This window comes from Lapidilactobacillus wuchangensis (genome assembly GCF_003946645.1).
GTDB lineage: Bacteria > Bacillota > Bacilli > Lactobacillales > Lactobacillaceae > Lapidilactobacillus > Lapidilactobacillus wuchangensis.
Genome location: NZ_RHOU01000011.1, coordinates 1 through 57671 on the forward strand (window position 1 = coordinate 1; position 57671 = coordinate 57671).

The following is a 57671-nucleotide window of genomic DNA, read 5'->3' on the forward strand; positions in this document are numbered from 1 at the left end:
TGCCGGCGTTGATTTGAGCTTATTGCTGCGCAACAATCTCAAATACAAGCCTTCTTCTAACCGCTGAAGCGGCAAGAAGAATTTGGCGGCTGACAACCCGGCGGCCTCCACTACGTTTTGAGCTAAGTTAGATCATTTCAAATTTGATAGATTTAAAGGCAATTCTAGTGAAGTTGGCTACCAATCGCCCAGCAACTACTTACGTAAACTAACAGAATTGAACACCACTATTTAGAAAAACAGATTGATATAAAATAATAAGTCTGCCTGACAAGCTTTCTGGTTGGAATTAAACTAGAAATTGTCAGACAGACTTTTTGTAATACGGTTCAATTATGACAGCAATTTGAATCAAGTTGATTAGTCCCACTCGGATTGCCTTAAGCACTAACAAGGATGAAGTGAACTAAATTAACTCCAGACGGAATGGAGGGATCGGGTTGTCAGCCGCGAAATTATTGTTAGAGTGTGATGAGCAGCGGGCTTTCGGCGTAGAGTAACTGTAAATAATTGATTGAGCTGGTGCAACCAGATCGAGCAATTATTTCAGTTAATCATAGCCGTTTGCTGCTTTGAACACGTTTGGTGCTTTAGCACTTACGATAAGACCTGTATTGGAGACTTTTGAAAAAAGGCTTCAATCAGCGTCGGCCGCGTTCCACAACCAGCAAGCCCGTAATGGAGTCAGATGCTACTCAGTTTCAGCATCTTCACTAGGTTCTAATGGTTTTGAACCTTGGGCATTATCTAAAATTCAACCAAGTAGTGAGTTTGGTAATGTTTGGTCTCACCATCATGCAAGCTTAAATCGCCATAAGCAGGATCAAAGATGGCATTAGGCGTGATTTGTGATTCCAAAGCCACACCCACATACGGCTGGCCAGTTTTATCGATATAAGGCTGATCGGCGCCAAAACCATTGGCAGTGAAACAAACGATGGCGTTTCGTTGACTGAACATCTTGACGCGAATATTTTCGTCAGGATTTGCCAAAATCGCAATTGGTTCGTTATCAGCATGTTGATCAATTAGGAAGACATCGTCCAAACCTTTTTCAGGGATAGCTTGTAGGCCGTCGATGGCGGTACCTAAAGTTTTCGTTGTTTGGAAATCATAAGGTGTTTGGGCGTTGGCCAGCGTTTTGCCAGTTGGAATTTTCGCATCGCCTAGTTCTAGACGTTGGCTACTACGCAGGAACAACTCCAGATTCTTAATGTTCTGATCAGCCTGATTCAAATTGAAGTAAGCATGGTTAGTTGGATTGAAGACAGTCTCGCCATGACTAACAACTTTATAATCTAAATAAATCCGATTGTCATCAGTCAATGTGTAAGTAATGGTCACGTCCAAATCGCCAGGGAAACCATCAGCTTGGCTGGTTACAGTGTGGTTGAAAATAATTTGATTGGCAGCAATTTTGCCGGCCCAATTAATTTCGTTGAAACCATGAACACCACCATGCAAGGTATTGCCGCTCTCATTAGTCGGCACGTTGTATTCGTGCTCGCCAATTTTGAATTTACCGGCGCCAATTCGACCAGCTGTCCGCCCAATCGACATGTTCAAATAAGGATTAGTCGTGATGTAGTCATTGATCTTCGGAAAATTCAAAATTAAGTTTTGTGAGCCGTTGGCAGTTGGCACCCGTAATTCGTACCAGTTAGCACCATAGGACAAGCAAGATAAAGTCACCTGATTAGCGTTGGTTAGAGAATATTTATAGATGTTTTCGCCGTTTAAAGTATCGAAAACTTCTTGATTAGTTTGCATAGTTGCAAAGCTCCTTTCAAATAATACTCTAGTTCAGAATACGCCATTTCTGAAGCCAACGTCAACGCTTTCATAAGAAAAATATTTTTATTAGCCGATTTGTTTAAGTGACCGGATCAGCTTTGTTTTGACAAAAAAATATCACGACCAGCACACCGAAAACGTGTGATGGTCGTGATAGCTGCGAAGAAAATTTAGCACTGCTTAAATACTACTGAATTTAAAAATTATTGGGATTGTTGCAATTAACGAATCACATCAATAATTTCTGCTGGGCGGGAGAAGTAAAAGTCCATGTCGCCAAATTGGCCGTGATTATGAGCACCCCAGCCAGCTACACCAAATTGAGCGCCAGCACCTTTAGCTGATTGCAAATCATAAATCGTGTCGCCGACATAAAGGGTTTCGTCAGCGGGGATCTCGGAAATTTCAATCATTTTTAGCAGTGGCTCTGGATCTGGCTTGTGTTTTTGTGTGTCTGATGAAGTGACAATGTTACGGAAGAATGGCGTCAAACCCCGTGGTGTGAAATCAGCGGCCAATTCGTCATTCGTTTTAGAAGTAACGACGCCCATTTCCACATCATATTTTTGTAATTCTTTCAGCGTGTTAATAATCCCAGGGAAAACCGTGACTGAGTCCTTATATTTATCGAACGCTTGGTACCACGCACTTAAAACATCAGGAATTTCCGCGTCGGAAAAACCTAATTGTTTCAGGCCTACGATGCCGGGGATGCCATAAATCGCCACGACTTGGTCATAAGTGAAATCCAAGTGCCGTTGGTCGTTAGCCACATCTAATAAGGCGTTCATATAAGCTTTTTCAGTGTCAATTAAGGTGCCGTCAATATCAAAGACCACATTTTTAATCATCAATGGTTCCTCCTTGAATATGTCTGCTTCCATTGTAACATAAAGGCTTTTTCAACTCGGAAAAAATGTGATGACGGTTTGTCTTCTAAATTGTGCGGTGATTTCAGCCGCTCCCTAGTTGAAAACGGCAGGGGCCCAGCGATTTTATGGGCGTGGAACATGGTGGGCGTTGATTTGAGCTTATTGCTAACGCAACAATCTCAAATACAAGCCTTATTCTAACCGCTAAAGCGGCAAGAATAATTTCACCATTGACGCTAATCGCTGGGCCCCTGCCTGAGTTAAATAGCTGAATTGAGCACCACCGTTTGGAACGTCAGAGCGTGACAACTAGCCAAGTTCGATTGACAATTTCTCAAGATAAATTATGGAACATCATTGGGGTTATTTTGAAGATTATTCCAATATGATAACAGATTAAACTTAACCGCTCTGAGCTCACAAACATTGCCATAATTTCCAAGATTAATGAAATGTGCCACGCCAAGCAGCCCGGAATGGAGTCAAAACCAGTTCGGTTTCAAAGCCCACACGCTTAATTTCAATAAGTAACGTGAGATCAATTTTGTCTGTGGTTATTGACAACCTTGACTTTTCAGCGTCAGGTCGTTATGATGATGACAATATCTGCCGAAAGGTCTAGGAAGTAGTAACAACCAAGAGGTTCGCTCAGGAAATGGCGTTTAACTGGAATCGCCGTCGAACTTTGGTTGTGAATGGAGCCTAGGGTAGTCAGCGGCGCAAGTCCTGGCGGTGCGTGAAGCCTTAATTCACTCGAGCTGATCCTTAGATTCTGTAAGGGTAATTTAGGTGGCACCGCGATAAACTCGTCCTATTGCATTTTGCAATTAGGGCGTTTTTTTATTACCTAATTTCGGATTATTAAAAAATGGAGGTTAGTATCATGGCAAAGAAAGTTATTTTAACTGCAGACCGACCAACTGGTAAATTACATATTGGTCATTATTTAGGCTCATTGAAAAACCGGGTCGCTTTACAAAACTCTGGTGATTATCAAACTTATGTGATGATTGCCGATGTGCAGGCGTTGACTGATAATGCCCGCGACCCAGAAAAAATTCGCCGCAGCTTGATTGAAGTAGCTTTGGATTATTTGGCAGTCGGCATTGATCCAGCCAAATCAACAATTTTAGTGCAATCACAAATTCCCGCACTGAATGAATTGACAATGTACTATTTGGATCTGGTCAACGTTTCGCGGTTGGAACGAAATCCAACCGTTAAAGCCGAAATCAAACAAAAAGCTTTTGGTCAATCGATTCCGGCGGGCTTTTTAGTTTATCCTGTTAGTCAGACTGCTGACATTACGGCCTTTAAGGCGGATACTGTGCCAGTTGGCGACGATCAAGAGCCAATGATGGAACAGGCTCGGGAAATTGTCCGTACTTTTAATAGTACTTACAAGACTGATATTTTGGTTGAACCTGAAGGCTATTTTCCACCAAAGGGCCAAGGTCGTTTACCTGGCTTAGATGGCAACGCCAAAATGAGTAAGTCATTAGGCAACGGCATTTATTTAGCTGATACTGCTGATGAATTACGGCAAAAAGTCATGTCAATGTACACCGACCCTGATCATATTCATGTGGCTGATCCCGGCAAAGTTGAAGGCAACATGGTCTTTACGTACTTGGATGCCTTTGATACTGATAAAGCCAAGGTCGCTGAATTAAAAGCTGAGTATCAACACGGTGGTTTAGGCGATGTCAAAATCAAACGTTACCTAAATGAAGTCATGGAAGGTGTCTTCGGCCCAATTCGGGAACGTCGCGAAGAATATGCCAAGGATATTCCAGCCGTTTATGAGATGTTGCATCAAGGCAGCATGAAAGCCAATGAAGTTGCCGAACAAACGTTACAAGAAGTCCGCGACGCTATTGGCATCAATTACTTCAAATAATTAAACTAAGAATCCAAATTCAATAGAAATCGATGATTAAATGACAAAAGATTTAGCAAGCTTAATGAAAAAAGAATTGATCGGCGTTGAACCGTCATCAATTTTGCAATTTGATAAAGATGTTTCCCAAATCCCGGACATTATTAAATTAACTTTAGGGGAGCCCGACTTCAACACGCCTGACCATGTGAAGCAGGCTGGTGAAGCAAGTATTGCCGCTAACCACAGCCACTATACACAATCGCCTGGTTTACCGGCCTTGCGTGCAGCTGCGGCCCATTTTTTAGCGAAAAAATATGGTACTGACTATGATCCGGAAACTCAAATTTTAACTACAGTTGGCGCGACTGGTGCGATTTATTCATCGTTGACGGCAATCCTGAATCCTGGCGATGAGGTCATTATTCCCATTCCCATCTTTCCATTGTATATTCCCATTGTGAAATTAAACGGCGCGACGCCGGTCTTTATTGACACTAGTAAAGACGGCTTTAAATTAACGCCTGAAAAATTGGCTAGCACTTTGGCCGCTCATCGTGACAAAGTAAAGGCGATTGTTTTCAATTATCCAACTAATCCTACTGGCGTCACTTATCGCCAAGCTGAATTGGAGAAATTCGTCGCGATTTTAAAACAATATGATATTTTTGTGATCAGTGACGAGATTTATAGTGAGCTGACTTTTGATCAACCTCATGTTTCTTTAGGTAAATTATTGCCTGACCAAACTTTATTGATTAATGGCGTTTCTAAATCCCACGCCATGACTGGTTGGCGGATTGGGTTTATTGCTGGACCAGCCGCTGTGATTAGTAAAATCAATATGGTCCATCAATTTACTGTGACCGCCGCGACAACCATGTCCCAAGAAGCTGCCTTAGAGGCGATGCAGAACGGCCTTGATGATGGTCAAGGTATGAAGCAAGAATACCAGAAGCGTCGTGATTATTTGGTTGCTGAATTGAATCGGTTAGGGATGGCAACAGCCATGCCTGAAGGTGCCTTTTATGCCTTTGCGAAAATTCCAGAACGTTTTGGCAATGATAGTTTTGCTTTCTGTCGTAAATTAGCTCAAGAAGCGCAAGTCGCCTTGATCCCTGGGGCCGCTTTTCCTGCTGGTGAAGGCTATGTTCGCATTAGTTACGCTGCCAGCATGGCGAAATTGGAACAAGCTTGCCAACGCTTGGCTAAATTCTTGGCGGCGAACTAGCCGTGTCGGGATTTGTCAGACTGAACCGGATTAAGTTGATTGACAAGTCTTATAGTGTTGAGTGATTATTCTTCAAAATAATTGAAGTTACTCTACGCCAACTACCCGCAGCTCCTCACACTGTGATTGAAACGTGTTCGGGCTGGTAGACTGCTATGCCTAACTTAAATATCTGCTCAATCGGCTTGGGTCGCTTAATCAGATATTTGAAGTTACGCTACGCAGTCTGACCACCGGCCCTCACACTGTGATTGAAACGTGTTCGGGGTGACAAATGGCTATGGCTAATTTAAATATCTGCCCAATCGGCTAACGCCGCTTAACCAGATATTTGAAATTACCCTACGCCAAAAAAGCGTCACCCCTCACACTTTGCTGAAACGTGTTCGGGATGGTAAATGGCTAGGTACAATTTAAATATTTACACGATCGGTTGCACCGCTCATGCAAATATTTGAAATTGTACTACGCCAAAACACCACCAGCCCTCACACTCTAATTTTTTAGGAGGTTTTTATGAAAATTCAAATGTATTCAGTCCGGCCTGATGAGCAGGCGGCGATTAATGCTTGGGCTGAGCAAAATCAGGCAACAATTACCACTAGTAATCAACCATTAAATAGTCAAACAGTTAACTTGGCTAATGGCAGTGATGCAGTGGTTGTGGCCCAACATGGTGTTTTAGAAGCGGATGTTTATTCACAGTTAGCCACTTTCAATATTCATATTTTGGCATTAAGAATCACTGGCTATGATATTGTCGATTTTGCTAGTGCTAAGAAGTATGGTATCCAGGTGACTAATGTGCCAGCTTATTCACCGCGTAGTGTTGCTGAAGAAGCGTTGACGCACACGATGGTTTTGTTGCGGCATTTAAAAGCCACCCAATTGCGAATGAGCCATCACGATTATAGCTGGGGTGGGTTGGAAGCCTACGAAATTCATAATCTAACTGTCGGCGTTTTAGGCGCTGGTAAAATTGGTGGTACCGTAGCTCGAATTTTCAAAGCGCTAGGTGCGAAAGTAATTGCTCATGATTTGGTGGAACGGCCAGAATTGGCTGATACTTTGACTTACGTGAGTCTTGATGAGTTATTGAGCCAAAGTGATGTGTTGACGATTCACACGAACTTGACTGATTTAACGACGCACATCATCGATGCTGCCGCTTTAGAAAAAATGAAATCGTCAGCATTATTAATTAATTGTGCCCGCGGTCCCATCGTTGATTTAGCTGCCTTGTTACATGCCCTTGATACCAATGAAATTGCTGGTGCTGGCTTGGACACGGTTGAAGGCGAAGCGGGTGTTTTCGGGGATGACTTATCTCATGCTAATCAAGATTTAAGTATTTTCGACAATTTATTGCGGCGCGAAAATGTTTCCTTATCACCACACATTGGTTTTTACACCGATCAAGCAGTTAAAAATATGGTTGAAATTGCTTTGAACGATGCCAATTTATTATTCCATGGTGAAAAGAGCCCTCATTTGTTGCCAGAAAAATAATTTTGTTTTTCGAAAAAGTAATTTTTGGGTGACTTAATCCGAGTTGATTTTAGGCAGAATAGCGGAAAACTCCGTTGCGGCGGTTGAGTTGTGGAACGTTGCCGGCATTGATTTGAGCTTATTGCTGCGCAACAATCTCAAATACAAGCCTTCTTCTAACCGCTAAAGCGGCAAGAAGAATTTGGTGACTGACAACCCGGCGGCCTCCACTGCGTTTTGAGCTAGGGTGGTCCACTTTAGATTTGGTTAATATCAAGGCAATACTAGTGGAGTTAGGCGCTAATCGCTCAGCAGTCAGCTGATAAAACTAACTGAATTACACAACACTATTTAGAAAAAGACAGAAGTAAACTAATACAGCCTGTTTGACAAACTTTCTGGAATTAAATCAGAAAGAGTCAGACAGGCTTTTTGTAATATAACTGTTCAGTTGTGACAACAATTAAAATCGAGTTCATCCGTCCTGCCGCAATTGACTTCACCACTAACCAAGCTGCAGTGAACCACTTCAACTCCCGACGGCGTGGAGGGATCTTGTCGTCAGCCGCCAAATTATTGTTAGTGCTTTCAGCACTTACAATAAGGCTTGCATTTGAGATTTTGTGCAACAAAAGCTCAAATCAACGCCGGCCGCGTTCCACGACAAGCAGCCCGGAATAGAGTCAGACTCAATTTTGTTTATTCATCTTCACAGCGTTTTGACTCTTTTGAACTTTGCTTTCAATTGGTTCAAATTGATGTCGGCCGCGTTCCACAACCAGCAAGCCCGGAATGCAGTCAGACCTAGTTCTGTTTTACGTGGGGCTACCGCTTTTGAACTTTTTATTATGAGAACACAATAAAATCCCCACTTCTGGGCAGGAAGTGGGGATTACTCATTTTAAAGGGGAGGAATAAAATGAAGAAAATTAGCAATTATTTGGGTTTTAGGGTTTTAATTTTGGGTTGAACCTAGGCTAGTAAGTTCCTAGACTCCGTTGGCCGGTGCCACAACGAAGATTTTCATAATATTCATTTGCATCACCTCTTGCTTTCTATGTGGTTAACTATAAGCTCTGACTATGAAAAACTAATGCAGAAAATTTGCCAGTTAAGTAAATAAAGTGTGACAAAAAATTGAAGTTAGCTATTATCAACGCCGCGGCTAAATCTAATATTTGAAAAAAGACCAGGATTTTTTGATTGTTTTCTAGTGAGCCGCTTTCTTTTACTCAGTAACATGCTAAAATATGTTACAAGCTCTACGAAATATTGGCAGAATTTCCAGCAATTTAGAAGGAGTCCAAAATGAAAAATTCAGCAAATTCAAAACGCAACTGGATCATCGGCATTATTGTCGGGCTAGTTGTTGTCATCGGCCTTAGTTCGATTGGTACTTATAATAGTCTTGCCCGTAGTTCTCAGGCAGTTGATTCACAGTGGGCCCAAGTTGAGACCGTTTTGCAACGGCGTTATGATCTGATTCCCAATTTAGTGAGTGCGGTTAAAGGCAGCATGAAGCACGAAACCAAGGTTTTTGGTGAAATTAGTGCGGCTCGTAAGGCTTATGGTAGTGCAACGACTGCTAATGAGAAAATGAAGGCCAATGCGCAATTGGATCAATCAGTGGGCACTTTAGTGAATGTGATTGGTGAGAATTATCCTGATTTGAAATCTAATGAGAATGTTCAAACCTTAATGACTCAGTTGGAAGGTTCTGAAAACCGGATTTCTGTTGAACGGCGGCGTTACAATCAGGCCGTTGAAAAATACAATACTTCCGTGGTTACTTTTCCTAAAAATATCTTCGCAAATATGATGGGAATGGGTAAGAAGGATTACTTTAAGGCAGATACGAATGCTAGCAAGACGCCTTCAGTTAATTTAGATGAATAGGCTAAGACTGCAACGTCATTCGCTGCTACTTAGCTGGCTGACTGGGTTGCTGTTACTAGGGGTAATGGTGTTTTTCCAAGCAACACAACCGGTGGCTGCGGCCATTCCTAATCGACCGACGGCTAATTTCTATGATCAAATAAATGTTCTTGATCAGCAAACGAAGCAATTAGTTAGTCAGAAGAATATCAGTTATGATCAGACAAAACAACGCCCACAAATCATGTTAGCGGTGATTAAAAGCACTGATGGCGATAGCATTGATAGTTATGCGCCCGACTTGTTTTCTAATTGGGGGCTAGGTCAACGGCAGCGCGATAATGGGGTGTTGATTCTTTATGCGTTAAATAATGGTCAACGTAACGTTCGGATTGAAGTTGGTTATGGCTTGGAATCGGATTTGACTGATGCTTTATCAGGCCGAATTTTACAGCAGGCTAAAGCTGATTTGAAGTCGAGTGATCCGACGCGAATCAACCGTGGGCTGCGAAAGGTTTTTAATAGCGTTGCCACGGTTATTGACAAGAAGTATGATTTCAAAGCGGACAAAAACACCTTATCAAATGAAGAGTATCAGCAGATTAAAGGAAAAGATGACAGTAGTTGGTCTGACAATATAGGGGCCATTATTGTGATCGTTATCCTAGTGCTGCTCTTTATGGGTGGTGGCAGTGGTCGCGGCGGCGGTCGTCGTTGGTGGCTCTGGGCACTACTGGGTAGTAGTTCAAATCGTAATAATCATTGGGGCGGCGGCTCTGGTGGTTTTGGCGGTGGCGATTCCGGTGGCTTTGGTGGCTTCTCTGGCGGCGGTGGTTCATCCGGCGGTGGCGGCGCCTCAATCTGACGGGATGTGTTAGTTATTGTAATTGTGTTCGGAGCGGCAAATGGCTATGGCTAATTTAAATATCTGCTCAATCGGCTGGGGCCGCTTAATCAGATATTTGAAATTAGCCTACGCCAAAAGTACGCCACTCCTCACAACTTGTTTTAATCGTGTTCGAGGTGCTAAATGGCTATGGCTAATTTAATTATTTGCTCGATCGACAAGGTCGCTCAATCAAATAATTGAAATTAGCCTACGCCAAAAGAGCAGCACCTCTCACAACTTGTTTTAATCGTGTTCGGGGCAGCAGTTGGCTAGGCCTAACTTAATTATTTGCTCGATCTGGTTGGCACCAGCTCAATCAAATAATTGAAGTTACGCTACGCCAACTACCCGCTGCCCCTCACAACTTGTTTTTAGGAGGATTTATCTTGCACGATTTAACCAAAGGGAAACCAATTGTTCAGATCATTTATTTCACGATTCCTTTGCTGATTGGGAATATTTTTCAGCAGGTTTATACTTTGTCAGATACGATTATTGTGGGACGAACAATTGGTGTGCAGGCGTTGGCAGCAGTTGGTGCTACTGGTAGCTTATCGTTTCTGATTATTGGGATTGCTCAAGGGGCGACGAATGGGTTCGCTATTATTGCAGCACGAAGGTATGGCGCGGGTGACTATCGCGGGATTAAACGCAGCTTTGCCACCGGGATCATCATTAGTCTGGCTTTATCACTGATTTTGTCGGCGATTAGTATGACTTTTTGTGGCGAGATTTTACGGTTGATGCAGACACCATCTGACATTATTCAAGATGCTTACACTTTCTTGATTATTCAGTTTGGCGGGATTTTCGCGATTGTTGCCTATAATCTGTTTGCCAATATGATTCGCGCCATGGGCGATAGTCGCACGCCGCTAGTCTTCCTGATTATTGCCTGTGTGATCAATATTGGTCTTGAATTGTTATTTATTGTTGTTTTCAAATGGGGAATTGCTGGGGCATCCTTTGCAACTTTATTAGCCCAATTTATTTCAGCTTGTTTATGTTTGATTTTTATTTATCGCCATTTTCCGTTATTACAAGTTTCAAAAAGTGATTTTAAAATTTCTAAGGCCGAAATTTCCGAACATCTCAAAATGGGATTGCCAATGGGTTTCCAGTCGTCAATTATTGCCTTAGGTCAAGTTATCTTACAATTGATGCTGAACACTTTAGGTTCAACTTCAGTGGCGGCTTACACGGCAGCAGCGCGAATTGATGGTCTGGCGACGATGCCAGCGATGTCCTTTGGGATTACTATGGCGACCTTTGCTGCCCAAAATTTGGGGGCCCGCGAATTTGCCCGCATTCGAACTGGTGTGAAACAAACATTGGCTGTTTCTTTAACTTTTTCCACGGTTACAGGGATTTTAATTATTATTTTTGGTCACAGTTTGGTTAATCTCTTTGTCGGCAATGGTCAGCCGTTGGTTACAAATACAGCTCAAACTTACTTCTATTTCAACAGTAGTTTATATTGGCTTTTATCGATTTTGTTCGTCGTACGTTATACCTTGCAAGGACTAGGTCAAAGTTTGGTGCCAACCTTAGCGGGAATTATGGAATTAATCATGCGGGCATTTGCTGGCTTGGTTTTGATCAATGCCTTTGGATTTGCCGGCGCTAGTATGGCTAATCCATTAGCTTGGTTGGGCTCACTGTTAGTGCTGATCAGTTCTTACGTGCGGACCATGCGTCATTTGCGGACGTTAGAAGCAAATCCTGAAAGCGAACTGCGAGTGTGAGCAGTGAGCAAGGCTAATTGCTTAAAGTTAGTATCAAAATCGTTGCATTAGCTTAGTCTTAAAAATAAGATTGAAATCTTAGTTCACATCTTAAATAAAAACACGATTCAGAAATCATTTGATTTCTGAGTCGTGTTTTTTTAACTGGAATTTTATCTCCGGCTTATTCATCACAGAGGGTGCGGTCGATTAAAGCATGGTCAACGTGGGTGTCACCCCAATCGCAAATCGCATCAAGCAGTGGAATCACCGATTTACCTTTGGCGGTTAATTGATATTCAACGTGTGGTTCGGCAGTTTGAAAGTCAAAGCGGCTGATCAACTCATCTTCTTCTAATTGGTGCAACTGATTAGCCAAAGTTTTGTGAGAAACATTTTTGATATAGCGATGCAATTTTCCAAATCTACTAGTGCCAGCCTCAGCCAACTCATAGAGAATCATAATTTTCCACTTTCCTTGGATCATCTGCATCGTTGCATCAAACTCATTTAAATATTTTGCCAAAATGGTTGCTCCTTAGTTTTCCACAGGTAGTCACCTGAATGTGCGTACTTGTGGCCAATAATACCTGCTATTATACTTTAAAATATTGAAAAAATCTTAAGACGTAATGAGGTCAGATATCATGAAAAAATTAGTTGTCATTACTGGCGCCAGTTCAGGATTTGGTGCTGAAATCGCCAAAATATTTAATGCCGATGGTTTCCCACTTTTGTTATTGGGACGGCGAACTGAAAAATTAGCGAAAGTTGCTGCAGGGATGGATAATGTCTTGATCGATTCCGTTGACGTCACTGATTATCAAGCATTTGCCACGGCGATTCGTAAGGCAGAAGCCAAGTATGGTCAGACGGACTTATTGGTCAACAATGCTGGGGTAATGTTGTTGGGCAACGTGCAAAATCAAAGTCCTAAAGAATGGCAAACGATGCTCGACACCAATGTCATGGGTGTGCTTAATGGTACGCAAATTGTATTGAACGATATGCGTGAACGTGAACACGGTACAATTTTGAATATGTCATCGATTGCTGGTAAGAAGACTTTTGTCAATCATGCTGCTTATGTTGCATCTAAGTTTGGGGTTCATGGTTTGTCTGAAACAATTCGTGAAGAGAATGCTCCGAAAAATGTTCGGATCATGATGGTGGCGCCAGGTGCTGCTGAAACGGAATTGTTAACCCATGTTACTAGTGAATCAGCACTAACTGATTATGAAGCTTGGAAACAAACCATGGGCGGCATTACTTTGAATCCCAAGCATGTGGCGGAAACAATCAAGTTTATGTACGACATGCCCCAGGAAGTTAATATCAGAGAAGTCGATATTGCGGCTACTCGTCAAGATTCATAGTAGCTTAGTTGAAGTTGGCGCATCACTTAGATAGATTAACTTTGCCGCAAAATATGGCACAAAATACCAATTCTGCCACGACATTCAAAAAGGCGGGCACTCAAAAACGAGTGCTCGTCTTTTTTACATTAATACTTATTTTGTCCTATTCTCATTTTTGCGTTCAAGGTAAATAAAAAAGCCTACCGACTTGCAACAAGCTGAAGTCAGGTTAGGCTAAAATCAAATAATAATTATTTTATTAATTAATCAGAATAATGGCTGTTTTGTTGCGGAAAGATCGCTCAAAAATTTAGGCATTTTCATTATCATTTTGAGCAAAAAAGCCAATACTAAATTCGCCAGGCACAAAATGAATTTCAGTATATTCAAACAATTTACCTAAATCATTAAAAACCAGATTTTCTAAAATGCCGACGCAATTATTGTCACCTAATTTTAATTCCCGATAATCTTCATCAGCGGCAACTGCTACAGAGAATCGCCGTTTAGCCGCAGCAATTTTTAAACCGTTGGTGGTTAAGTATTCGTAAATCGAATGTTGGACGATTGTTTCCGTCAATGGTGGAATCTGATTGGCTCTGAAATAGCTGTAGTCCATGGTTAACGGTAAATCATCAATGATCCGCACGCGCACAACTTCGTAAAGCACCTCATCAACTTCAAAAGGGGTACGCGCTGCTAATTCGGCATCAACCAGCATCTTTTTAAATCGGACCACTTTAGTCGCCGAAGCCCGCTGATTGTTGTCATTAAGTGCCTGTAAACCTGCAAAACTGCCACCGCCAACTGACCAGTGGAATTTATTAAAATTCTCTAGAATGACAACCCCACGGCCTTTAACGCTATAAACATAGCCATGTTTGCCTAACAAAGTGATTGCCCGTCTAATGGTATTGCGGCTCGTTTGAAACTCTTGCGTTAAAACACTTTCGGTTGGCAGGGTATCTTTATAGGTACCCTCCTTGATCCGTTGTTCTAATTCTCTAAAAATTGCATGAAATTTAGTCGCCGCCATATTTATCTCCCAATGTGTTTGTCTCTATTTATTCTACTTAATAAAGTTTTTCGTCACAATGCTAATGACGACTTTAAAAGTAAAATTTTATCATAAAAAAAGTCAGATAACCTCCGCTTCTGTCAATTCGTGAAAAATGAACTGTCCAGCTAAGTTTGCACCAGTACTAGAAAAATGTAAATGGTCGCCACTGTCGAATTTCGGATCAAGCTGTTCTGGCTGGTCGGTTTGGGCAACAAATTTAGCCAAATCAACGGCAAAGGGTAAGCTCATAATAAACTGGTTAGTTGCCAGCCGAATCGCCTCTTTTTTCGGCGACCAAGTTGCAACCTCAAAATTCTTGGAATTAGCAAAAGGCGGAATCGTTAATGGAATAAATTTAATTTGGCGCCGGTCACAAATTTGTTTAATGCGGTGTAATCCGGCGATAATTTGGTCGCTTGTTGGTAACTCTGAACTGGCGCTGCCGGCCCCAGCTTCGACTAAATCACTTAGGCCAACCAGACTGATCACGAGTTGTGGTTGGTCATAAAGAACGTCAGTGATAAATCGTTTCACACCTGCCGGCCCCAGACGCTTTTCCCACTGGCTAGTGATGTTGCCTGACCGTAAAAAACGGTTGCCAAAAATACCAGTATTAATCGCCGTCACTCTTTCGGGCCACTTTTTGTAGAAAAGTTGCGCCAAGGCGGCCGATAAATAACATTGACTGATCAAGGAGTCGCCAAAGAAAGTGATAGTCTTCATCGGCGTCTCGACCTGACTGCGAATGGCGTCGATGCCATAATAATAAGCTTGCTCGTTGAAGCCAGCTGCTGGGGCTAAGAGACGCATTAAAGCTGGTGCCGAAGTCGAACCTAAGGCGTTAATGCGCTGCCGGCGATTTGTTGCCCGCAATTTCAAATAGAAGGTTTCACCAGCTTGTAATGCAAATTCACTGGCATCAGTCCAAATTGATTGTTCAGCGGGAACTTGAAATTGGGCTTGACGATTCCAGGTGAGCGGGGTAGCTTCAGCAAAGTCAGCTTGGTGACTGGCCCAAACGCCGCTGACAATCAAAGGCTCATCATCAAAGCGGTTATTTAATTCAACCTGCAAACCGTTTCCAGAAACATTGTGGTAATAAGATGTAATTTGTTCCTCAGGAATATCAAAATGATGTTGTTGATAATTTGAAAAAATCTGTTTCCAGACAATTTCTGTTGCCATATAGAAAACTCCCATCAAGATTATTGATTAATTGAAACTGGCTGCTCCGATAAAACACGCTTACGATTCAAAAGATAACCACAAATAAAAGTACTTAGAAAACCACTTAGCAAGGTGATTAGCATGATCAAGCCATGGATGCCCCAATATTGCACCGGAATAATGACTAGTGACAATGGTCCAGCAGGGCCGGCAGAAATGGCGTACTCTTGGCTCCAAGCCACTAGCAGACCAGCTAGACCAGCACTGCCCATGACGCAAATAAATGGATAACGATTGGGAATCGTGACACCAAACATTGATGGTTCTGTGACGCCCAGTAGTGAAGAAATTGTTGCTGATAATGCCAAACTGCGCTTTTTGCCGTGCTTTGTTAATAAAACCATTGCTAAATCAGCGCCGGCTTCAGCCATGCAAATCGTGGCAATAATGGCAATCATCTGGCTTTGCTGAGTGGCAGCGATTTGCTGAATGTTGAAGGCAATCAAAGCATAATGCAGGCCGGACACCACTAGTGGTTCCCATAATAAACCAAAGATTAAGCCGGCGATTAGTGGTTGGTATTTGAAGAGAGCGGTTAATGGATCAGTAATCCAGCTAGCCAGTTGATTGGTCACCGGCCCGATAACTAGGAAAGTAAAAAAGGCGGTCACAAAAATAGCCAGTGGTGCCACCACAATCGATTGAAGAATATTCGGCAAATAACGTTTCAATAATTTCTCCAATTGAACTAATAACAAGGCGGCTAATAAAGGCGGTAAGACAGAATTTTGATAACCAATTTGTTGGATTTTTAAACCAAAGATATCCCAATAAACTGGCTTAATTTTACCACTAAAAACCCCGCTCATCTCACTACTTGGCAACAATTGACTGTTGATTAAAACCAAGCCCAGAACGATGCCTAAGGCGGGATTACCACCGAAGCGTTTAGTAGCTGACCAACAGACCAACACCGGAATATAAGTGAAGGCCGTGTTGGCGACCATGATAATCATTTCAGTGAGCCCTTTAAATTGTGGAAATTGTTGAATTAAAGTGGTCGCACCAAAAATACCTGGTGCAGTCAGGACATTGCCAATTCCCAGCAGGACACCAGCACCAACAATTACTGGCAAGATTGGGATGAAAATATCCGCAAAAACAGTTAAACCTTGTTGTAACCAATTTTTGTGAGCAGTTTGGACAATTTTAGAACTTACTTTTGCCAGTTTATTTTGGTCAAGTTGTTGTTCAAGCGCCGAGTAGAGAGAATCGATTTTTGTGGGGCCAATAATAATTTGAAATTGACCTTGTTGTTTCATGATCCCCATGACTTCTGGTAGTTCTTTCAATTGGATTTCGTCGACCAAGCTAGGATCCAGTAATGAAAAGCGTAAGCGCGTGACACAATGGGTAACTAATTTGATATTTTTCTGACCACCAAGTTTCTCAATCATATTTGTTGCAGTTTTCTTCAGATTCGTGCTCATAGATGATTCCCCCAAAACAATCCATCAAGCAGTAATGACTAAAAACCAAGTTTATTTCACTTGCGCAGCAGTGACTATTTGTTTAGACAAGTTACTACTGTAAGCCTACCACAAAGCCTTTCATTTTGAAGTTTTAACGACTCGTTAACTAGCACTTTTCTTAACGATGATTAATTAAACGAATAAAATTATCAGCTTTTTGTTAATGGAATTGTTTAAAATTGGGTTCTTTGCACGAATGGGTGTTGGTGAGAGTGTTGTTTTGAAATGATACGGGCACTGATCGAAGCTATGATATAGGTCTAAAACTGAATTGAGTCTGACTCCATTCCGGGCTGCTTGGCGTGGAACGCGGCCGACGTTGATTTGAGCTTATTGCTGCGCAACAATCTCAAATACAAGTCTTATTGTAAGTGCTAAAGCACCAACAATAATTTGGCGGCTGACGCCAAGATCCCTCCATTCCGTCCAGAGTTGAGTTGGTGCACTTTATCTTTGTTAATACTTCAAGGCAGTATTTGTAAGAGTATGATGATCACACGACTGATGTCACCGCTAATTTGGCGAATGATAACCCAGTATTCTTCATCACGTGTAGAGTTTGTTGAGTCAAATTTAACCTTGGCAGCTATCAAAGCAGCACAAACGTCACTCGCCCAGCAAACACCTGTGGAAACGGACAGAATTGAGCACCACTGTTTAGAAAAACAGACTGTGGGAAATAACAAAGCCCGTTTGACAAGTTTTCTGGAATTAAACCAGAAACTGTCAAACAGGCTTTTTCGTATTACTATTCAGTTGCGACCCCAATTTGAATTAAGTTGATTAGACCCACTATCATTGTCTTAATCACTAACAAAGCTGGAGCGGACCACCTCAACTCCAGACGGAATGGAGGGCGTGGTTTTCAGCCGCCAAATTCTTCTTAGCGATTTATCGCTTAGAAGAAGGCTCGCATTTGAAACAATTTGGTCTCCAATTGGTTCAAATCGATGCCGGCCGCGTTCCACAACCAGCAAGCCCGCAATGGAGTCAGACTCAATGGCGTTTTAGCGTCTTCACCATGGGTTTTGATTCTTGCTTTGTAATTGGCTCAGATCAGTGTCGGCCGCGTTCCACGCCAAGCAGCCCGCAATGCAGTCAGACTCAATTCTGTTTAAACCACAGAACTTCTCTCGTGCTCAACTAAGAAGCGTCTAACTGAGCTCCCTATGGCAAATCGTTGCCGGCAGCTAAGTATAGTTCATACCATTCTGAACGAGTCAGTTGAACTTGGTCAGCTTCGCAGATTTGTTTCAAACGATCAGCGTTGGTCGTACCAGCAATCACTTGGACGCTAGTTGGCAAACGTAAGATCCAAGCCGCTGCCACAGCGTTAACATTGCTGTTATATTTGTCAGCCATTTTCTTCAGAACGGCATTCAGTTTAGGAAACTTCGGATTATTAATAAAGACGCCTTCGAAGAAACCATATTGATAAGGACTCCAAGCTTGAATTGTCATGTTGTTCAAACGAGAGTATTCATATAGGCCACCATCATGATTGATACTGCGATTGTCAGCCATATTAGTATGGAAGCCGAAATCAATCATGCCGGTGTGCATTAGGCCTAATTGGAGTTGGTTGATGACCAATGGTTGGGCCACAGCTTGTTGAAGTAATTCAACTTGCATTGGATTAAAATTGCTGACCCCGAACTCGCGAACCTTGCCAGCTTTTTGTAATTCGAAGAAAGCTTCAGCAATTTCGTCAGGTTCCATTAAGGCATCTGGTCGGTGCAACAGTAAGAAGTCAACATGATCTAAGCCCATTCGCTCCAAACTGCCGTTGAGACCGTCAATAATATGCTTTTTAGAAAAGTCATATTGATGTTGGCCGATACCAACTTTGGTTTGAATTAAAATGTTATCGCGGTTAATACTGGAAGCAGCTAAGGCATCACCAAAGCGCGTCTCGGCATCACCACCACCGTAAATATCAGCATTATCAAAAAAGTTGATGCCTTGATCAACGGCTGTTTCTAATAAGTTAACTGTTTCATCAATGGTTTTGTCAGGAATGCGCATTAAACCGAGGGCGATTTCTGAGGCATTAATGTTTTCGAGTCCGATACTAACTTGACGCATAATGAATCCTCCTATGCACGGCCAGGCAACAATAAGGTTGCGGTCGTAATAATTTGTGGTTCAATTGCTTGTTGAAATTGATTAAACCAGAAGCCGGATTGAAGTTCAAGGGGTTGCTTAAGTGCGTAGACCGTTAATTGATACTGATGTGTCCGATCAGGTGGTTGTGGCCCCACATAATGTTGATAAATTGTAGGGTCACTTTGATGAATCAGCCCACCAGCATTACTATTACGACCTTGGACAAAATTAAATTGAGGATGCTGACTGCTGTCTTCGGGAATCTCAGTGACATCTGGGGCAAAATTTGCCGCCAGCCAATGGATCCAAACGAAACCACTAACAGGCACAGCATCATAATCTAATAAGCTAAGTGCCAAACTTTTAGTTTCTGCAGGCACCTCACGAATACTAATCGGCGGCGAGATAATCGGATAGCCCTGATACTGTTCGTTAAGTGACGCATATTTACTATAACGATCGGCTAGAAAGCCGCTCGCCGTTAACGGTACTTTAATTTGCAATCAATCGTCTCCCTTGGCTACATTTATGAGTGCGGCTTGCGTTATACTAGTAGTAAGTAACATTATAAAAATAAAGTAGAGGCTAAATAAATGATAGTGACTTTACCTTTAAATACTAAAGTTCAAGCTTTGTTACAGCACGAACGTGAACGGATTGCACCACAAAAACTCGAATTAGAAGTGGCGGGACCAGATTCCTTAGTCCTTGATCCCACGGCCTCAAAAATTATTCGTGATCCCCAAAATAATCTACATCTAATGATTCCGAATCCACGCTTTGCTAATTTTATTGTAGCTCATGAATTGCTTCATTTACAACAAGAAGGCCGTCAAAGTATTAAAATTAGTTCAGCTCATCAAGACCACTCTGAGATTGATCAAGTCTTGCTGACCTTGGGCCGAATTATGTTAGAATCATTGGTTCATGTGCCTATGCGAGATTATTTAGTTGCGGCTGATGCCTTAGATCAGCCAACTCAATTAGCTATGCGTCAATATTATACCCATAATTTATTGCGTGATGCGCCGGGCACCGGGGAAACGACCACAATGATGGCGAACAGTTTGCAATTGTTTGACGCGCGGATTTTTCTAACGGCGGCACAAGTCGCTGACACTAGCTGGGCGACTGATTATCCCCAAGCCTGGGCCATTGCTGATCAATTATGGCAAATTGCCACGAGCAAGGAATTGCGGACTAATCGAGATTTACGCGGCACCTTGTTGAAATTACTGAAGCTGTTTGCTGAACAGCAAGCAGGTTTGCCAGTTGAGTTTAGTCGCGACTTATTAGTCACGCCCGTTTTGTCACCTCGAGAATTAAAGCTGCGCGTTGAACAATTATTCCAATTGTGGCATGACCCGGCTAAACAATCTGATTATTTAGTGATTAGTAAAAAAGATGATCAAGCTACTTGGCGTCTGTCGTTATCACCTAAGCAGCAAGCTAAGGAAGCAATGTTGCAACGTTATCAACTATCAGTTGCTGAATTTTGTCAGCAATATCACTTTGATTATGCGGGACGCGATGAGCCGATTTTTGCTGCTGAGGAGGTCAAATAATGGCGACCGTTGCTGATTTAGCGACTGCGATTAAGCAAGCGCAGAATTTAGTGTTTTTAACTGGTGCTGGCGTTTCGACTCATTCAGGTATTCCTGATTATCGCTCTAAAACAGGCCTGTATGCCGATCAGGCTGATCCTGAGTATCTTCTGAGCCATGAAAATCTTGAGGCACACCCAGCTGATTTTTACGATTTTGTGATGCAGCGGATGTATTATCCTCAGGCCAATCCCAATGAAATTCATCAGGAAATTGCCCGGCTCTGTAATCAGAAGGGGCAATTAATTACCCAAAACGTTGATGGCTTGGACATAAAAGCTGGCAATCAGCACGTCATCGAGTTTCATGGTGATCTATACGATTTGTATTGCCAGAAATGTGGGCAAAGTGTGAGCTATCAAGAATATGCCCAAGATTATCACCATCAACTTGATCAAGGAATTATCCGACCGCGGATTGTTTTGTACAACGAGCCAATTAATACGGCTAAACTGACTGCCTCAGTGGCGACTGTTAATCAGGCCGATTTGATCATGATTGTTGGCACTAGTTTTCGGGTCTATCCTTTTGCCCAATTACTGCAGTATCGTGGTGCGGCGGTGCCAGTTTTCGTCATTAATCAAGAACAAATTGCGGCCCCAGACAGTGTGCAAATGATCCAGGGGGATGCTTTGAAAATTTTCCAAGAATTAACGGAGGCTTTACAATCATGCTAGAACCAGAACGACAAGAAATTGATGAAATCGATCAACAATTAGTGGATTTATTAGTCCGGCGCTTAGCGGTTTCAGAAAAAATCGCCACGACCAAACTGGCGCACAATCTGCCTTTATTGGATCAGCAACGAGAAAAACTGGTTTATCAACGAGTTGCCGATCAAACGCCCGTTGATAAACGGCCATATTTAAAGACGCTATTCACTGACATTATGCTGGTTTCCAAGCAGTATCAGGCCAAACTAATGAAAGCTTGGCAAGATGACCATGCAACAACTGATAAATAATGATTGGTCACAGAAAAACCACCACGCTAAAAAACAGCGCGGTGGTTTTCTGAAAATTCGCGAAGGCCCTTGCAACTCGTAATAATTTCTTTATACTTATAAAAGATTATTAATCGTGTTCGGGATAGCAAACAACCGCTATTCCTCACAACTTATTTTAAGGGGCTTAGCAAGATGGATGATTTAGAACCGAAAAAGAAATTTATTAGTTGGCCAGTTATTGCGTTGATGGACTTTGTGACGGTAATTGGTTTCGACGATATTATTTATAACTTCCGTAACCAGGGTTTGGGTACGGTAACGACTTGGATTTTAATGCTATTTTTATTCGTGATTCCTTACGAAATGATGGTTGGTCACTTGGGCTCTGTTTTCAGTAAAGAGGGTGGCGGTTTATCCTCTTGGGTCCGTGGTACTTGGGGCGACACTTGGGGTTATATTGCCGCTTGGATTTATTGGGTCGTTGGGTTGCCATACGTTGTTGACGTTGCCAATTCGATGGTGATTTCTTTCGGCTGGTTGGTCAATGGGAATCCTTCCATGCAAGATCATATGAGTAATAGTATGTTTGCTTTATTGACGGCTGTTATTTTCACGCTCTTTATTTTCATTCAACACCATTTACGCAATTCGTTGCAGTGGCTGGGCATTATTGGTGGTGGCGCCATGTTCATCATGACCATCTTGTATGTCATCATGACTTTTGCTTATTTAGGCAAAGGGAATATGCCGCACACCGAACCATTTACCATTAAGTCAATGATTCCGAAGTTTAACTTTACGTATTTCACGACGATTGGTTTATTCATTTTTGCCATGAACGGGTCTGAGTATGTTGCTCCTTATGTTACTGAGATGAAGGACGGCAAGCGGGACTTTCCTAAGGCGATGTGGATGTTAGCCATTATGACTGGTTTCTTAACAGTTCTCGGTTCATTCTCGCTAGGTGTTTTCTTCAACGCTCATCATTTGCCCAATGATTTGAAAATGAACGGTTCTTATTACGCCTTTCAATACATGGGCGAGGAATTTGGCATGGGCCGTTTCTTCCTTTATGCTTTTGCCGTTACCCAAGCGATTTATATGATGGCACAATTAGCGGTGCTGATTGATGCTGGTACCCGGATGTTCTTGTCAGATACGGCTAAGAAATACTTGCCACGACAACTGACCAAGCTTGACAATCGTGGCTTGCCAATCAATGGTTACTGGTTAACGACCGGAATTTGTATGGTGATCATGGTGCTTAGTGCCACTTTGCCGAACATGAACTCGATTTTTAATCAGCTCTTGAATCTTAATGGGATTGTTTCGCCATTTGCGACTTGCTTCTTGTTCACTTCATTTATTTGGGTGCGGTTGAAGCAGGATAAGTATCCTTCAGAATTTGTTTATATTAAAAATCGTAAACTTGCCTTAACTGTAGGTTGGTGGTGCTTGATTTTAACCTTTGGCGCTGCTTGCTTGTCAGTCTTCCAAGTTGATGAACCAGTGGGCTCAGCTGCATACTGGCATGTGATTGCGTTAAATATTATTGAACCAATTATTATGGTCGGTATTGGCGCAATCTTGCCATTGATTGCTCGGGCACAACGACGCTCTGGAAAATATGCTGATTAGAACTGTTTCGAAAGTTAGTTTACTAGACATCGAATAGTGCCGTCTTCCCTAAACTGGAAGGCGGTTGCTGGGTGATTTTAATTTTAACTAGTTTTTAGGCAGAGTAGTGGACAACTCCGTTGCGGCCGGCGGGTTGTGGAACGCTGCGGGCATTGATTTAAGCTTTTGCTGCGCAAAATCTTAAATACAAGCCTTATCCTAAGCGCTAAAGCGCCAAGGATAATTTCGCGGCTGACAACCCGGCGGCCTCCACTGCGTTTTGAGCTAGGCCGAACCACTTGAGATTTAATAGATAGCAAGGCAGCACTGGCAAAGCTAGACGCCAATCGCCCAGCAACCACCTTGATGAAACTAACAGAATTGAGCACCACTAATTTGAAAAACAATTAGCGCAAAATAATAAGTCTGTTTGACAATCTGGATAAACCCAGAAACTGTCAGACAGACTTTTTTGACATTACTATTCAGTTGTTGCAACAATTTGAATTAAGTTGATTAATCCCACTGCAACTGCCTATATCACTCGCAAAACTGAAGTGTTCTACCTCAACTCCAGACGGAATGGAGGGATCTTGGTGTCAGCCGCCAAATTATTGTTGGTGCTTTAGCACTTACAATAAGACCTGTATTGAAGACTTTTGAAAAAAGGCTTCAATCAGTGTCGGCCGCGTTCCACGCCAAGCAGCCCGGAATGGAGTCAGACCTTGTTCTGTTTTAACATCTTATCCAAGTTTTAGAAGCTCAAATTAGTTGTATGGTGAACAGACTCAGAATAAATCCAATTGCTCGCCACCAGGTCGTTGGTAATTTAGACCAAGCAATTGACTGAACTGCAACGCATTATCGGCGGCGTCTGCATTGGCATTATTGTTGAAGATCACGTAATTAGTGGTGACATTTGTGGCAACTGACCGTACTTCGGCCGCCAATTGTTCTAGCTCAACAGCTGAATAACGATATAAAGTGCGCCCTTCTTTACTACCAGCGCCTTTTTTGGCCCAGTTCTCGGCATTACGACCGTGAAAACGCCAGAAACTGACTGGTGGTGTCGTTACAATCGGCAAGCGCGGCACGCTTTCTAGGCCAATATTGGGTTCGTCAATAATGCCCAAAGTTAACTGCAGTTGTTGGAGGCGCTGGCTGATTTGCTGTGTATATTGGGGCTCATACCAACTACGATGACGAAATTCGAGAAAAATCGGTAATTTGGGCAGGCTTTTTCGCGCTAGGGTTAAATAGTTAAGATGAGTCTCAGTTAAATCGAAAGCAGGGGGGAATTGCATGAGCACGCCCGCTAATTGATGAGTTGCCACAATTGGTACGATTGTTTGGCGAAAGTCCCGGAATAAATCGCTGAAGGTTGTTGCCGGCTGCAATTCTTGCTGCCAAGTTAAGGCGCTGGGCACTTTAACAATGAATTTAAAATTGCTCGGCACTTGCTGCTGCCAATTGGCAACGACGCTAGCTTCCTTAAGCGCGTAGAAAAAAGTATCTAATTCAACTACGGGAAAAATATGACTGTAATCAGTCAGACTCGGTGTTTTAATTGTCGGCAGTAAGTTTGGATGGCGACTCCAGGTAGTTAAACCAATTTGAATATTCAACATGTAGACACCTCAAGATAACATTGGAATAGGGCCATTATACCTTATTTGCTGATCAGTAGACCACCACAGGGGACACAGCTTTCGGCAGGTTGCACAATTGCGAAAACGCTTTTTTGTGCGGGTTGGGCTGGTTGTAGTAATCGTTTTCTTTTATGATGTATTTGTACTCCAAAAGGAAAGGTGTTTTTCGAAATGGTTAAAGTAGACCTAGATCACATTTACAAACAATATGCAAATGCAGAAGAAAATGACTTCGCAGTATCAGATTTTGACTTACACATTGATGACCATGAATTTATCGTATTTGTCGGCCCTTCAGGCTGTGGTAAATCAACCACATTACGGATGATTGCCGGTTTGGAAGATATTACTAAAGGCGATTTAAAGATCGGCGGCAAGATCATGAACGATGTTGCTCCTAAAGACCGTGACATCGCCATGGTATTCCAGAACTACGCTTTGTATCCACATATGACTGTTTTTGATAACATGGCTTTCGGTTTGAAATTACGTAAATACGAAAAAGATGATATCAAGAAGCGTGTTGAAGAAGCTGCTAAAATCTTAGGCTTGGAAGATTACTTGGATCGTAAACCAGCTGCTTTATCTGGTGGTCAACGTCAGCGTGTTGCCTTAGGCCGTGCGATTGTCCGTGATGCTCCTATCTTCTTAATGGATGAACCTTTATCTAACTTGGATGCCAAGTTACGTGTAACGATGCGTTCTGAAATTGCTAAATTACACCAACGTTTGAACACAACTACTATCTATGTAACCCATGACCAGACAGAAGCCATGACTATGGCCGACCGGATCGTTGTTATGTCAATGGGCCAAGTTCAACAAATTGGTACTCCTCAAGAAGTTTACGATACACCTAAGAATAAATTCGTTGCCGGATTTATTGGTTCACCTGCAATGAACTTCTTTGAAGTTCATTACGAAAATGGTGTCTTAACTGATGCTAACAAGGACATCAACATTGTTGTCCCTGAAGGCCGAGCTAAGATTCTTAACGAAGACGGTTATGATGGCAAGGACTTAACTTTAGGCGTTCGTCCTGAAGATATCCATACTGAACAAGCCTTCATCGAAACATTCCCTAAGGCAGCTGCTAAGGGCAAGATCGTCGTTTCTGAATTGCTTGGTGCCGAATCATTACTCTACTTGACAACTGGTTCTAGTGAATATGTTGCTAAGGTTGATGCGCGTGACTTCCATCATCCTGGTGAAGAAGTTCAATTAGCCTTTGACTTGAACAAGGCTCACTTCTTCGACAAAGACACAACAGATTCAATCGTTGAAAAAGCTAAGGCTGAAAATCGTGCCGACGCTAACGCATAAGCTTACTACTTCTCCTAAAGAAGGAAAATAAGGCTCATCTGAGCCTTATTTTTTTGTATCAAAAATATTGAGATTACTGACGATTTAAAGAGTGTGGAACGTCGTGACAAGAACGGGTTTGGGGCAGAATGGTGGACAACTCCGTTGCGGCCGGCGGGATGCGGAACGGTGTGGGCATTGATTGAAGCTTATTGCTATGCAACAATCTTCAATACAAGCCTTATCGTAAGTGCTAAAGCACCAACGATAATTTCACGCCTGGCACCCCGACGGCCTCCACTGCGTTTTGAGCTAGTCTAGTTCACTATAGATTTGGTTGATATCAAGGCAGCACAGGTAAAGCTAGCTGCTAATGACCCAGCAACCGTCTGATGAAACTAACAAAATTGGTCACCACTATTTATAAAAACAAAGGCTGTAACTAATAAAGCCTGTTTAGTTATGCAACAATTTGAATTTGGTTGATTAGTCCTCACTATAATTGTGTTAAGTACAAACAAAGTTGAAGTGCTCCATACCAACTCCAGACGGAATGGAGGGCGTGGTTGTCAGCCGCCAAATTATTGTTAGTGCTTTAGTACCTACAATAAGACCTGTATCTGAGACAATTTGTTTTTCAATTGGCTCAGATCAGCGTCGGCCGCGTTCCACAACCAGCAAGCCCGCAATGGAGTCGGCTCAATTTTGTTTCACCACCTACACAAGGTTTTCTGATTTCGGTAATAATCAATTTTGACCTGGTCTCACAACCCGTTTTCATTATGCTATAATATTCTCTGAATATGCTTTGCATGTTAAATTTACGCTTAAATGTCGTTGGAGGTTTTTCTTGTGGCAAAACCAACCTATTATATTACAACACCAATTTATTATCCTTCTGGTAAATTAACGATCGGCAATTGTTACACAACAATTGCTGCAGACAGTTTGGCTCGCTACAAACGTTTGCAAGGTTTTGACGTCTTCTTCTTAACGGGGACTGACGAACACGGTCTTAAAATTGAACAAAAAGCTGAGGCTCAAGGCATTACGCCCCAAGCTTATGTTGATAAGATGGCAGCTGGCATTCAGAATCTTTGGAAAATGCTAGAAATTACTAACAATAAATTTATTCGGACGACTGACGAATATCACGTTAAAGCTGTTCAAAAAATCGTTGAACGTCTAATTAAGCAAGGTGACGTTTATTTAGGTAAGTACACTGGCTGGTATTCTGTTTCCGACGAAGAATACTTTACTGAATCACAGTTGGCTGAAGTTTATCGTGATGAGAATGGCAAAGTGATCGGTGGTAAAGCACCATCTGGCCATGATGTGCAATTGGTCAGCGAAGAATCTTATTTCTTCAAAATGAGTAAATATGCTGATCGGCTGTTGAAGTTCTATGATGATAATCCAACTTTCATCCAGCCTGAATCACGTAAAAATGAAATGATCAATAATTTCATTAAACCAGGCTTGGAAGATTTGGCAATGTCACGGACCACCTTCAACTGGGGTGTGCCTATTCCCGAAAATCCTAAGCATGTCGTTTATGTTTGGGTCGATGCCTTGCTGAACTATATTACGGCTTTAGGTTACGGTAGTGATGACGACAGTCTCTTCAAGAAGTATTGGCCTGCTAATGTCCAATTTGTTGGTAAGGAAATTGTTCGTTTCCATACGATTTATTGGCCAATTATTTTGATGGCTTTAGATTTACCATTGCCTAAGCAAGTTTATGGTCATGGCTGGCTCTTAATGAAGAACGGTAAAATGTCGAAGTCGAAAGGCAATGTTGTTTACCCAGAAATGTTAGTCCAACGTTACGGCCTTGACCCATTACGTTATTACCTAATGCGCGCTTTTCCATTTGGTCACGACGGTATTTTCACACCGGAAGATTATGTGGATCGAATTAATTTCGACTTGGCTAATGATTTGGGCAATTTGCTGAATCGGACCGTTGCGATGATCAACAAGTACGAGGGTGGCGTTGTGCCAACCACTTTGGATGAACATGTTGCAGCTGATCGTGAGTTAGCAGAAACGGCTGATCAAGTAATTGCTGACTATCAAGCGGCGATGACCCATTATCAATTCCCAACGGCCTTGGAGAAAATTTGGCAATTAGTCAGTCGCGCTAATAAATATATTGACGAAACTGAACCATGGAATTTGGCGAAAGATCCTGCTAAAAAGGCTGAATTGGCTAACGTTATGGGTCACTTAGCTGAAAGTTTACGGATCATTGCTATTTTGATTCAGCCAATTATGCCCCATGCACCAAAGAAAATTTTTGCTCAACTTGGCTTGCGTGAAGATGAGTTACAAGTAGCCACACCTAAATTCGGTGAATTCCCGGCTGATCGTCAGGTTGTGAAGAAGGGCGAACCAATCTTCCCACGGCTTGATCGTGATGAGGAAGTGGCTTACATCAAACAAGAAATGGCGAAAGAACAAAAACCAGCGGCACCAGCTCCAGAAACTAAAGCAAAGCCAGAAATCAACTTTAACCAATTTGATGAAGTTGAAATCCGCGTGGCTGAGATTCTCTCAGTGGCTAAGGTAGAAAAAGCTGATAAGTTGTTGAAGTTCGAAGTTGATTTAGGTCATGACGAACACCGACAAATTCTTTCTGGCATTGCTGAGTTTTATCCTGAATATCAAGAATTAGTTCATCATAAAGTTTTAGCAGTGACGAATTTACAACCACGTAAAATTCGTGGTGAAGTTTCTAATGGGATGTTATTGTCCTCAGAAGATGAGCAAGGTAAAGTTCGTTTGGCCTTAGTTGGCGATGAACATCCTAATGGCTCGTTGATTGGTTAGGAGTTATTTTTGGTTAAAATTTTTGATTCTCATACGCATTTAAACGATACGCCTTTTGCTGGTCAAGAGGCGCTTTTCGTTGAACGAGCCGCCGCACTTGGTGTAGTTAAAATGGCCATTGTTGGTTCCAATCCAACTTTGAATGAAGGCGCCTTGAAATTGGCTCGTGACTTTCCCAATTTGTATGCCGTGATCGGTTGGCATCCTGAAGATGCGAAAAACTTTGATGCGGCCGCTGAAGCGACTTTACGGCAACAGTTGCGTGAGCCGAAAGTTGTCGCCGTTGGTGAAATCGGCTTGGATTATCATTGGGATAGTTCGCCGCGTGATGTCCAGCGACAAGTTTTCGCCAAGCAATTGCAAATTGCTAAGGCCTTCGATTTGCCGGTGTCGATTCATAGTCGTGATGCCTTAGAGGACACTTATGAAATCTTGCAGGCGGCGCAAATGCCAGCTGGTCGGATTATTTTGCACAGTTTTAATGCCACACCGGATTGGGCGCCGAAGTTCTTAGATCTGGGTGCTTATCTATCGTTTAGTGGTGTGATTACTTTCAAAAAAGCGGCCTATTTGCGGGAGACTGTTAAACAAGCGCCTTTAGATAAGTTATTGGTGGAAACAGACGCGCCTTACTTAGCGCCAATGCCTTATCGCGGCCGGCAAAACGAACCGGGCTACACTTACTATACGGTTCGCCAGATTGCCACAACATTAGGTTTGCCAGTTGCTACAATTGCTGCCCAAACTTATCGCAATACGCTGAAAGTCTTTGGCTTGGAGGCCGATAAATGATTAATGAAATTATTGTGGTCGAAGGTCGCGACGATACTCGGCGTTTACGGGAAGTTTTCGGTCCGGTCGATACGATTGAGACGCAAGGTTCAGCTGTTTCTGAAGAAACATTGGCTCGCATTGAAGCCGCCGCGGAAGAACGGCCAATTATTGTTTTGACTGATCCTGATTTTAACGGTCAGAAAATTCGCCAAAAAGTTTTGGAAGTGGTGCCAGATGCCAAACAAGTTTTCTTACCACGCAGCTTAGCTAAACCCCATGGTAAGGGTAGCTTAGGCGTTGAACACGCTTCAGCTAAAGCTTTACGAGATTGCTTGGCTAATGTTTTAACAACTGACCCTGATTTTGTTAGCGATTTGACTCAGCATGATTTGATTGCGGCGGGCTTAATTGCTGGCCCTGATGCCAAAGACCGGCGCGAACAATTAGGCGACTTGCTGCATATTGGCTACGCGAATGGCAAACAACTATTACCCAGATTGACCATGTTGCGAATCAGTCGGGCTGATTTTGAAGCGGCGCTGAAACAAATTAAAATGCATGAAGCAGATTAGCTAGGCAATTGTTTGATTGTACCGTTGCTTGAAACGTGTTCGGGGTGCCAGACTGCTAGGCCTAACTTAATTATTTGCTCGATCTGGTTGGCACCAGCTCAATCAAATAATTGAAGTTATGCTACGCAGTCTACCCGGCACCCCTCACACTCTATTTTTAGGAGGTATCTGATGGCTAATGAACAGCCACAACGTTTAGATATTGCTGATCCGATTCGGACCCAAGCGATTCTGCACCAGTTTGGTTTTAAATTTAAAAAGAGTTTGGGTCAGAACTTTCTGACCAATCGGAAAGTTTTAGGTGCCATTGTGGCTGCTGCTGACTTAGAAGCCACGGACACTGTCATCGAAATTGGTCCCGGAATTGGCTCGTTAACTGAGCAATTAGCACGGCGGGTGAAACAAGTGATTGCGGTTGAAATCGATCAACGATTGTTACCGATTTTGGCGGAAACCTTGGCGCCATATGACAATATTCAGGTGGTCAATCAGGATATTCTGAAAACCAGTTTAGCGGAATTATTGGCACCTTATCAGCCCTTGACCGGCAACATTAAAGTGGTGGCTAACTTGCCTTATTACATCACCACGCCGATTATGTTCCAATTGATCAACGGCGAAATTCAACCGGATCGATTAGTGTTAATGATTCAAAAAGAAGTGGCACAACGCATTATTGCGCATCCTGGACATAAAGATTATGGGGCGCTAAGCATTGGTGTTCAGACGAAAATGGCTGCCGAAATTGCGGAGATCGTTCCAAAAACAGCCTTTATTCCTCAGCCCAATGTGGATTCAGCGGTGCTAACCTTAACCCGCTATCAAACTTCGCCATATCAAATTGCCGATCAGGCCATGTTTGATCAAGTGGTTCAGTCTTGCTTCCAACAACGGCGTAAGAATTTGTTGAATAACTTGTTACATCTTTGTGGTAAAAATCATCGCGACGAATTGACGGCGATTTTAGCCGATATGGGCTTAGCACCTAATATTCGCGGCGAGCAATTGTCCATTGAGCAGTTCATCAGCTTAACAGAAGCTGTTAGTAAATTCATACATTAAAGTCCAAAAACAGGGAACAATAAGGGAACACGTTGGCTTAATCCGAACGTTTTTTTGTTGTATCATAAAAACATTGCATAATTATAAATTTTGTGATAGAATGTCAACAAGGAGTGAGGCCAATGCCAATGTCACTAGCAACAATCAAACACCAGCTGGACGATCATATTGGTCAACATTTGACTGTCGTCGCCCAAGTTGGACGTAAAAAGATTACAAGGCGTCACGGTACTTTGAAAGAAACTTATCCGGCTGTTTTCGTCGTTGATTTAAATCAAGAAGAAAACGCCTTTGAACGAGTTTCATATAGCTACACCGATTTATTAACCAAATCCATTGCAATTGAATTCGATGCTGCCAACTAAGACGGCCGAATGCATTACATTTTAAGAAAACCTGGCAGTTTTAATAACTGTCAGGTTTTTTATTTTCCCGGTAAACTCGTTGCAACAGCACACTGGCCGGAGATTTGCAGTATTGCTTGGCAAAGGTTAGTCAATTCAAGCAGGAATTATTGCTATGTCGGCCAGACACAGATTACTTTTTAATAATAAACGAACAATTTTTGATAAATATTACTAATTGTCTAGAATTATCTAGTGAAAATCGGTATAATTGATGTAATAATTCGAGGAGTGAGTGGGTATATGAAAATAAGGCGTAGTGATCGATTAATTGATATGACCAGTTATTTACTGGATCATCCCCGAGAATTAATCTCGTTACCTTTTTTTGTGAAACGGTATGATTCAGCTAAATCATCAATCAGTGAAGACTTGGCAATTATTAAACGGACTTTTGCGGCCCGCGGGTTAGGCGTGATTCAAACCTTGCCTGGTGCAGCTGGTGGTGTGCAATATTTGCCTGGGGTCAACGAGGAGATCGCCGGCGATTTCTTAAAGTTGATGGCCTTAAAGTTAGCTGAAAAGGAACGGTTATTACCCGGCGGTTATTTATATTTATCCGATTTGCTGGGCAACCCACTTTATTTAAAAATGATTGGTCGTCTGATTGCTGCCCAATATGTTGATCAGCAAGTTGACGCCGTTATGACCGTGGCAACTAAGGGAATTCCGATTGCTCAGAGTGTGGCGACTTGTTTGGGTGTGCCTTTCGTCATTGTTCGTCGCGATGCTAAAATCACTGAAGGTGCTACCGTCAGCGTTAACTATGTCTCAGCATCCTCCTCACGAATCGAAAAAATGGAACTTTCAAAGCGTAGTTTAGCCGAAGGTGCCCACGTGGTAATCGTCGATGATTTTATGAAGGGCGGCGGCACCATTCACGGGATGCACGATTTGTTGAAAGAATTTAGTGCTAGCCTAGTCGGCATTACTGTTTTTGCTGAAGCATCTTTTGATGGTCAGCGGGTTGAAAGTGATTATACGTCATTGTTGAATGTCGTTGCTGTTGATACGCAAAACAGTGAGATCAAAGTTGAATTAGGTAACTACCTTGATAAATTAAGTGATTAAAATTAGTTTAGATAGAGCTAGACTTTCCCAATTTGGGTGGTGGTTGCTGGGCGATTTTGAGGGCGTGGAACGCTGTGGCCGTCGATTTGAATCTGAACTGGTTTTGGACAAAGTAGCAGACAACTCCGTTGCGGCCGGCGGGTTGTGGAACGTTGCCGGCGTTGATTTGAGCTTATTGCTGCGCAACAATCTCAAATACAAGCCTTCTTCTAACCGCTAAAGCGGCAAGAAGAATTTGGCGACTGACAACCCGGCGGCCTCCACTACGTTTTGAGCTAATGTGGTCCACTTTAGATTTGATTGATATCAAGACAATACTAGTGAAACTAGTTGCCAATCGCTCAGCACCCACCTGATGAAACTAATAGAACTCAGCACCACTATTAGAAAAACAGATTGAAGTAAACTAACAGGCCTGTTTGACAAGCTTTCTGGAATTAAACCAGAAAATTGTCAAGCAGGCCTATTTCGATACTACTATTTAGTTACAATAGCAATTTGAAATTTGGTTTTCAAATGGTTCAAATCGATGTCGGCCGCGTTCCACAACCAGAAAGCCCGGAATGCAGTCAGAACCACTTCTGTTTCAAAACTTTAACTAAGTGTTAGTAGCTGAATCATCTCGACTCGGCCGTGAATTAATATTGAGAATTAAGGAGAGTTAAGTTATGATAAACTTGATATCCTTAAATTTAAATTGGTAGTGTGAAGGGAAGCTTATTATGACAGGGCGTTATACTGTAATTCTAGCAGCTGGTCAGGGTACCAGAATGAAGTCGAAATTATATAAGGTACTCCATAAAGTTTGCGGCCGTTCAATGGTCGATCATGTGTTAACACAAGTAGAACTCACTGAACCTGAACAAGTAGTCACCGTCGTTGGCCATGGTGCTGAAGCTGTGGAAGATTTACTAGGTGATCGGAGCAAGTATGCTTTTCAAGAAGAGCAATTAGGAACTGGTCACGCCGTTTTACAAGCTGAGGCCCAACTTGGCGATAAGGAAGGCATGACGTTGATTGTTAACGGCGACACACCGCTGTTGACGGCTAAAACGTTTGAAAAATTATTTGCCTATCATCAAGCTAAAGGCGCTAAAGCGACTATTTTAACAGCTCGGGCGGATGATCCTACCGGCTATGGTCGTATTATTCGCAATGATCTCGGTATTGTTGAAAAAATTGTTGAACAAAAAGATGCTAGTCGTGAAGAAGCCGCCGTGCATGAAATTAACACCGGTGTTTTCTGCTTTGATAATCAAGCGTTGTTTAAAGCGTTACATCAAGTTACCAATCATAATGCCCAAGGCGAATATTATTTAACTGATGTGATTCAGATTTTGAAAAACCAAGGCGAAATTGTGGCTGCCTATCAAACACCTGATTTTACTGAATCATTGGGTGTTAACGACCGCGTTGCTTTATCAAATGCGACGCGCATTATGCAACAACGAATCAACGAAGCGCACATGCGTAATGGTGTGACCATGATTAATCCTGAAACGACTTATATTGATGTGGATGTTAAAATCGGCAATGATACAGTGATCGAAGGTCAGGTTAATTTAAAGGGCCAGACGACAATTGGTTCTGATTGTTACATCGGTTCAAATTCAGAAATTGTGGACAGTAAAATTAGCGACCACGTTCATGTCACTAGTTCAACGATTGAGGAAGCTGAAATGGCTAGTGGTTCTAATATTGGTCCTAACAGCCATTTGCGTCCCAAGGCTAAAATCGGCCATGACGTTCACATTGGCAATTTCTGCGAAGTTAAAAATGCGACTATTGGTGATCGGACCAAAGTGGGCCATTTAACTTATGTTGGTGATGCGACTTTAGGTACCGACATTAATGTTGGTTGTGGTGTGGTATTCGTCAACTATGATGGTGTTCATAAGTTCCATACGAATGTTGGCAGTCATAGTTTCATTGGCAGTAATTCAAATATTGTGGCCCCAGTTGAAATGGCTGATCATAGCTTCGTTGCTGCTGGCTCAACGATTACTGATGATGTGCCGAAGCATGCGATGGCTATTGCTCGAGCACGTCAAACAAATAAAAATGACTATTGGGACAAATTACCGCTTGCCCAAGACCCGGAATGGCATTAGAATTAAGGTAGTGCGTATTCTTAGGAGGAAACAATGACAACTGAATCAAAGCTCAAGATTTTTGCTTTAAATTCCAACAAACCCTTAGCTGAGAAGATTGCCGCTGCTGTTGGGGTGCCTTTAGGTAAGTCCTCAGTAACGCGTTTCTCTGATGGGGAAATTCAAATTAACATCGATGAAAGTATTCGTGGCGCTGATGTCTTTTTAATTCAATCGACTTCAGCTCCTGTCAATGATAATTTGATGGAATTGTTGATTATGATTGATGCCTTACGACGAGCTTCTGCGAAGAACATTAATGTGGTGATCCCATATTATGGTTATGCTCGTCAAGATCGTAAGACCCGCGCACGGGAACCAATTACGGCGAAATTAGTCGCTAATATGTTACAACGTGCTGGTGCTGATCGGATTTTGGCATTAGACTTACATGCACCTCAAATTCAAGGATTCTTTGATATTCCGGTCGACCATTTAGTTGGTTCACCATTATTAGCGGATTATTTCTTGCGGAATCATTTGAATGAAGATGCCGTTGTTGTTTCACCTGACCATGGTGGTGTTGGTCGTGCTCGTAAACTTGCTGAATTTTTGAAAACACCAATTGCGATTATTGATAAGCGGCGGCCACGTGCTAATGTTGCCGAAATTATGAATATTATTGGTCACGTTGAAGGCAAGCGGGCAATTATCATTGATGATATGATCGATACTGCAGGAACCATTACTTTGGCAGCCCAAGCATTAGTTGATGCTGGCGCCACTGAAGTCTATGCTTCTTGTACTCACCCAGTTCTTTCTGGCCCTGCAATTGAACGAATCACTAATTCCCCAATTAAGAAGTTAGTGGTCACCGATTCAATTAATCTTCCTCAAGACAAAATCATTGATAAAATGATTCAAGTTTCAGTTGGCCCATTAATTGGTGATGCCATTAGCCGAATCTACAATGACGAACCAGTGAGTCCTTTGTTTGTAACTCGTTACCAACAAAAGTAACGTTTAATCATAAAAATTTACTTGTAACAACTAACAAAGCCTGTTTGACAAGTTCTCTGGATAAAGCCAGAAACTGTCAAGCAGGCTTGTTTTGGTCGCTCCCTAGTTAGTGACGGCAGGGGCCGAGCGATTTAGAGGGTGTGGAACACTGTGGCCGTTGATTTGAAACTGAACTGGTTTTGGGCAAAGTAGCGGACAACTCCGTTACGGTCGGCGGGTTGTGGAACGGTGTGGGCATCGATTGAAGCTTATTGCTACGCAACAATCTCCAATGCGAGCCTTATCCTAAGCGATAAATCGCCAAGGATAATTTCACGCCTGACACCCCGGCGACCTCCACTACGTTTTGAGTTAAGTTAGGCCACTTTAGACTTTCTTGATATTAAGTCAGTATTTATAAAGTTGGCTGTCTATCGCTCGGCTTTTGACAGATGTAATTACCGAAATAAATCGTTACTTTTGGAAAACTAAATTATTGTAAATTAATAACCCGATTGACAAATCTCTGGAAAACCAGGAACTGCCAATCAGGTTATTTTTGCGTCGCTATTTAAGTGTAATTACAATTTGAATCGGATAGAGTTCTTCCACTAACACTAAATTAATAATCAACAAAGAGTGAAGTGTACCGCATTAACTCCAGACGGCGTGGAGGGATCTTGGCGTCAGCCGCGAAATTATCGTTGGTGCTTTAGCACTTACGATAAGCCTCGAATTGAAGACTTTTGAAAAAAGGCTTCAATCGATGGCCGCCGCGTTCCACGCCAAGCAGCCCGGAACAGAGTCAGACACCATTCTGTTTCAACACCTTCACCAGGTCTTATTGCTTTTGCACCTTCATGCGATGCCGATTTAAATCATTCACTACTTCGACGAATCAGTTTTGCCAGGATGTTGTGCCAATTTTTCAGGCGCTGTTTCTTGACTCGCTAATAAGTCACGAATTTCTTTCAAATATTGTTCTTCTTGGTTGACTTCGATGGCTTCTTCATCAGCCTTGGTCTTGCCAAGTTCGCGCAGTTTATTGAAGGATTTAACAATTAGGAAGATGACGAACATCATGATCAGGAATTGAATTAAATCATTCAAGAAAGTACCAATCGTGAAACGAGCGGCACCGATTTTAAAACTAATTGATGAGAGGTCCACAGAATTGGTAAACATCCCAATTAATGGACCGAGAATATTCTTAGTCAAGGAGGCAACCAAACCGTTGAAAGCTCCACCAATTAAAACACCAATGGCCATATCAACGACATTACCTTGCGAGACAAATTCACGAAATTCTTTAAACATTTTGCCACCTCTTTAAAATGATTTTGTGGGACGATAATTAAATGATTCAATATTTTGCTAGAATACACAAGTTTTTAGTCTTCGTGAGGATCAACCAAATAATCATTACGTAAGTATTTCTGGAACTTCTCGTACAATGGTTCGAACAGCTGTAAGTCACCTGATGGTTTCACCATTTCTCGAGGGAAGAAGAAACGTTCATCGCCGGTACTTTTGCCAGTGATGGCCGCAACGATGGGGCTGACGGTTGATAATTCTTCCAAGGTACCGTCTTTTTCAATAATTTCAATTTGAGTTTTCGGTTCTTTAGAAGAAGGATCGTAAGCATCATAGGGCAAATCGTAGCTGTCATTGATGGCCGTGTAATAATCGGGATTGAAACCAGCTTCTTCAATGATTTGTTTCAGTTCGGGAATTAAAGCCCGAGTTTCTGGTGTGAACCGCACAGATTTAAGTGGTCGGCGGTCTAAGAAACGCGAAACCAAGTCCCGCAAAATATCATCAGGATGATCACGCCACAAAGTAAAGTAAGTAGTTAACACACCATCATCTAAGTGAAGATAGTCCTTCAAGGTGAAGTCATTTTCTAAGAAGGGAATCAGTAAGGTTGGCTTCTGATCGCCAGTTAATTGGCCATGTTCATATAAATATTTGGCGCGATGAAGTAATTTGTTGAGAATGACTTCCATCGCTCGACTAACAGGATGAAAATAAACTTGTTGATACATTTGGAAACGACAAACGATGTAATCTTCCACGGCGTGCATCCCGTTGGCTTCAAAAGCAATCCCATTCCGGTAAGGTCGCATGACTCGCAAAATTCGAGTTAAATCGAACATGCCATACTTAGTACCGGTATGATAAGCGTCACGCAGCAAGTAATCCATCCGATCAGCGTCGATTTGGCTACTGATCATTTGTACAACTTGAGGATTGGGGTAAGTTTTACCAATGACGCTGGCTACCTCTTCCGGAAATTCGGGACTGACGCGCCGCAAAACTTGATTGACCTCAGTCTCAGGTGAAGTCAGAATTTCGCGGGTGATTGCCTCGTGATCAGTGTTGAAAATGTGTTCAAAAGTGTGGGAATAAGGGCCATGGCCAATGTCGTGTAATAAAGCGGCACACATTGCCACCAGCCGTTCATGATCATCCCACAATTCTGTACTACCATTAGTTGAAGGATAGTTGCGTTCAAAGTTATCGCAAATTTGTCGGGTGATCTCGTAGACACCAACAGAATGGGTGAAGCGAGAATGTTCGGCACCGTGGAAAGTATAAGAAGACGCGCCTAGTTGCTTGATCCGGCGTAGACGTTGAAATTCCGAAGTATTGATTAAATCTAAAATAACTTGATAAGTGACATGAATATAGTTATGAACGGGATCACGAAGCACTTTATCACGTGGTAACATACTGATTTCTGACATCGGCAAACTCGTCTCCTTAAAGAATTGATTGATTATAACTGGCTAAATTCTGCCAGGCTTGTTGCTGTTGTTGTTTAAAATTCGGCTGCTGACAAAATTGCTGCCAAGCAGTGGTGGATAATTCATGCCCAGCTTGCCGTAAAGTTTGGCTCAGCTGTTGTTGAGCGAGGTCGACAGTCAGGGCTGCTGGCAAGAAATCCGCCAAATTAGCCATTACCTGAGGATCAATCTCTGGGAAATCTGGCGGCTGCCCCTGACTTGCCCGATAGAATTGAGCCATCAGTTCACTGCGCTTTTGTTGGGTGCCGGTGACACTCAAGTAGAGCATAATTGCCGTGGCACCACGACTACGGCGCTGAGCAATACCGGCAATTTTACGCCCGGCAATACTTAAATCGTAGGTGCCAGGACAATAAGATTGGCTAATTTCACCAGTTTGAATGGGTAAAGTCGGCCAACATGATTGCACCAATTCGCTCATCAGCTGATAACCCTCAGTAATCGTCAGCTTAATCGTTGCCGGCAAACATAGCGAAACATTTAAAACACCAGCATCACTTACGACCCCTAGGCCACCAGAATTGCGATAAAAATAATGCCAACCTTGTTGCTGCAGCAAATTCAGGCCAGCAGTTATTTGCGGCAAGCGTTGGTCACGTAAGCCTAAAATAACTGTTTGGGGCAAAGTCCAATAATGGAGCAATGGCCGTTGAGTTTGATTGACGAACTGTAACAATAGTTGGGTCTCGGCAAAAGGTAACCAGCGATCGGCAACTGAATAATCTGTCTGATAAAAATCAAGCAACTGAGGCAATTCGTTTAACATTATTCCACCACATTATTGAAAATTTATTGGACTATGTATAGTATAGCTTAATCGAGCAAAACTGCGCAAAAAAATAGTTTTTTTTAGCAATCAATGCTATTGATGATGCGATTAAACAGAATTGAGTTTGACTGCATTCCGGTCTTGCTGGCTATGGAACGCGATTTGATACAGATTGAAAACTAAGACAACAACCAGTGAAGATGTGGAAACAGAATTAGTTCTGACTCCATTGCGGGCTCTTTGGTTGTGGAACGCTGCCGGCATCGATTTGAACCAAGTGAAAACCAAAGTTCAAAAGAGTCAAAACCCTGTCAAGATGAATAAACAAAATTGCGTCTGACTCTGTTCCGGGCTGCTTGTCGTGGAACGCGGCCGACACTGATTGATGCCAATTAAAAACCAAATTGTCATCAATACAGGTCTTATTGTAAGTGCTAAAAGCACTAACAATAATTTGGCGGCTGACGACAAGATCCCTCCACGCCGTCTGGAGTTGAACCGCTGCACTTTATCTTTGCTAGTGCTTGAGGCACTAATAGTGGGAATAATCGACTAACTTCAAACTGTTATCACAAACAAATAGTTGGATTGTCAAACAGACTTATTAGTTTACTTCAATCTGATTTTCTAAATAGTGATGATCAGTTCTACTAGTTTCATCAGGTGGGTGCTGAGCGATTGGCAACTAGTTTTACTAGTATTGTCTTGATATCAATCAAATCTAAAGTGGACCACATTAGCTCAAAACGTAGTGGAGGCCGCCGGGGTGTCAGTCGCCAGATTCTTCTTGCCGCTTTAGCGGTTAGAAGAAGGCTTGTATTTGAGATTGTTGCGCAGCAATAAGCTCAAATCAACGCCGGCAACGTTCCACAACCCGCTGGCCGCAACGTAGTTGTCTGCTATTCAGCTCAAAACCAGTTTGAATCTAATGCAAAGTCCACAATATTTTCAAGCCCTCAAAATCGCCCAGCAACCGCCACTCTAGCTGGGGAAGTCTTAGCGCAATTCAAGAATCTTTATACTAGTGCAGTTCGATGTCATTTTGATTGCTCAACCGCTACGGTTACTGACTAAGACACAAATTATCAATATTGTGAAATGATGGCTGTCCAATTTAGCGGTGGATTTTAACTTGCAAGTTATTTCTGGCGCCCTTAAAATGAGGCAAGTAGCTTCAATAATTAGTTGCCGTAAAATTAATAAGGGGATGATTGCTTGGCGACGCATACACCAGTACACGTACAACTTACCACGCGCATTGACCAAGATGGGACTGTTGAAACACGGCAGTTCAAGGAAACTGGTGAAATTGTGCAAAAGGGCGAGATTGTTTATTTGCGTTATCAAGAACATCAAGCCGATCAATCCGTGGTGCCAGTCACATTTAAAATTCAGACCGATCAGTTGTTACTGACACGCGGTCCGGTAGAATTACGCTCACAATTACAATTTCAAACGCAACAAACCACAGTTGGCCAGTACCAAACGCCATATGGCAATTTAGTAATGACAACGCAAACTAACGACTATCAAGTTCAGCTAGATTTGCCTAATCTAACGGGGAGTGTGGCGGTTGATTATCAGCTTTTCAGTGGCGACAACTTGCTGGGAAAATATGAATTACGATTGATTTTCAATAAATAGACGAGTATTATTAAGGATAGACTGCTGAAAGGATGTGTCCCCAATGGAATTAGACGTTTTTGCGGGCCAAAAAAAATCCGAATTATCGATGATCGAAGTCGCTCACGCTATTTTAGAGGTGCGCGGTGAAGCAATGCCATTTGCTGATCTCGTAAACGAATTACAAAGTTATTTAGGTGCCAGTGATACGGAAATCCGGAGTCGCTTAGGCCAATTTTATACGGATTTAAATATGGATGGTAGCTTTATTTCTTTAGGTGAGAACGTTTGGGGTCTCCGGGAATGGTATTCATATGAATCCATTGACGAAGAAGTCAACCATCCTGAAGATGATGAAGAACGTCCGCGCAAGAAGCGCCGTCGTAAGGTTAATGCCTTCTTAGCTGATGTCTCTGATGATGATGACGTCATTGATTACAATGATGATGATCCTGAAGATGACGATGATAATGATGACGACGAAGACGATGCTGAGTCAAATGATGACGATGAAGATGATGAAACAACGACCAAATCGAATGACTTCAAGAACAATCTGAATCAACTTGATGAACCAAGTGATGATGACGACGATGATAATGAGTTAGACGATGGTATTGAAGGTCAATTATCTGAATTTAATGATGATGAGTTAGTTGATAATACGGATGCCGACTTCAGTTCTGATGATGATGATGAAGATCAGGATGATGACGAAGACGACGATGATGATAGTGACGATAAAGACAAGGATAGCCAAGATTAATTTAGAAAATCTGCAAAATTTCCTTGACGTTGCCCTGATTTTTCGGTAGGATATTTTTTGGGCACCTTAGTTTTTATTAAAACGACGATTATGCTGCAAGCTCCCTATTCTTGGAATAGGGGGCTTGTTTTAGTTTTGAAGAGTGCGTTGGCAAGGGGAGGTACTGCTTGCCATAGCACGTTTCAAGATCATTGTTTTAATAATCGTTTCAGGCCAACCTCGTGGAGAAAAATAGAAGGAGTGTCAAAATGACCAAATATATTTTTGTGACTGGTGGAGTTGTTTCATCTTTAGGTAAAGGAATCGTTGCTGCCTCTTTAGGCCGACTTTTGAAAAATCGGGGCTTGAAGGTTACCATGCAGAAGTTCGACCCTTACATCAATATCGACCCCGGCACAATGAATCCGTACCAACATGGTGAAGTTTTTGTTACCAATGATGGCGCCGAGACTGATCTAGATTTAGGTCATTATGAACGCTTCATCGATAATGATCTTAACAAATACTCAAACGTTACAACTGGTAAAATTTATTCTGAAGTCCTTCATAAAGAGCGTAAAGGCGATTATAACGGTGCAACTGTCCAAGTTATTCCTCATATTACTAACATGATTAAGGATCGCATTATGCGGGCGGCGAATACCACTGATTCTGATGTGATCATTACTGAAGTTGGTGGGACCGTTGGTGATATTGAATCATTGCCATACTTGGAAGCTTTGCGCCAAATGAAATCACAAGTCGGCGCTGAAAATGTTATTTATATTCATACGACTTTGATTCCTTATTTGCGGGCAGCTGGCGAAATGAAAACGAAGCCAACACAGCACAGTGTTAAGGAATTACGTGGTTTAGGTATCCAACCTAATATTTTAGTCGTGCGGACAGAAAAACCAATTTCTCAAGATATGCGTGATAAAATCGCGTTATTCTGTGATGTTGATCCAGAAGCGGTCATTGAATCACGGGATGTTTCAACTTTATATTCAATTCCGTTGAATTTACAAAAGCAACACATGGATCAGATTGTCTGTGACTATTTGCATTTAGACACGCCAACTGCTGACATGACTGAATGGCAGAAATTGGAAAATCGGGTTCAACATTTGAACCACAAAACTAAAATTACTTTGGTTGGGAAATATGTTGAACTGCAAGATGCCTATATTTCTATTACCGAAGCATTGAAGCATGCTGGTTACATGTACGATTCAGATATTGAATTAGTCAAAGTTCAAGCTGAAGATGTGACTGAAGATAATATTGCTGAATTAATGGGCGATACTCAAGGTATTCTTGTACCTGGTGGTTTCGGTAATCGTGGTCTTGAAGGTAAAATTACCGCCATTAAATATGCCCGCGAACACAACATTCCTTTCTTAGGCATTTGTTTAGGGATGCAAATGGCTTGCGTGGAATTTGCCCGGAATGTTTTAAACTATCAAGATGCTGATAGTACTGAAGTTAATCCCGAAACAAAACACCGCATTATTGATTTGATGGCGGATCAAGCTGATGTCGAGAATATCGGTGGTACCTTACGTTTAGGTTTGTACCCATGCAAATTGAAGAAGGGTTCCGTTGCTGCAGCAGCATATGGTAATCAAAGCGTCATTCAAGAACGTCATCGTCACCGTTATGAATTTAATAATCAATATCGTGAAGAAATGGAAGCTCATGGAATGGTCTTCTCAGGTGTGTCACCTGATAACCGTTTGGTTGAAGTAATCGAATTACCTAAGCAGAAATTCTTCGTGGCCGCACAATACCATCCTGAATTCTTATCACGGCCAATGCGGCCAGAAGGTTTGTTCAAGGCCTTCGTCAAAGCTGCTTCAGATTTACCAGAACATCCATGGTAATGTAGTGCAGTTGATTTGAATTGAAATTTGTTTTGGGCAGAGTTGTGAACAACTCCGTTACGGCTGGCGGGTTGTGGAACGCGGCCGGGATTGATTTGAGCTTACCGCTGACGCAACAATCTCAAATACAACCCTTATCCTAAGCGCTAAAGCGCCAAGGATAATTTGGCGGCTGACAACTCGGCGGCCTCCACTGCGTTTTGAGTTAGGCTTGTCCACCTTAGATTTGCTTGATATCAAGGCGAAGCTAGTGAAGATAGACGCCAATCGCCCAGCAACTGCCTTGATGAAACTAACAAAACTCAGCACCACTAATCAGAAAAGCAGATTGAAATAAACTACTAGGCCTGTTTGACAAGCTTTCCGGATAAAACCAGAAACTGTCAGATGGGCTTTTTGAATACCGCTGTTCAGTTATGATAAGAATCAAAATCAAGTTGATTAGTCCCAACACAATTGTCTCAAGCACTAACAAAGTTGTAGTACACAACCTCATCTCCGGACGGCGTGGAGGGATCTTGTCGTCAGCCGCCAAATTATTGTTGGTGCTTTAGCACTTACAATAAGACTTGTATCTGAGACTTTGTGTAACAATCAGATCAACGTCGGCCGCGTTCCACGACAAGCAGCCCGGAACAGAGTCAGACGCAATTTTGTTTATTCATCTTCACAGGGTTTTGCCGATTTCAAACTTCGTTTTGCAATTGGCATCAATCGACGCCGGCAGCGTTCCACAACCAGCAAGCCCGGAATGGAGTCAGACTCAATTCTGCTTCAAACTATCGTCAGGTTTTGAGCCAGTCGTGTGGTGGAATCAGCAATTATCAAGGTGAAAATATTTATTTACAGAAAGTTTAAGTATTTGGCAACTGTGTCAAGTCTTGATTTCAGGCGTTACGGCGTTATATCAAAGTGATTACAGACCAAGTGATTGCCCTTGTATTTTCAGCAAAAATTCTTTATCATATGTAATGATGACTCGTTGGAATTTATCAACGCATCTGAAGTGATTTTGACTTCAATACTCGTGAACGTTTCTATGAAATAAATTTAAAACTGACTTTTTTACTTAAATAATAATAAAAATATTTTACTAATTGACTGATTAAAGACGATAAGGAACCTGCCACATGAAAAAAATGATTATTCACGGGGGAAAGAAACTTTCCGGTGAAGTTGCAATTGATGGTGCTAAAAACAGTACAGTTGCCATTATTCCTGCTGCAATTCTCTCGGAATCCAAGGTGAAATTGGATAGTGTTCCCCATATTCAAGATGTCGACAATCTACGGGCGATTTTGGCTGACATGAATGTTTCTTCGACCCTGGATGGTTGCTGTTTAGAAATTGATCCCACTCACATTATTTCCAAACCATTGCCAAATGGTAAAATCAAGAGTTTACGTGCTTCTTATTACTTTATGGGAGCGTTGCTAGGCCGCTTTGGTCGCGCTATTGTTGGCTTACCTGGTGGTGATGATATTGGTCCTCGGCCAATTGATCAGCATATTAAGGGCTTTGAGGCATTAGGCGCGACTGTTAGCAATGAACATGGGGCAATGTTCATTCAAGCGCCAGATGAAGGCTTGCACGGTGCTAAAATTTATTTCGATATGGCTTCCGTTGGTGCAACAGTCAACGTTATTTTGGCTGCTGTTCGTGCAACCGGGACTACAATTATCGAAAACGTGGCTAAAGAGCCTGAAATTATTGATTTAGCGACCTTCTTAAACAACATGGGCGCTCGGATTCGTGGCGCCGGAACGGACACGATTCGAATCGAAGGCGTGCCACATTTGTATGCCCAGAATTCTCATACCATTATTCCTGACCGGATTGAGGCAGGCACTTATTTGTCGTTGGCTGCGGCCGTCGGTAATGGCATCACCGTCAAGAATATTATCAGCGAGCACTTGGATTCCTTCTTAGCAAAAATGGAAGAAATCGGCGTCCAATTTGATATTGTTGAGGATAGTATTTACGTTTATCCCACTGGTGATCTGAAAATGGTCACCATTAAAACCATGCCATATCCGGGCTTTGCTACTGACTTGCAGCAACCAATCACGCCACTGCTTTTGAAGGCACAAGGGGAAGGCATGATTGTTGACACCCTTTATCCACGGCGGGTTCGTCACGTCCCTGAATTGGTGAGAATGGGTGCTAATATTTCTGTTGAAAATGATGTGATTTTGTTGCATCACACTGACAAACTTCAGGGAACTGATGTGAATGCTGATGAAATTCGTGCTGGTGCTGCTTTAATGATTGCCGGATTAATGGCTGAAGGCACCACGACGATTCATAAAGTTGAAAATATCCTGCGTGGTTACGGTGATGTTGTTCAAAAGCTCCGTCAACTAGGCGCTGATGTTTCAATTGTCGATGAAGAAGCTGTTACAACTGATGAAGACACCGACTCAGTTGCAGTTTTAGAGAAAAAAGCATTGTAATAGCGTTAGGTTCATGCTAATATTATTTATTGTCAGGTTATCTACGTAAATTGGACTCTAGTGTAGCAAATACATTAGGGAAAAGGAGTAAGAAATTATGAAAAACGGTATTCATCCAGATTATCACAAAGTAGTTTTCATGGACTCAGCAACAGGCTTCAAGTTTGTTTCTGGTTCAACTAAAAACTCTAAAGAAACAATCGAATTTGAAGGCGAGACTTTGCCATTAGTTCGTGTTGAAATTTCTTCTGATTCACATCCATTCTACACTGGTAAGCAAAAGTTTACTCAGGCCGATGGTCGTGTCGATCGTTTCAACAAGAAGTATGGTTTGAACAAGTAAGCCAAACTTTCATTTGTTTAAAACTAGGTTCTTGGTATTTTACCGAGAGCCTAGTTTTTTTATTGGGCTTTTTTAATGACGATTTAAGCAAAATATGCTGTAGTTACTTGAAAAAAAACTTAATTTAGAGTATTTTTATAGTTTCAAGACTGTCATTTCTAAATCAATTATTGCGAGGTGAATTTACTGCGTGATCATTGTGAGCCACTTGGCAGTGACTATTACTTGATGATCACAGGTTTTAAGTATTGCAACGATGATATTAAAAACATCAGGCTAAGCTTGCTGTGAACTTCCTGGTTGAAATGTGTTCGGGGCTGCAGCTGGCTATGCCTAACTTAATTATTTCAATGATCGGTTACACCGCTCATCAAAATAATTGAAGTTATGCTACGCCAGCTACCCGCAGAACCTCACACTCTGCTAAAACGTGTTCGGGGTGCCAGACTGCTATGCCTAATTTGATTATTTGCTCGATCTTGTTACACCAGCTCAATCAAATAATCGAAATTACGCTACGCAGTCTACCCGGCACCCCTCACACTCTGCCTATTGGCTATTGTTGGCTAAAAGGGTAAAATAGAGCTAATGTCAGGATTTGGACAGTTTGCTGTGCCTATGTTTAGGATGATTTTTAGGAGGTCAACAATTTATGAAACTTTACCTCATGTATGGTGGACGTACAGTTGAACATGATGTCACTGTGATGAGTACTCGTTCTGCTTTAGGGGCGATTGATTATCAGAAGTATCAAGTCATTCCAGTTTATATTACGCATCAAGCAGAATTTATTAAGGGCGCGCCATTAACTGCGCCAGTTGCTGATGAAATTAACTTGAAACTTGAAGTTGCTGATCATGCTGAATGGCAAGCAGCACCAGCCTTATCTTTAGGCACAAAATTTGATTTTGATGAAATTACTAATGAGAATGATGCCGTTGTTTTCCCAATGATTCATGGTACTTTCGGAGAAGATGGCACGATTCAAGGTTTGCTTGAAGTGTTGAATGTACCATATGTTGGTTCAGAAATTCGGGCTTCAGCTGTGGCTATGGACAAAATTATGTCCAAAATTATTTTCGATGAATTTGGGATTCCGCAAGTGCCATATGTCCCAGTTTTGGCTAACCACTTTGAAAAGGCCGCTGATAAACAAGCAATTGTTGATCAAGTAGCTGAAAAGCTTGGTTTTCCTGTTTACGTTAAGCCAGCAAATGCCGGTTCAAGTATTGGCGTTAGCAAGTGTTTAAATAAGGCCGAGTTAACTGCTGATATTGAGGCCGCTTTTAAGTATGATGATCGGGTTATCGTGGAATTTGCCGTGCATAAGGCTCGAGAATTGGCTGTTGGTATTTTAGGTAATAATCATCCTAAAGCATCGATTGCTGGTGAAATTGGTAAGAAACAAGATTTCTACGATTATGAATCTAAATTTGTTGATGGTTCAACTAAATTAATTATTCCGGCTGCTATTAACGGCGTACAATTAGCTGCTGTTCAAAAATATGCGGTCACGGCTTTTAATGCCGTTGGTGGTGCTGGTTTAACGCGGGCTGATTTCTTCTTGGCTGAAGATGGTCAAGTTTATATGAACGAAATTCAAACAATGCCTGGTTTTACTGAATTTTCGATGTATCCTTATTTGTGGCAAGCTAGTGGTGTTAGCTATCCAGAATTAATTGATCAGTTAATTCAATTAGGCTTAGAACGTTATCAAGTCAAACATCAGATTGCTGCGAATTTGTAATATTTAGTTATCGCTGATTTGAAATATGGGTATTTAATTGTGAGGTTCCTAGTTTAAATGAAAATGACATTATCTGAAATTGCGCAGGCAATTGGTGCAGTAATTCCAGAACAACAAGCAACACAATATCAAGAGACAGTCGTGACAAGCATTGCCATTGATAGTCGCAAGGCCCAGGCCAATAGTTTATTTGCGCCGCTGAAGGACCAACGCGACGGCCATGACTTTGTCGAGAATGCGAAAGCTGCTGGGGCAGTAGCCACTTTTTGGCAAACAGGTCATCCTAATCAACCAAGTGATATTATTGTGATTGAAGTTGACGATGTGTTGACGGCAATGCAATGTTTGGCGAAATATTACTTAATGAAGGTCAATCCTAAAGTCGTGGCAATTACTGGTAGCAATGGTAAAACCACGACTAAGGATATGACGGCGGCCATTTTAGCCACCCAACACAATGTGACCAAAACAATCGCGAATTTCAACAATGAGATTGGCGTGCCACTAACGATTCTAGCCATGGAAACCAATACTGAAGTTTTAGTCGTGGAAATGGGTATGGACCGTCCTGGTCAATTAACTTTCTTAAGTAATCTAGTTGAGCCTGACGTGGCCGTGATTACCATGATTGGCGAAGCCCATATTGAATTCTTTGGGACCCGCGATAAAATTGCCGATGCGAAAATGGAAATTACGAGCGGATTAAAAGAAGATGGGCTGCTGATTATTAATGGTGATGAACCATTGTTAACTTCGCGGGCGGCTGACTTTGGACCCCGGACTTTCGGGTTAGCCCACAGTAACTACCTTTATCCAGAAAAGGTTGAATTAACCAAGGATCATAGCGAGTTTCAGGTGAATCGTTGGCCAGATGTGACTTTTACGGTGCCGATGTTAGGCGAGTTCAATGTGATGAATGCCATGGCTGCTTTATTGGTCGGTCGGCATTATCATGTCCATCCAGAGAAAATGGCCCAAGCCTTGGCTCATTTTCAACCAACCGAAAATCGCACTCAATGGCTTAAAGGCGATGCCGGCGAAATGATTCTCAGTGATGTCTACAATGCTAATCCAACCGCTACTAAAGAAGTGTTACGCAGTTTCGTTAAGGTACCCACTGACGGCCGGCATATCATCGTCTTAGGTGATATGTTGGAATTAGGTGAGCGCGCACCTGAATTGCATGCTGATTTAGCAAGTGAGATCAATCCCCAACAAATTCAAGAAGTTTATTTGTACGGTGATTTGATTGCCTCATTGCAGGAACGCTTGGCGAAAGTTTATCCCGCTGCCCAATTACACTACTATCCGCAAGGGCAGCAACCTGAATTAATTGCTGCGTTGAAAGATAATGTTCATTTTGGCGATACTGTTTTACTGAAAGCTAGTAATGGCATGAAGTTAAATCAAGTATTAGCTGCTTTGCAATAGTTCGATTTTAAAACGGTGCTAACGGTGCAAAGTCTTCCTCAATTTGAAAGGTGGTTGCTGGGCGATTGAATGGGCGTGGAACGCTGTGGCCGTCGATTTGAAACGGAACTAGTTTCGGGCAGAACGGCGGACAACTCCGTTGCGGCCGGCGGGTTGTGGAACGTTGCCGGCGTTGATTTGAGCTTATTGCTATGCAACAATCTCAAATACAAGCCTTCTTCTAACCGCTAAAGCGGCAAGAAGAATTTGACGACTGACAACCCGGCGGCCTCCACTGCGTTTTGAGCTAGGCAAGTCCACTTTAGATTTGCTTGATATCAAGGCAATACAAGTGGGCATAGAAGGCAGCCAGCTGATGAAACTAGCAGAACTGATCACCACTAATGAAAAATCAGATTGAAGTAAACTAATAAGTCTGTTTGACAATCTTTCTGGAATTAAGGCCAGAAACTGTCAAATAGGCTTTTTGAATACTACTGTTTAATTGCGATAACAATTTGAGTTTAGTTGATTAGTCCTGCTGGAATTGCCTAAAGATCTAATCAAATTGAAGTACATTACATTAACTCCAGACGGAATGGAGGGCGTGGTTGTCAGCCGCCAAATTTGTCTTATTGCTTTAGCAATTAGACAAAGGCTCGTATTTGAAACAATTTGGTCTTTAATTGGTTCAAATCGATGCCGGCCGCGTTCCACAACCAGCAAGCCCGCAATGAAGTCAGACTCAATTCCGTCTCAACACCATCACCGGGTTTTGGACGTAAGCAGTTGAGTTAGCGACCAGTTCGGGGACCGTCTAAAATGAAAATGATTATTTGAAATAAACCGCCTTAATAAAAAAATAATCCATTTTCGAAAATTTGATGCGACAATCTTGCGTACGTTTTCAGAAAATGCATTGAAGTATTTTACTTGTGGTTTTCACGGTAAAATGTTAGTATATTAAGAACGCTCTATAAGTAGCGTTGAAGAAAAAAGTGATTGCAAACAGATATGTAAGTAGATTCATTTGTTGAGAAATTGTCTGCTGTGTTGTGATTGTTTTTTTCAATACAGAGGAGGACCTTTCTTGAAATTTTCAGAATTAAATCTTGAACCCGCATTACTCAAAAGTGTTGAGCGTGCTGGTTTTGACGAAGCAACACCAATCCAAGCCCAAACTATTCCATTAGTTTTGGCTGGCGATGATGTCTTAGGCCAAGCTCAAACAGGTACTGGTAAAACCGCCGCTTTTGGTTTACCAATTGCCCAAAAAGTTGACTTAGACGAACCAGATATCCAAGCATTAGTTATTTCACCAACTCGTGAATTAGCAATGCAAACCCAAGAAGAAATTCAACGGTTGGGTGGTATCAAGCGGATCAAAGCACAAGTTGTTTATGGTGGCTCAGATATTGGCCGTCAGATCCGTAATTTAAAGAACCATCCCCAAGTGTTGGTTGGGACACCAGGTCGTTTATTAGACCATATTAACCGCCGTACTGTTAAACTTGATCACATTAAAACTGTTGTGCTTGATGAAGCCGACGAAATGTTAGACATGGGTTTTGTCGAAGATATTGAAAGTATCTTGACTCACGTGCCTAACGAACATCAAACGTTATTGTTCTCAGCAACAATGCCTAAGCAAATTATGAGTATTGCTGAACGGTTCATGAAGGACCCACAAATTGTTAAAATCAAGTCAAAAGAATTAACTGCTGATTTGATTGATCAATTTTATGTTCGGGCTAAGGAATTTGAACGTTTCGATATTATGACTCGTTTGTTCGATGTTCAAAATCCTAAATTAGCTTTGATCTTCGGTCGGACCAAACGTCGTGTTGACGAATTAACTAAGGGCTTGCAAGCTCGTGGTTATAACGCTGAAGGTATTCATGGTGATTTAACTCAGCAAAAACGGATGAGCGTCTTACGTCAATTTAAGAATGGCGAATTACAATTCTTAGTGGCGACTGATGTTGCGGCTCGTGGCCTTGATATTAGTGGTGTGACTCATGTTTATAACTACGATATTCCTCAAGATCCTGACAGCTATGTTCATCGAATCGGTCGGACGGGCCGTGCCGGTGCTACCGGTGTCGCGGTAACCTTTATCGCTCCTAATGAAACGAGTTACTTACGTGGGATTGAAGACTTAACTCGGGTGCGCATCACACCGTTGAAGCCACCTACGGCTAAAGAAGCGCTTCATGGTCAAGTTCAAGCAGCTTTGAAAGAAGTTGCTAACATTGCTGAAAATCAGGACTTAGCACGTTTTGAAGGCGCTGCTAGTGATTTACTTGAGAAGTATTCACCAGAAGAATTGGCAGCAATTCTGTTACGTTCAATGGTAACTGACCCAAGTTCTGTTCCCGTTCATATTGCCCCAGAACGACCATTACCAAGTCGCAAGACTTCACGTAATAGTCGTGGTGGTAATGGCCACGGCGGTCATCGTAATGGCGGTGGCTATCGTGGTAACCGTGGCGGCAATGGTCGCGGCGATCATCGTGAAGGTGGTTATCGTCATGATCGCGATCGTGACCACGGTCGTCGTGATGGTGGTAACAGTGGCCGTAGTAGTCGCAGCAATAGTCGTGGTAACAACAACCATGGCAATCGCGGCCATGAAGGTTCTGGCAAGCGTCAATTTACGATTCGTAAGAATAACGACTAATCGCAACTGAACGATTTGCTTGTTTAAAATTAAAAGTAAGATTTAGAAGTTTAACTGACTTGGTGATTACTAAGCTGGTTGAACTTCTTTTTTTGTGGTCATTCGTCATCGAGTTATCTTTTTTGGGGATATAGGCAAAAGCTATTCTGTAAAATAAGCTAAAAACAGAATGGCGTTTGACTCTGTTCCGGGCTGCTTGGCGTGGAACGCGGCCGGCGTTGATTTGAGCTTATTGCCTTGCAACAATCTCAAATACAAGCCTTGTTCTAAGTGGCCCAGCCACTAAGAACAATTTGGCGGCTGACGCCAAGATCCCTCCACGCCGTCTGGAGTTGAGTTGGTTCACTTCATTGTTGTTAGTGATTAAGGCCACCTATTTTAGAGTTGCTCAACTTTGTCAGAATGATGTTAAGTTTGAACAGAAAACCAAAATAGTTTGATTGAATGTCTCAATCCTTGAAGTACATTGAATTCTTCAGCCTCAGAAAACTTGTCAATCAAACCATTAATTCTCAGCAATCTGGTTTTCCAAACAGTGGTAATCAGGGCTGATAGTTTATTTCAGTGGTGGCTGGGCGATTGGCGTCAGATGTGAAATTATTGTTGGTGCTTTAGCACTTACAATAAGCCTCGAATTTGAGATTTTCGTAGAAAAGCTCAAATCGACGGCTACGTCGTTCCACGCCCGCTTAATCGCCCAGCCACCACCACGTCCTAATTGGGTAAGTATTGGCACTGTTTTGTCTCACAACGTTTTAATCGCTGGGTCCCTGCCCATGCTGACTAGGGAGCAATCTATAAATTTACTCGGGTCACAATTAATAATTTCATTGGTTTTTAAAACTTCAAATTCATAAATGAATTTTATTCACCTTTAAATAGCCTGTGTTTACTTAAATTAATGATAAGGCCATGCTATAATAAAAAACGACTTCAACGTTAAGCGTCCTCGATTGGTTCGCTTGGCGTAATTAGTCGCTCTTAGTCGCAGAAGAGTGTAAACTAAGAGTAAATCAGCGTAAGGGGAGTCAGTCATGATTTATGGTGTGGGAATTGATTTAACTGAAATCGCCCGAATTCGGCAGGCAGTGGCACATAATCCACGGTTTGTTGATAAGGTACTAACGCCGGCAGAAATTGCTGCCTATCAGCAATTAACTGGTCCGCGGCAATGGGAATTTTTAGCTGGTCGTTTCTCAGCCAAAGAATCTTATAGTAAGGCTTATGGGACTGGCTTAGGTCGCGTCGGCTTGTTAGACGTGACGGTTTTAAATGACGAGTTAGGTAAACCGGTGGTGACGGCGCATCCTTATCCGGGACGAGCGTTGGTGTCGATTTCCCACACTGCAACCTTAGTGATGACTGAAGTTATTTTAGAAGAAAAGGAAAAGGGTAGAGACTAATGCAAACATCATATTTACGACCAACTTATGTAGAAATTGATCAGGAAGCAATTTATCAAAATGTTCATCAGGAAAAAGAACGTTTGCCACAAGGGACAGATTTATTTGCGGTAGTTAAGGCTGACGCTTATGGTCACGGTTTGTTGCCAGTTGCCCGAGTTTGCCGCAAAGCTGGCGCTACCGGCTTCTGTGTCGCAACCCTTGATGAGGCTTTGGTATTGCGGGACGCTCAAATCGTGGAACCAATTTTAGTTCTGGGGATTACTAGCTTCCAAGAAGCCGCAATTGCTGCTAGTCAAAATATTTCGTTAACTGTTGCTGATGAACATTGGTTACAAGAAGCTGTTAAAGTATTGGATCAAACCCCAAGCCTGCCACCATTGGCCGTTCATTTAGCCGTTGATTCTGGCATGGGCCGGATCGGTTTTACTGAGCCAGAAGCGTTACGAATGACGGCCGAATATTTACAAACAAAGCAAGCAGAATTTGATTTTGAGGGTATCTTTACTCATTTTGCTACGGCTGATCAAGCTGATGAAACTTATTTCAAGAAGCAAGTCGCTAAGTTCAAAGCCATGGTTGCTATCCTGCCAGAACGGCCACATTATGTTCACGTTGCTAATTCAGCAACTAGCTTGTGGCATGCTGACCTGGTTTCGAATATGATTCGTTTCGGAGTAGCCATTTATGGCTTGAATCCTTCAGGAACAGCTTTGAAACAGCCTTATCCATTGAAACCAGCTTTGTCATTATACAGCGAGTTAGTTTATGTTAAACAAATTCATGCTGGCGACGGGGTCAGTTATGGCGCGACGTATATTGCTAAAAAAGATGAATGGATCGGCACCTTACCAATTGGTTATGCTGATGGCTGGTTACGCCGGATGAGTGGCATGACCGTGTTAATTAATGGTCAGCGTTGCCCAATTGTTGGTCGTGTTTGTATGGATCAAATGATGGTCTTACTACCAAAAGAATTGCCAGTCGGCACTAAGGTAACACTGATTGGTAAAGATGGTGATGATGAAATTACCATGCAAGAAGTCGCAGATTATGCCCACACGATTCATTATGAAATTGCTTGTGGTTTGAAGAATCGAATTCCACGACACTATCTACCATGTCACGCCTAAAATGTTATATAATTAATTTAATGGTAAAAGCCGCCAGACAATTGTTTGGTGGCTTTTATTAATTTCTAAGTTGAGCTGACTCAACTGATTGGAGGTGAGGCAATGGAACAAACAATTAAGCGCGGCGATATTTTTTTCGCTGATTTATCGCCAGTGATTGGTTCTGAACAGGGCGGTATGCGGCCGGTGTTGATCGTCCAAAATGATGTGGGCAATCACTATAGTCCCACCGTGGTCGTGGCAGCCATTACTGCCAAAATTACCAAGCCAAAAATGCCAACTCATGTGGGCATTACCCACGATAACGACGGCATCGAACGCGACTCGGTGATTTTGTTGGAACAAGTGCGAACGATTGATAAACAGCGACTTAAGGAGAAAGTCTCGCACCTAACCGATGATAAAATGGCAGCCGTTGATCGTGCGTTAGCCATTAGTGTCGGTTTGGCTGAAAATTAGTGATTACATAGATAGATTAATAATTGTTCAATTGAAAAGGATGTTAATTGTGGTTAAACGATTACTTAGCGCCAACTCTTCTGAAATTCTGGCAATGTCAGCGACCGAATTAAAGGCGGCCATTCAAGCCAACGAAGGCCGCACGATTCTGTCAGAAAATGTCGTGGTTCATGAACCATTGGCTGAAACAATCACTAACGCCGAAGTTGCTAGTGCGTTTGGGGCCGACTTGATTTTGTTAAATCATTTTGATGTGCAACATCCCTTTGTTTTAGGATTAAATGATGGTGAAAATAGTTTGGCCAATGTTCATGATGATCCCGAAACGATTCATAAGTTGAAACATTTAATTGGCCGACCCGTTGGCATCAATTTAGAGCCGATTGACGAGCAAGCACCGATGCTATCCGATAAGTTAGCCATCGATTCAGGACGGCAGGCGAATGCGGCCACCGTTAAAAAAGCTGCTGAGCTAGGCGTTGATTTTATTTGTTTGACGGGCAATCCTGGGACGGGTGTTGATAATGCGGCAATTATTGCCACCTTACGAGAAGTTCGGGCTAATTTCACCGGTTTGATTATTGCTGGGAAAATGCACAGTGCTGGTGTCAATGAACCAATTATTGATCAGCAAGTATTGGCAGCTTTAATTACTGCCGGCGCTGACATTATCCTGGTGCCAGCGGTGGGCACAGTCCCAGGATTTACGGCGATTACGTTAACTGCAATCGTTGAACAAGCTCATGCCAGCGGCGCTTTAGTGATGTCGACTATTGGTACCAGTCAAGAAAGTGCCAGCACCAGTGTGATTGAACAGATCGCCCTGCAGAATAAAATTTGTGGTGTTGATATTCAACATATTGGTGATGCCGGTGCAGCCGGCATGGCGCCAGTCGAAAATATTCTGGCCATGAGCAAAACTATTCGCGGTCAACGCCATACGCTCAAACAAATGGCCCGTTCGATCAATCGGTAGTTAATCAAAGATTAAAATCTGTTAAGCGTCAAAAACTGAATTGCTTTTGACTCCAGTGTGGGCGCTGGTCGTGGAACGCAGTAGGCAATTTGAATCTAAACTAGTTTTAGGCAGAATAGCGGACAACTCCGTTGCAGCCGGCGGGTTGTGGAACGCTGCCGACATTGATTTGAGCTTATTGCTATCGCAACAATCTCAAATACAAGTCTTCTTCTAACTGCTAAAGCAGTAAGAAGAATTTGGCGGCTGACAACCCGGCGGCCTCCACTGCGTTTTGAGCTAGTGTGGTCCATTCAATTTTTTGTCGAATAACGAGGCAGTACCAGCAAAATCCGTACGAACTGTCCAGTAGCCACTCAATGAAACTAACGGCATTGATCATCACTATTTAGACAAAACAGATTGTAGGAACTAACAAAGCCTGATTAACAATTTCTCTAGGTAAACGAGAAATTATTAATCAGGCTGTTTTTGTCCGCTATTCAAATATAACAATAATTGAAATCTAAATATTCTGGCCAACTATGATTGCATTGATAGCTAGCAAAAGTAAAGTGCACTATCCTAACTCCAGACGGAATGGAGAGCGTGGTTGTCAGCCAATCGGTTTTTATTTGCGTAGGAACTTGCGAGAGGCAGCCAAATTTGTCTTATTGCTTTAGCAATTAGACAAAGGCTCGTATTTGAAACAATTGTGGTTTTCAATTGGTTCGAATCGATGCCGGCCGCGTTCCGCAGCCAGCAAGCCAGCAATGGAGTCGGACGCAATTCTGTTTAGCGTTTTAATTTTTACAAGTTGAAGAAGTACGATTTAAAAATTAAAAATAAATTTAGTTGTAAATGCAACATCAAGACAAAATGGTGGTAAAATAGTGCTATCGCAATTACAATTGCTGATAAATTTTATTTAATAAATTAGTTAGAGTCGTTAATTCAGTGGGATTTAATTCTGTTAAGGCATGGTGAATATAATCTGCCTCGATTTGCGCAATCAGGGGATAAGTGGCTTGCCCCTTGGTAGTTGGCAAGAGATGTTTGAGCTTCTTGTTTTTAGGGTCGATCTCTTTGACAATATAGTCGTCATCCTCGAGCCGTTTTAAAGCGCGACTCAGTGTGGTTTTGTCAACGCGGACTAATTTAACAAGGTCAGTTTGCGAAATACCGGCGTTTTCAACAATCCGAATCAAATAAAGGAAAAGATTATTGTCTAATCCTAAATCTTTGACTTGTTGATTCACGCTGGTGGTCGATTGTCGAGCAATTGCACCAATTAGGCGATATAGTTGCGTATCAGCTGTTACCATTGAAATCGCGCCTCCCGAATTATCTGAATTAACTACATT

General features: G+C 42.2%; 50 protein-coding genes. 36 read left to right on the forward strand and 14 right to left on the reverse strand.

Features of this window, described 5'->3' with window-relative positions:
- Positions 1-747: 747 nt before the first annotated feature.
- Together EKM82_RS08865 and EKM82_RS08870 are read right to left on the reverse strand one after the other, a co-directional pair.
- Positions 748-1770 carry an aldose epimerase family protein gene (locus tag EKM82_RS08865; protein ID WP_125768170.1) on the reverse strand — a complete coding sequence of 341 codons (1023 nt, stop codon included), beginning with the start codon at positions 1768-1770 and terminating at the stop codon, positions 748-750.
- Positions 1771-2015: 245 nt separating this feature from the next.
- Positions 2016-2645 carry an HAD family hydrolase gene (locus tag EKM82_RS08870; protein WP_164508198.1) on the reverse strand — a complete coding sequence of 210 codons (630 nt, stop codon included), beginning with the start codon at positions 2643-2645 and terminating at the stop codon, positions 2016-2018.
- Positions 2646-3549: 904 nt separating this feature from the next.
- On the opposite strand from EKM82_RS08870, the gene trpS reads away from it, so the two are divergent.
- The 6 genes from trpS to EKM82_RS08900 all read left to right on the forward strand — a co-directional run bounded on the left by trpS (position 3550) and on the right by EKM82_RS08900 (position 11773).
- Entirely contained in the window at positions 3550-4566 is a 1017-nt protein-coding gene (gene trpS, locus EKM82_RS08875) for a tryptophan--tRNA ligase (protein WP_125768176.1), read from the forward strand.
- A 40-nt stretch (positions 4567-4606) separates the two neighbouring features.
- Positions 4607-5776, forward strand: a complete 1170-nt coding sequence (locus EKM82_RS08880; protein ID WP_225419705.1) for an aminotransferase class I/II-fold pyridoxal phosphate-dependent enzyme — start codon at positions 4607-4609, stop codon at positions 5774-5776.
- Positions 5777-6292: 516 nt separating this feature from the next.
- On the forward strand, positions 6293-7285 hold the full coding sequence (locus EKM82_RS08885; protein WP_164508199.1) for a D-2-hydroxyacid dehydrogenase: 993 nt from the start codon (positions 6293-6295) through the stop codon (positions 7283-7285).
- A 1287-nt stretch (positions 7286-8572) separates the two neighbouring features.
- Complete coding sequence (locus EKM82_RS08890; RefSeq protein ID WP_125768179.1) at positions 8573-9160, forward strand: LemA family protein; 588 nt, start codon at positions 8573-8575, stop codon at positions 9158-9160.
- A 7-nt stretch (positions 9161-9167) separates the two neighbouring features.
- Positions 9168-10004, forward strand: coding sequence for a TPM domain-containing protein (locus EKM82_RS08895; RefSeq protein ID WP_404802900.1), 837 nt, complete (start codon positions 9168-9170; stop codon positions 10002-10004).
- Positions 10005-10414: 410 nt separating this feature from the next.
- Entirely contained in the window at positions 10415-11773 is a 1359-nt protein-coding gene (locus EKM82_RS08900; RefSeq protein WP_125768185.1) for an MATE family efflux transporter, read from the forward strand.
- 163 nt (positions 11774-11936) lie between these two features.
- On the opposite strand, the gene EKM82_RS08905 is transcribed toward EKM82_RS08900, so the two are convergent.
- Positions 11937-12245, reverse strand: a complete 309-nt coding sequence (locus EKM82_RS08905; RefSeq protein WP_125768340.1) for a winged helix-turn-helix transcriptional regulator — start codon at positions 12243-12245, stop codon at positions 11937-11939.
- 154 nt (positions 12246-12399) lie between these two features.
- Here EKM82_RS08905 and EKM82_RS08910 point away from each other — a divergent pair, with 154 nt between their 5' ends.
- Positions 12400-13128, forward strand: a complete 729-nt coding sequence (locus tag EKM82_RS08910; RefSeq protein ID WP_125768188.1) for an SDR family oxidoreductase — start codon at positions 12400-12402, stop codon at positions 13126-13128.
- A gap of 292 nt (positions 13129-13420) precedes the next feature.
- Here EKM82_RS08910 and EKM82_RS08915 read toward each other — a convergent pair whose 3' ends face one another.
- The 3 genes from EKM82_RS08915 to EKM82_RS08925 form a co-directional block, all read right to left on the reverse strand.
- Entirely contained in the window at positions 13421-14146 is a 726-nt protein-coding gene (locus EKM82_RS08915) for a GntR family transcriptional regulator (protein ID WP_125768191.1), read from the reverse strand.
- A gap of 102 nt (positions 14147-14248) precedes the next feature.
- The gene (locus EKM82_RS08920; protein WP_125768194.1) at positions 14249-15355 is read right to left on the reverse strand and encodes an SGNH/GDSL hydrolase family protein; all 1107 of its coding nucleotides are present in this window, start codon (positions 15353-15355) and stop codon (positions 14249-14251) included.
- A gap of 20 nt (positions 15356-15375) precedes the next feature.
- Entirely contained in the window at positions 15376-16827 is a 1452-nt protein-coding gene (locus tag EKM82_RS08925) for a PTS transporter subunit EIIC (protein ID WP_125768197.1), read from the reverse strand.
- A gap of 891 nt (positions 16828-17718) precedes the next feature.
- Here EKM82_RS08925 and EKM82_RS11535 point away from each other — a divergent pair.
- Positions 17719-17880 (forward strand): hypothetical protein, encoded by a 162-nt coding sequence (locus tag EKM82_RS11535; protein ID WP_164508200.1) that lies wholly within the window; start codon positions 17719-17721, stop codon positions 17878-17880.
- 156 nt (positions 17881-18036) lie between these two features.
- On the opposite strand, the gene EKM82_RS08930 is transcribed toward EKM82_RS11535, so the two are convergent.
- Positions 18037-18954, reverse strand: a complete 918-nt coding sequence (locus EKM82_RS08930) for an aldo/keto reductase (protein WP_125768200.1) — start codon at positions 18952-18954, stop codon at positions 18037-18039.
- A gap of 11 nt (positions 18955-18965) precedes the next feature.
- Positions 18966-19478: a YbhB/YbcL family Raf kinase inhibitor-like protein gene (locus EKM82_RS08935; protein ID WP_125768203.1), complete on the reverse strand. Its 513-nt coding sequence runs from the start codon at positions 19476-19478 to the stop codon at positions 18966-18968.
- 90 nt (positions 19479-19568) lie between these two features.
- Here EKM82_RS08935 and EKM82_RS08940 point away from each other — a divergent pair, with 90 nt between their 5' ends.
- From EKM82_RS08940 to EKM82_RS08955, 4 genes are all read left to right on the forward strand, one after another.
- Positions 19569-20540 (forward strand): hypothetical protein, encoded by a 972-nt coding sequence (locus EKM82_RS08940; RefSeq protein ID WP_125768206.1) that lies wholly within the window; start codon positions 19569-19571, stop codon positions 20538-20540.
- Entirely contained in the window at positions 20540-21256 is a 717-nt protein-coding gene (locus EKM82_RS08945; protein ID WP_125768209.1) for an NAD-dependent protein deacylase, read from the forward strand. Before EKM82_RS08940 ends, EKM82_RS08945 begins: the two co-directional genes overlap by 1 nt.
- Positions 21250-21543 (forward strand): chorismate mutase, encoded by a 294-nt coding sequence (locus tag EKM82_RS08950; protein ID WP_125768212.1) that lies wholly within the window; start codon positions 21250-21252, stop codon positions 21541-21543. The genes EKM82_RS08945 and EKM82_RS08950 overlap by 7 nt, the downstream gene beginning before the upstream one ends.
- A 174-nt stretch (positions 21544-21717) precedes the next feature.
- On the forward strand, positions 21718-23163 hold the full coding sequence (locus EKM82_RS08955) for an APC family permease (RefSeq protein WP_125768215.1): 1446 nt from the start codon (positions 21718-21720) through the stop codon (positions 23161-23163).
- A gap of 767 nt (positions 23164-23930) precedes the next feature.
- On the opposite strand, the gene EKM82_RS08960 is transcribed toward EKM82_RS08955, so the two are convergent.
- On the reverse strand, positions 23931-24770 hold the full coding sequence (locus EKM82_RS08960) for a DUF72 domain-containing protein (protein WP_125768218.1): 840 nt from the start codon (positions 24768-24770) through the stop codon (positions 23931-23933).
- Between the two features lie 192 nt (positions 24771-24962).
- Here EKM82_RS08960 and EKM82_RS08965 point away from each other — a divergent pair, with 192 nt between their 5' ends.
- From EKM82_RS08965 to EKM82_RS09005, 11 genes are all read left to right on the forward strand, one after another.
- Positions 24963-26114, forward strand: a complete 1152-nt coding sequence (locus EKM82_RS08965; RefSeq protein WP_125768221.1) for an ABC transporter ATP-binding protein — start codon at positions 24963-24965, stop codon at positions 26112-26114.
- Between the two features lie 532 nt (positions 26115-26646).
- A complete protein-coding gene (locus tag EKM82_RS11540; protein WP_164508201.1) occupies positions 26647-26850 on the forward strand; it encodes a hypothetical protein in 204 nt (67 codons plus the stop codon).
- Positions 26851-26924: 74 nt separating this feature from the next.
- Positions 26925-28925: a methionine--tRNA ligase gene (metG, locus tag EKM82_RS08970; protein WP_125768224.1), complete on the forward strand. Its 2001-nt coding sequence runs from the start codon at positions 26925-26927 to the stop codon at positions 28923-28925.
- Positions 28926-28934: 9 nt separating this feature from the next.
- Positions 28935-29717 (forward strand): TatD family hydrolase, encoded by a 783-nt coding sequence (locus tag EKM82_RS08975; RefSeq protein WP_125768226.1) that lies wholly within the window; start codon positions 28935-28937, stop codon positions 29715-29717.
- On the forward strand, positions 29714-30271 hold the full coding sequence (rnmV, locus tag EKM82_RS08980) for a ribonuclease M5 (protein ID WP_125768230.1): 558 nt from the start codon (positions 29714-29716) through the stop codon (positions 30269-30271). Before EKM82_RS08975 ends, rnmV begins: the two co-directional genes overlap by 4 nt.
- Before the next feature lie 171 nt (positions 30272-30442).
- Entirely contained in the window at positions 30443-31333 is an 891-nt protein-coding gene (gene rsmA, locus EKM82_RS08985; protein ID WP_125768233.1) for a 16S rRNA (adenine(1518)-N(6)/adenine(1519)-N(6))-dimethyltransferase RsmA, read from the forward strand.
- Positions 31334-31455: 122 nt separating this feature from the next.
- Positions 31456-31698: a Veg family protein gene (locus EKM82_RS08990; protein ID WP_125646666.1), complete on the forward strand. Its 243-nt coding sequence runs from the start codon at positions 31456-31458 to the stop codon at positions 31696-31698.
- Between the two features lie 282 nt (positions 31699-31980).
- A complete protein-coding gene (purR, locus tag EKM82_RS08995) occupies positions 31981-32808 on the forward strand; it encodes a pur operon repressor (protein ID WP_125768236.1) in 828 nt (275 codons plus the stop codon).
- Between the two features lie 43 nt (positions 32809-32851).
- Positions 32852-33028 (forward strand): hypothetical protein, encoded by a 177-nt coding sequence (locus tag EKM82_RS11545; protein WP_164508202.1) that lies wholly within the window; start codon positions 32852-32854, stop codon positions 33026-33028.
- A gap of 502 nt (positions 33029-33530) precedes the next feature.
- On the forward strand, positions 33531-34919 hold the full coding sequence (gene glmU, locus EKM82_RS09000; RefSeq protein ID WP_125768239.1) for a bifunctional UDP-N-acetylglucosamine diphosphorylase/glucosamine-1-phosphate N-acetyltransferase GlmU: 1389 nt from the start codon (positions 33531-33533) through the stop codon (positions 34917-34919).
- A gap of 33 nt (positions 34920-34952) precedes the next feature.
- A complete protein-coding gene (locus EKM82_RS09005) occupies positions 34953-35918 on the forward strand; it encodes a ribose-phosphate diphosphokinase (RefSeq protein WP_125646657.1) in 966 nt (321 codons plus the stop codon).
- Positions 35919-36782: 864 nt separating this feature from the next.
- Here EKM82_RS09005 and mscL read toward each other — a convergent pair.
- The 3 genes from mscL to EKM82_RS09020 form a co-directional block, all read right to left on the reverse strand.
- The gene (gene mscL, locus EKM82_RS09010) at positions 36783-37214 is read right to left on the reverse strand and encodes a large conductance mechanosensitive channel protein MscL (RefSeq protein ID WP_125768242.1); all 432 of its coding nucleotides are present in this window, start codon (positions 37212-37214) and stop codon (positions 36783-36785) included.
- 74 nt (positions 37215-37288) lie between these two features.
- Positions 37289-38644: an HD domain-containing protein gene (locus EKM82_RS09015; protein WP_125768245.1), complete on the reverse strand. Its 1356-nt coding sequence runs from the start codon at positions 38642-38644 to the stop codon at positions 37289-37291.
- Between the two features lie 16 nt (positions 38645-38660).
- Complete coding sequence (locus EKM82_RS09020) at positions 38661-39470, reverse strand: lipoate--protein ligase family protein (RefSeq protein ID WP_125768248.1); 810 nt, start codon at positions 39468-39470, stop codon at positions 38661-38663.
- A gap of 1218 nt (positions 39471-40688) precedes the next feature.
- Between EKM82_RS09020 and EKM82_RS09025 the strand changes: the two genes are divergently transcribed.
- From EKM82_RS09025 to EKM82_RS09055, 7 genes are all read left to right on the forward strand, one after another.
- Positions 40689-41117: a DUF1934 domain-containing protein gene (locus EKM82_RS09025; protein WP_125768251.1), complete on the forward strand. Its 429-nt coding sequence runs from the start codon at positions 40689-40691 to the stop codon at positions 41115-41117.
- 43 nt (positions 41118-41160) lie between these two features.
- Positions 41161-41862, forward strand: coding sequence for a DNA-directed RNA polymerase subunit delta (rpoE, locus tag EKM82_RS09030; RefSeq protein WP_125768254.1), 702 nt, complete (start codon positions 41161-41163; stop codon positions 41860-41862).
- 248 nt (positions 41863-42110) lie between these two features.
- Complete coding sequence (locus EKM82_RS09035) at positions 42111-43724, forward strand: CTP synthase (RefSeq protein ID WP_125768257.1); 1614 nt, start codon at positions 42111-42113, stop codon at positions 43722-43724.
- Between the two features lie 1130 nt (positions 43725-44854).
- Entirely contained in the window at positions 44855-46177 is a 1323-nt protein-coding gene (locus tag EKM82_RS09040; protein ID WP_125768260.1) for a UDP-N-acetylglucosamine 1-carboxyvinyltransferase, read from the forward strand.
- 97 nt (positions 46178-46274) lie between these two features.
- The gene (locus EKM82_RS09045; RefSeq protein WP_125768262.1) at positions 46275-46520 is read left to right on the forward strand and encodes a type B 50S ribosomal protein L31; all 246 of its coding nucleotides are present in this window, start codon (positions 46275-46277) and stop codon (positions 46518-46520) included.
- Positions 46521-47172: 652 nt separating this feature from the next.
- Complete coding sequence (locus EKM82_RS09050) at positions 47173-48267, forward strand: D-alanine--D-alanine ligase family protein (RefSeq protein WP_125768265.1); 1095 nt, start codon at positions 47173-47175, stop codon at positions 48265-48267.
- A gap of 57 nt (positions 48268-48324) precedes the next feature.
- Entirely contained in the window at positions 48325-49698 is a 1374-nt protein-coding gene (locus EKM82_RS09055; protein ID WP_125768268.1) for a UDP-N-acetylmuramoyl-tripeptide--D-alanyl-D-alanine ligase, read from the forward strand.
- Between the two features lie 189 nt (positions 49699-49887).
- Here EKM82_RS09055 and EKM82_RS11550 read toward each other — a convergent pair whose 3' ends face one another.
- Positions 49888-50124: a hypothetical protein gene (locus EKM82_RS11550; protein WP_164508203.1), complete on the reverse strand. Its 237-nt coding sequence runs from the start codon at positions 50122-50124 to the stop codon at positions 49888-49890.
- Positions 50125-50275: 151 nt separating this feature from the next.
- Here EKM82_RS11550 and EKM82_RS11555 point away from each other — a divergent pair, with 151 nt between their 5' ends.
- The 6 genes from EKM82_RS11555 to EKM82_RS09080 all read left to right on the forward strand — a co-directional run bounded on the left by EKM82_RS11555 (position 50276) and on the right by EKM82_RS09080 (position 56328).
- A complete protein-coding gene (locus EKM82_RS11555) occupies positions 50276-50470 on the forward strand; it encodes a hypothetical protein (protein ID WP_164508204.1) in 195 nt (64 codons plus the stop codon).
- 297 nt (positions 50471-50767) lie between these two features.
- Positions 50768-52357 (forward strand): DEAD/DEAH box helicase, encoded by a 1590-nt coding sequence (locus EKM82_RS09060; RefSeq protein ID WP_125768271.1) that lies wholly within the window; start codon positions 50768-50770, stop codon positions 52355-52357.
- A 1034-nt stretch (positions 52358-53391) separates the two neighbouring features.
- On the forward strand, positions 53392-53760 hold the full coding sequence (gene acpS, locus EKM82_RS09065) for a holo-ACP synthase (protein ID WP_125768274.1): 369 nt from the start codon (positions 53392-53394) through the stop codon (positions 53758-53760).
- Complete coding sequence (alr, locus tag EKM82_RS09070) at positions 53760-54893, forward strand: alanine racemase (protein ID WP_125768277.1); 1134 nt, start codon at positions 53760-53762, stop codon at positions 54891-54893. Before acpS ends, alr begins: the two co-directional genes overlap by 1 nt.
- A 102-nt stretch (positions 54894-54995) precedes the next feature.
- A complete protein-coding gene (locus tag EKM82_RS09075) occupies positions 54996-55352 on the forward strand; it encodes a type II toxin-antitoxin system PemK/MazF family toxin (RefSeq protein WP_125768280.1) in 357 nt (118 codons plus the stop codon).
- 49 nt (positions 55353-55401) lie between these two features.
- Complete coding sequence (locus EKM82_RS09080) at positions 55402-56328, forward strand: DUF7916 family protein (protein ID WP_125768283.1); 927 nt, start codon at positions 55402-55404, stop codon at positions 56326-56328.
- Positions 56329-57212: 884 nt separating this feature from the next.
- Here EKM82_RS09080 and EKM82_RS09085 read toward each other — a convergent pair.
- Entirely contained in the window at positions 57213-57632 is a 420-nt protein-coding gene (locus tag EKM82_RS09085; protein ID WP_125768286.1) for a MarR family winged helix-turn-helix transcriptional regulator, read from the reverse strand.
- Positions 57633-57671 lie beyond the last annotated feature (39 nt).

Bases quoted from the DNA above. Each gene is read 5' to 3' on its own strand.
- EKM82_RS08865 (WP_125768170.1), bottom strand. From the start codon at position 1,770: ATGCAAACTAATCAAGAAGTTTTCGATACTTTAAACGGCGAAAACATC.
- EKM82_RS08870 (WP_164508198.1), bottom strand. From the start codon at position 2,645: ATGATTAAAAATGTGGTCTTTGATATTGACGGCACCTTAATTGACACT.
- trpS (WP_125768176.1), top strand. From the start codon at position 3,550: ATGGCAAAGAAAGTTATTTTAACTGCAGACCGACCAACTGGTAAATTA.
- EKM82_RS08880 (WP_225419705.1), top strand. From the start codon at position 4,607: ATGACAAAAGATTTAGCAAGCTTAATGAAAAAAGAATTGATCGGCGTT.
- EKM82_RS08885 (WP_164508199.1), top strand. From the start codon at position 6,293: ATGAAAATTCAAATGTATTCAGTCCGGCCTGATGAGCAGGCGGCGATT.
- EKM82_RS08890 (WP_125768179.1), top strand. From the start codon at position 8,573: ATGAAAAATTCAGCAAATTCAAAACGCAACTGGATCATCGGCATTATT.
- EKM82_RS08905 (WP_125768340.1), bottom strand. From the start codon at position 12,245: ATGCAGATGATCCAAGGAAAGTGGAAAATTATGATTCTCTATGAGTTG.
- EKM82_RS08910 (WP_125768188.1), top strand. From the start codon at position 12,400: ATGAAAAAATTAGTTGTCATTACTGGCGCCAGTTCAGGATTTGGTGCT.
- EKM82_RS08915 (WP_125768191.1), bottom strand. From the start codon at position 14,146: ATGGCGGCGACTAAATTTCATGCAATTTTTAGAGAATTAGAACAACGG.
- EKM82_RS08920 (WP_125768194.1), bottom strand. From the start codon at position 15,355: ATGGCAACAGAAATTGTCTGGAAACAGATTTTTTCAAATTATCAACAA.
- EKM82_RS08925 (WP_125768197.1), bottom strand. From the start codon at position 16,827: ATGAGCACGAATCTGAAGAAAACTGCAACAAATATGATTGAGAAACTT.
- EKM82_RS11535 (WP_164508200.1), top strand. From the start codon at position 17,719: ATGGAGGGCGTGGTTTTCAGCCGCCAAATTCTTCTTAGCGATTTATCG.
- EKM82_RS08930 (WP_125768200.1), bottom strand. From the start codon at position 18,954: ATGCGTCAAGTTAGTATCGGACTCGAAAACATTAATGCCTCAGAAATC.
- EKM82_RS08940 (WP_125768206.1), top strand. From the start codon at position 19,569: ATGATAGTGACTTTACCTTTAAATACTAAAGTTCAAGCTTTGTTACAG.
- EKM82_RS08945 (WP_125768209.1), top strand. From the start codon at position 20,540: ATGGCGACCGTTGCTGATTTAGCGACTGCGATTAAGCAAGCGCAGAAT.
- EKM82_RS08950 (WP_125768212.1), top strand. From the start codon at position 21,250: ATGCTAGAACCAGAACGACAAGAAATTGATGAAATCGATCAACAATTA.
- EKM82_RS08955 (WP_125768215.1), top strand. From the start codon at position 21,718: ATGGATGATTTAGAACCGAAAAAGAAATTTATTAGTTGGCCAGTTATT.
- EKM82_RS08960 (WP_125768218.1), bottom strand. From the start codon at position 24,770: ATGTTGAATATTCAAATTGGTTTAACTACCTGGAGTCGCCATCCAAAC.
- EKM82_RS08965 (WP_125768221.1), top strand. From the start codon at position 24,963: ATGGTTAAAGTAGACCTAGATCACATTTACAAACAATATGCAAATGCA.
- EKM82_RS11540 (WP_164508201.1), top strand. From the start codon at position 26,647: ATGGAGGGCGTGGTTGTCAGCCGCCAAATTATTGTTAGTGCTTTAGTA.
- metG (WP_125768224.1), top strand. From the start codon at position 26,925: ATGTCGTTGGAGGTTTTTCTTGTGGCAAAACCAACCTATTATATTACA.
- rnmV (WP_125768230.1), top strand. From the start codon at position 29,714: ATGATTAATGAAATTATTGTGGTCGAAGGTCGCGACGATACTCGGCGT.
- rsmA (WP_125768233.1), top strand. From the start codon at position 30,443: ATGGCTAATGAACAGCCACAACGTTTAGATATTGCTGATCCGATTCGG.
- EKM82_RS08990 (WP_125646666.1), top strand. From the start codon at position 31,456: ATGCCAATGTCACTAGCAACAATCAAACACCAGCTGGACGATCATATT.
- purR (WP_125768236.1), top strand. From the start codon at position 31,981: ATGAAAATAAGGCGTAGTGATCGATTAATTGATATGACCAGTTATTTA.
- glmU (WP_125768239.1), top strand. From the start codon at position 33,531: ATGACAGGGCGTTATACTGTAATTCTAGCAGCTGGTCAGGGTACCAGA.
- EKM82_RS09005 (WP_125646657.1), top strand. From the start codon at position 34,953: ATGACAACTGAATCAAAGCTCAAGATTTTTGCTTTAAATTCCAACAAA.
- mscL (WP_125768242.1), bottom strand. From the start codon at position 37,214: ATGTTTAAAGAATTTCGTGAATTTGTCTCGCAAGGTAATGTCGTTGAT.
- EKM82_RS09015 (WP_125768245.1), bottom strand. From the start codon at position 38,644: ATGTCAGAAATCAGTATGTTACCACGTGATAAAGTGCTTCGTGATCCC.
- EKM82_RS09020 (WP_125768248.1), bottom strand. From the start codon at position 39,470: ATGTTAAACGAATTGCCTCAGTTGCTTGATTTTTATCAGACAGATTAT.
- rpoE (WP_125768254.1), top strand. From the start codon at position 41,161: ATGGAATTAGACGTTTTTGCGGGCCAAAAAAAATCCGAATTATCGATG.
- EKM82_RS09035 (WP_125768257.1), top strand. From the start codon at position 42,111: ATGACCAAATATATTTTTGTGACTGGTGGAGTTGTTTCATCTTTAGGT.
- EKM82_RS09040 (WP_125768260.1), top strand. From the start codon at position 44,855: ATGAAAAAAATGATTATTCACGGGGGAAAGAAACTTTCCGGTGAAGTT.
- EKM82_RS09045 (WP_125768262.1), top strand. From the start codon at position 46,275: ATGAAAAACGGTATTCATCCAGATTATCACAAAGTAGTTTTCATGGAC.
- EKM82_RS09050 (WP_125768265.1), top strand. From the start codon at position 47,173: ATGAAACTTTACCTCATGTATGGTGGACGTACAGTTGAACATGATGTC.
- EKM82_RS09055 (WP_125768268.1), top strand. From the start codon at position 48,325: ATGAAAATGACATTATCTGAAATTGCGCAGGCAATTGGTGCAGTAATT.
- EKM82_RS11555 (WP_164508204.1), top strand. From the start codon at position 50,276: ATGGAGGGCGTGGTTGTCAGCCGCCAAATTTGTCTTATTGCTTTAGCA.
- acpS (WP_125768274.1), top strand. From the start codon at position 53,392: ATGATTTATGGTGTGGGAATTGATTTAACTGAAATCGCCCGAATTCGG.
- alr (WP_125768277.1), top strand. From the start codon at position 53,760: ATGCAAACATCATATTTACGACCAACTTATGTAGAAATTGATCAGGAA.
- EKM82_RS09075 (WP_125768280.1), top strand. From the start codon at position 54,996: ATGGAACAAACAATTAAGCGCGGCGATATTTTTTTCGCTGATTTATCG.
- EKM82_RS09085 (WP_125768286.1), bottom strand. From the start codon at position 57,632: ATGGTAACAGCTGATACGCAACTATATCGCCTAATTGGTGCAATTGCT.